Source organism: Ferrovibrio sp. (assembly GCF_019636075.1).
Lineage (GTDB): Bacteria > Pseudomonadota > Alphaproteobacteria > Ferrovibrionales > Ferrovibrionaceae > Ferrovibrio.
This window is the reverse complement of record NZ_JAHBYG010000013.1, coordinates 1-55089: the sequence shown is the minus strand read 5'-3', so window position 1 is coordinate 55089 and position 55089 is coordinate 1. Positions and strand designations below refer to the sequence as shown.

The following is a 55089-nucleotide window of genomic DNA, read 5'->3' as shown; positions in this document are numbered from 1 at the left end:
TGGGCTACGGCCTGCCGGGCGCGGTGGCTTCCAAGCTGGCTTATCCCGACCGCGTCACTATTGCCTTTGCCGGCGATGGCTGTTTCCAGATGACGCAGCAGGAATTCTCCACCGCCATGCAATACGGCGCCGCCGTGATCGTGATCGTGGTGAATAACGGCATCTACGGCACCATCCGCATGCATCAGGAGCGCGAATATCCCACCCGCATCAGCGGCACCGAATTGTTCAACCCGGATTTCGCGGCCTTGGCGCGGGCCTATGGCGGCCATGGCGAAACCGTTGCACGCACCGAGGAATTCCCCGCCGCTTTCGAACGCGCGCGGGCTTCCGGCAAACCTGCCATCATCGAATTGCGCATCGACCCAGAGCAGCTTTCGCCACGCGCCACGCTCAGCCAGATCCGCGAGGCCGGCCTCAAGGCGAAGGGCTAGGGACTGGCAAGGGTGTGACGACGCACACGAAAGCGGCTTAACGGCGCCATCTTTTCGCTGCAATCCGAAAAAATACTCCTGTCTGTAGCCATGATGCAGACAGGAGCCCCCATGCCCCGCATCCTAACTTCGCTCGCCGTCATTGCCGCCTTGCTGATGGGCGGCGTTGCCCCGTATCAAGCCTGGGCAGACAAGCCGGATCGTGGCGGCCCGCAGCAGGGCCAGCATGGCAAGGGCAATCCTGGAAATCCCGGGGGGCCAGGCGGCACCTCGATCAGCATTCATATCGGCAGCGGCAACGAGGGCATCATCCGCGATTATTATCGCAGCGCCATGCAGGGCGGCCATTGCCCGCCGGGCCTGGCGAAGAAGAACAATGGCTGCATGCCGCCGGGCCAGGCGAAGAAATGGCAGCTTGGCCGCCCGCTGCCGCGCGATGTGATCTATCACGAATTGCCGCGCGAGCTTTCGATCCGGCTGTCATCGCCGCAGAATGCCCGCTTCGTGCGGGTGGCCGGCGATATCCTTCTCATCGCGGTCGGCACCGGCCTGGTGCTGGATGCCATCGAGGATCTGTCGCGGCTGTAAAAAAGCTCAGGCTAATTCGGCACCACGATCACGCGGCCATCGTCGAGGATGACGCTGCCGGCGCGGAAGGTCGGCGTGCCATAGGGGTCCATCTGGCCCAGCACGCGCACGCGGGCGCCGGGCGAAAGCCTGGTCAGGTCGCGCCAGGAGGGGCCGAGCTGGATCACGATGGAGGAATTGCCATCGTTCAGCACGAAGGTGCGCTGTTGCGGCGACATCAGAGTGCCGGCTAGCAGCACGGTCTTGCCGCGCGGAATCTCGGCAATCGGCGTGGGAGCGGGCAGGCCGATCTGCGCCGGCTGGTTGCGGCGTGCGGGTGCCTGGCGCGCAGCCGGGGCGGGTGTCTGGGCTGCTGGCGGCGCCGCGGTTTCCGGCAGGGCCTGATTGGCTGGGGCCTGATTCGCCGGTGCTTGATTCGCCGGTGCTTGATTAGCAGGGGCCTGTTGCGCCCAGGCAACATGGCCGGTCATTGCGCCGGCCAGCAGCGCCAGCGCGCAGATCAGCCTGCCGAGATACACGTGTTTCGTCAGATACATCGGCCGCCATCCACTTCCATGCAGACCCCGGTGATGAAGTTGGCTTCATCGGAGGCGAGATAGAGCGCGGCATTGGCGATATCCTGCGGCGTGGAGAAACGGCCGATCGGAATCGTGGCCACGAACTTCGCACGCATCTCGTCGGTTTCCTGGCCGCCCATGAATTCCTTCAGCATCGGGGTGAGGCCGGCCACCGGGTTCAGCGCATTCACACGGATCTGTTCGGGCGCCAGTTCCACCGCCATGGCGCGGGTGAGCGTGATCACCGCGCCCTTGGAGCCGTTATACCAGGCCAGGCCGGGGCGGGGCCGCACGCCGCCGGTGGAGGCGATGTTGATGAAGCAGCCGCCGCCGCGCTTGCGCATTTCCGGGATGGCATGCTGGGCGGAGAGATAGATGCTTTTTACGTTCACCGCGAAGATGCGGTCGAAGGTGGCTTCGTCGGTATCCAGCATCGAGGCATTGCGCTGCGGCATGCCGGCATTGTTCACCACGATATCGAGGCCGCCGAATTTGCCCACGCAGGCCGCCACCATGGCCTGCATGGCGGCGTTGTTGCTCACATCCACGGTCACCGCCAGGGCCTTGCCGCCGGCCTGATTGATCTCGCTGGCCACCCGTTCGGCGCCGGCCAGGTTCAGGTCGGCAATGGTCACGGCTGCACCCTCGGCGGCAAACCGCTTGGCGATGCCCTCGCCGAAACCCGAGCCGCCGCCTGTGACAATGGCTATCTTGCTGGCCAGACGCATCCCTGAAACCCTCCATAATTCTGATTCCAAAACCACTCTACCCCGGCGGGAGGGGCTTTGAAATGTCCAGCAAAGCCCTGTTAAAGCCGGTCCGGGCAGCTTGTCTTGCCGTTCCTGTACGATTATAGAACAAGCCGCCATGTCCCAAGCCGGCATACCCGAATCCTCCCCAGAGCTTTCTCCAGAGCTTTCTGTCGTCATCCCCGTGCATAACGAGGCCGAGAACATCGCCTCGCTGCTGGCGGAGATTTGCGCGGCCCTGCGCGGCCGGGTGGCGTTCGAGATCGTGGCGGTGGACGATTGCTCCACCGATGCCACCCCCGCCATTCTGCGCCAGACCGCAGCCGCGATGCCGGAATTGCGGCCGATCCGCCATCGCCGCAATGCCGGCCAGTCTATGGCGGTGCTGAGCGGGGTGAAGGCGGCGCGTGCGCCCTTCATCGCCACCCTTGATGGCGATGGCCAGAACGACCCCGCCGATCTGCCGGCCTTGTGGCAGGCTTTGCGCGCCGAGGCCGATGGCGGCCATAACCTGCTGATCGCCGGCCATCGCACCCGGCGGCAGGATAGCTGGGTGAAGCGCTATTCCTCGCGCATCGCCAACCGGGTGCGTTCGGCTTTGCTGAAGGATGCCACGCCCGATACCGGCTGCGGCCTGAAGATGCTGTCGCGCGCGCTGTTCCTGTCGCTGCCGGCTTTCGATCACATGCACCGCTTTCTGCCGGCCCTGGTATTGCGCCAGGGCGGGCAGGTAAGGTCGGTGCCGGTGAATCACCGTCCACGCCAGGGCGGCGTTTCTCATTATGGCACCTGGGGCCGCCTGAAGGTGGGCCTGGTGGATCTGGTCGGCGTAAGCTGGCTGCAGCGCCGTTGGCGCGATAGCGGCGGCAGCCAGGATCTGCGCGGCCAGGATTTGGAGTAGCGATCATGTTCGCCGAATATCTCGAGCGCCTGCTCGACAACCTGAATATCTGGGCCGCCATCGGCTTTTTCGGCCAGGCAGTGTTCGCCTCGCGCTTCATCGTGCAATGGATTCATTCCGAGCGCGTGAAGCGCAGCGAAATCCCGTTGCTCTTCTGGTATCTCAGCGTGGCCGGCGGCGTGATCCTGCTGATCTACTCGATCCATATCGCCAACCTGGTGTTCATCCTGGGCCAGAGCAGCGGCCTGTTCGTCTATGCCCGCAACCTGCATCTGATCTACCGCGAGCGCCGCCAGCAGGCGACCGAAAAGGCGGCCGGATGAACAGCCGCGCGCTGATCGGCTTCAGCCTGCTGATCTGGCTGCTGGCCCTGGCCGCGGCGATGATCGCGCGGCCGCTGATGCCGATCGACGAGACGCGCTATGTAACGGTGGCCTGGGAGATGCACCTGGCCGATCACTGGCTGGTGCCGCTACTCAATGGCGAGCCCTATCACCACAAGCCGCCGCTGCTGTTCTGGATCATCCGCATCGGCTGGATGATCTTCGGCGTGAATGATCTCTGGCCGCGTCTGGTGGCGCCGCTTTTCGGCCTGGCCGCGCTGGGCCAGGTGCTGTGGCTGGCCCGCCTGCTCTGGCCGGGCGAGCAGGGCCGCCGCATCGGCGCGCTGGCCTTGCCCATCCTGCTCACCGGCGCCTGGTGGCTACTGTTTTCCACCCTCACCATGTTCGATCTGATGATGGCCTGCTTCGCCCTGCTGGGCTGGTGCGGCCTGGCCCTGGCTTTGCGCTACGGATATTTCTGGCGCGGTCTGGCGCTGTATGGCTTGGCCATCGGCCTTGGCGTGCTGTCGAAAGGCCCGGCCATCCTGGTCTACGCGCTGCCGCCGGCCTTGCTGGCGCCGCTCTGGGCTGAGGTGAAGCAGAATTGGCTGCGTTGGTATCTCGGCCTGCTGGGGGCGATTGCGCTGGGCGCGGCCATCGGCCTGGCCTGGGCGCTGCCGGCCGCCGAAGCCGGCGGGGCGGCCTTCAAGCAGGCGTTGCTTTGGGGCCAGACCGCTGGCCGGGTGAAAGACAGCTTCGCCCATAAGCGGCCGCTCTGGTGGTATCTGCCGATGCTGCCGCTGTTGCTGCTGCCCTGGCTGTTCTGGCGGCCGGCCTGGCGCGCGATGTGGTTTGGCCGGGTCGGTTGGAGCGATGCCAATGTGCGCTTCTGCCTGGTGGCCGGCCTGGTGGGTCTGGTGGTGTTCAGCTTCATCAGCGGCAAGCAGCCGCATTACCTGCTGCCGCTGTTTCCGCCTTTCGCGCTGCTGGTGGCCCAGGCGCTGGAGAATGGCCGCGTGCTGGCCCGGCCGGTAGACATGCTGCCGGCCATCGGCCTGGTGGCCGTGCTGGCTGTGCTGATCGCCTTGGTGCCTTTCGTGCCGCAATTGGTGGACAAGCTGGACGATCTGCCCGATTGGTCGATGGCGGTGCCGCTGGAAATCGCTGCCAGCCTGCTCGTCGGCTGCGCGCTGGCTTTCTGGCTGTCGCGCGATGCCAGGGTGGACCGGCAATTGATCGCCATGTCGTGTCTGGCGCTTTCGTTGTTCCTGTCGGTGCATCTGATCGGTTTCGCGCCGGGCCGCGCGGCTTACGACATGAAGCCGGCGGCGATGGTGATCAAATCGGCGCAGGATGCCGACCGGCCGGTGGCTTTCGCCGGCGATTACCATGGCGAATATCAATTTCTCGGGAGGTTGGAGAAGCCGCTGCCCGAGGTGGAATATCGCGATATTCCCGCGTGGTTCGCGGCCAATCCGAATGGCTGGATGGTGGCCCGTTATCGTGTGGAGCGCTTGGCGCAAGGCCCCAAGCCATTGTATGCCCAGCCCAAGCGGGGCAGGATCATGGTGATCTGGGATGCAGCCGCATTGGCCGCGCAACCCGAGTTTTTCGCGCCGCAGTGATCCGGCTTTTTATTTGCCCGACCGCATGGCGGAGCCGGGATAACAGCCAGGGCGTAGCCTGAGTAGCTGCGGGAGTAGCAACTGGGGCGCTGCACCATAAATCCAGCGGGAGGTGGGATGTTTTTTCCGGGGTTCGAAACCAGGCGCGTTGCCGGAGCCGGAGCCGACATCCATCTGCGTATCGGCGGGTCGGGGCCGCCTTTGCTGCTGCTGCATGGCTACCCGCAAACCCATGTGATGTGGCACAAGGTGGCGCCCATGCTGGCGCGGCATTTCACCCTGGTGTTGCCTGATCTGCGCGGCTATGGCGAGTCAGGCAAGCCGCCATCCGACGATGCCCATCTGGTCTATTCCAAGCGCGCTACGGCCGCCGACATGGTGGCGGTTATGGCGCAACTTGGCTTCAAGCAATTTCGCCTTGCCGGGCATGATCGCGGCGCGCGGGTGGCGCATCGCCTTAGCCTGGATCATCCGCAGGCGGTGCAGCGGCTGGCGCTGCTTGATATCGTGCCCACGCTCACCATGTTCGGGCGGATGAACCAGGCCATCGCCAGCGGTTATTACCATTGGCTGTTCCTGATCCAGCCGAACGGCCATCCCGAGCGTATGATCGGCGCCGACCCGGATTACTATATCACCAGCAAACTGGGCGCCTGGGCGGCCGATGCCAGCGTGTTCACGCCAGAGGCGGTGGCGGAATATCAGCGCTGCTTCCGCGATCCGGCCTGCATCCATGCCACCTGCGAGGATTATCGCGCCGGCGCCGGCATCGACCTGGAGCATGACCGGGCCGATCTGGATAAGCGCATCCAGGCCCCCTTGCTGGTGCTGTGGGGTGCGCAGGGGCAGATATCTCGGCATTTCGACGTGCTGGGCTGCTGGCGCGAAAAGGCGGTGAACGTGAAGGGCCTGGGCTTGCCCTGCGGGCATTTCCTGCCCGAGGAGCGGCCGGAGGATACGGCGCGTGCGGTGTTGGATTTCATGCGGGAGGCGGCGGTATGAGTGGCGGTGAGGGCAGGAAGACGGCGCCGGAAGACGGCGGCGCGCCAGGCATCATTTTGCCTAAGCCGCGTATCGGCCTGATGACGCGGCTGCGCAACTGGTTCCTGGCCGGCATCATCGTTACCGCGCCGATCGGCCTGACAGTGTATCTGGTGGTGATCACCATTGAGGCGATCGACCGCAATGTGCGCAGCCTGATCCCCCATGGCTATGAATTCGAAACCCTGGTGCCCAGCCTGCCGGTGGGCATTCCCGGCCTGGGGGTGATCGCAGCCATCGTGCTGCTCACGGTGATCGGCTTCCTGGCCACCAATTTCCTTGGCCGTTCGCTGCTGGGCCTGAGCGAGCAACTGGTCGCCCGCATGCCGATCGTGCGCGGGCTGTATTCCGGCCTGAAGCAAATTTTCGAAACCGTGTTCAGCCAATCGGGCCAGAGCTTCCGTCAGGTCGCCCTGGTGCCCTGGCCGTCCAAGGGGTCATGGACCGTGGCTTTCGTCACCAACGACGAAGCCGGCGAGGTGGGCCGCCGCCTGGGCCGCAATCTGGTCACCTGCTATGTGCCCACCACGCCCAATCCCACCGGCGGCTACATGACCTATTTCGACCGCAACGACATCGTCATCCTGTCGATGAGCGTGGACCAGGCGATGAAGCTGATCATCTCCTGCGGCGTGATCCTGCCGCCCGACAAAGTGGGCAGCCTGATCGATAGCGGTGCACCTGGCATTGAAGTCGGCCCAGAAACCAAGCCAGAAATCAAACCCGAAACCAAACCTGGGCCGTAGCCGAGCATTCCGGCATCAAAGCGGCATCAGACATCGACCCTCGGACTAAATCCGAGGGCGACGGTTTGCGGCGGTTCGCAAGCCTATCTCTAGCGTCACCACCGCACTTTCCGGCTTAGCTTTGGTCAGCCAGGGTTTCTTTCCATCTCGACTCTTGAATTGAATTCAATCTGCCCCATGGCTCACGCTGCCTTGAAAACCGCCAATTCTAACACCGTTACGGCCTGGCCAGGGGGGCAATTGGCGCTACCGCCGGCCACGCATCTGGCCGCCTTTGAGCGCCAGGCGGGCGATGCTGGCCGGATCATTGAACTGGTAGGCCATGTTGGTCAGGCGGGCGCCGCCGATGGTTTCGCTGCGTTGGGCAATCGCCACGCCGCCCAGCAATTCGTAGAAATCCCGAGCCTTGGTATTGTCGGCCAGCACCCAGAGGCAGAATGGCGCCATGCGCTTTTCCGCCAGCCAGTTGGCGGCATGCACCATCAGGCGTCTGCCATGGCCATGGCCCTGCCATTCCGGAGCGATGTTGAGGGCATAGATTTCGCCCCGGAATGTTGCCCCGGCGCCCGGCGGCAGGTCGCGCGGCGGCCCGGCCAGCAGGAAGCCGGCAATGCCGCCCGGCTGCTCCGAGGCCAGCACGACCTGCAGCCGGTCGGGATGGGGTTCGGACAGGATCTGGTGCCAGAAAGCTTCGCGCTTGGCTTCCGAAAGCCCGGCCAGATAGGCATCGGCCATGATGCCGCGATAGGCCTCGCGCCAGACCCGCACATGCAGTTGGCCCAGGGCGGGGGCATCCTCGGGCCGACCCGGCCGGATGGCGAAATGCCTCGAAGCTACGCGTGTGGCGATGGCCATAATCTTTCTTCCCTAGCACAGCGAGTGTAGCAGGGCAGACTCCGCCCCGCCGTAACGATCATTACAAAGCAATCTACAGGTAGAATGCGGCCAAAACGGGGCTGGGCTTGGGAATATTTTGTTCTTTTTATAGTCCAATTCCCGGAACTGGCAGGGCCAGGAAAATCCGACTAGTCTGCCCGCCATGACGATGATGGGTGCCAGACAGGCGAGACGGTATTTCGTACAGGGGCGGGTGCAGGGTGTGGGCTTCCGCTACTGGACCATAGGCCGCGCCCGCAAGCTGGGGCTGGTCGGCTGGGTCCGTAATTGCCGAGATGGCTCTGTGGAATTGCTGGCGGCCGGCACCCAGGATAGCCTGGATGCCCTGGCGGCCGCCCTGTGGGGCGGGCCACCCGCCGCCAAGGTTCTGAAGGTGGAGACCGGGCCGGTTTCGGCTGCCGAAATATCCGGTCTGGCCGCGTTGGCCGGGTTTGAGCAAGTTGCCACGGCAGATTAATAGTATCAGGTTATAATATTCGGGTTAAGCCATGGAAAATAAGAAAAATCCCGCCAAGATGAATTGGAAGCAATGGGCCGCCTGCTATATCGGCTCGCTGAGCTTGGGTGGTCTGGTCTGGTATGGCACCAACAATACCTGGCTGGGTTTTGGCGCCATTCTGGCCTTTACCGCTTTCTTTGTGTTTTACATCTCGGGCCGGAATATCAAGGCGGAACGCGCCGCCCAGCAGCCCGATCCAGCGAATATGACGCGCCAGCAGCGCCGCGATCTTGAACGAAAAAACAATAAAAAATAATAGTTTGTCGTATATTTCTAATGTAATTAATAAGAAATGCAGGCTAAGTCCATATAGAGTGTTTCACGTGAAACACTCAGCGAACGACGCGACTGTTTCACGTGAAACAGTCGGCGAACGATACGGGTGTTTCACGTGAAACACCGCCTCAATCTACGCTACATCGATTATTATCAAGGCGCTCTAGAAGTGACCCTGAAAGCATTGAAAACAATATAGTATCTACATCATTCAGGCTGACCGGCAGGCCCAAATCCACCAGCGAGGTGACACCGAACGGCGTCGCCGCGTCGTCGTGGATACCGCAGGGCACGATGCCCGAGTAATGCCTGAGATCGGGTTCCACATTCAGGCTCAGGCCATGATAGGTCACCCAATGGCGCACCCGCACGCCGATGGCGGCGATCTTGTCCTCCCGCCCGGCGGCCCCCTGGCTTGGCCCCTTATCTGGCCGGGATACCCATACGCCCACCCGGCCGGGCCGGCGCTCGGCGCGGATGCCGAACTGGCCCAGGCTGTCGATCACCCAGTCCTCCATCCGGCAGACGAAGTTGCGCAGGTCGCGGCCGCGCTTGGCCAGGTCCAGCATCACATAGGCAATACGCTGGCCGGGGCCATGATAGGTATATTGTCCTCCGCGGCCGGTGGCATGGACCGGGAAGCGGGCATCCAGCAGATCCTGCGGTTTGGCCGAGGTGCCGGCGGTGTAGAGCGGCGGGTGCTGTAGCAGCCAGATCAGCTCGGGCGCCGTACCTGCCCGGATGGCTGCCACCCGCGCTTCCATGGCGGCCAGGGCCTCCGCATAGGGCACCAAGCCATCGCTGACCGCCCAATCCACCGGCCCATCTGCGGTTTCCAATTGGCGGCTGGGGGCGGGAATTACGGTCACGGGTTTACCTTCTGCTAACGATAGCAGGCTATGTAGTATGCTGGCTCCTGTAAGGGAAGGTGGATCATGGCAACGCCCAGTGCGGTTCAAGACGTTACCGTCGAGATATCGGTGGTACTGGGCAAGGCCACCATGCCGATTCATCAGGTGCTGAAGGTGGGCCGTGGCGCCGTGATCGAGCTGGATGCCAGCGTGGACGACCATGCCTGGATCTATGCCAATAACAAGCTGATTGCCCGGGGCGAAATCGTGATCTCCGGCGAGAAGGTGGCGGTCTCGATCACCGACACCATGTCTGACGATTAGAAACCACTGAAAATTAAGGCTGTACGGTTCTTGAAGCGGGGGCGGGGATTTGCTATGTCCGCGCGTCGCCCGGTTTGCGGTCGTGGCGGAATTGGTAGACGCGCAGCGTTGAGGTCGCTGTGGCCGAAAGGCCGTGAAAGTTCGAGTCTTTTCGACCGCACCATGCAGCAATTGCTCCCCCAAGCCAGCCGGGCCGGGACAGGATCATGACGAGCGATCTCGATCGGATGGCGCTGGAATATCACCGGCTGCCGAAACCCGGTAAACTGGAAATCACGCCGACCAAGCCGCTGGCCACCCAGCGCGATCTGGCCCTGGCTTACAGCCCCGGCGTGGCCGCCGCCTGCAATGCCATTGTGGACGATCCCGCCGAGGCCGCCTCGCTTACCGCGCGCGGCAATCTGGTGGGGGTGATCTCCAACGGCACCGCCGTGCTCGGCCTGGGCAATATCGGCCCGCTGGCCGCCAAGCCGGTGATGGAGGGCAAGGCCGTCCTGTTCAAGAAATTCGCCGGCATCGATGTGTTCGACATCGAGGTGGCCGAGACCGACCCGCAGAAGCTGATCGATATCGTTGCCGCGCTGGAACCCACCTTCGGCGGCATCAACCTGGAAGACATCAAGGCCCCGGAATGCTTCGTGGTGGAGCGCGCCCTGCGCGAGCGCATGAAGATTCCGGTGTTCCACGACGACCAGCATGGCACCGCCATCACCGTGGGGGCTGCGATCCTCAACGGCCTGCGCGTGGTGGGCAAGAAGATCGAGGATGTGCGCCTGGTGGCTTCGGGCGCCGGCGCCGCCGCGCTGGCCTGCCTCGACCTGCTGGTGGAACTGGGCCTGCGCAAGGAGAATATCGTCGTCACCGATATCGTCGGCGTGGTCTATGAGGGCCGCACCGAGCAGATGGACGAATTCAAGGCCCGCTATGCGCGCCAGACCAACAATCGCACCCTGGGCGATGCGATTGCCGGCGCCGATGTATTCCTCGGCCTTTCGGCGGCCAATGTGCTGAAGCCGGAAATGGTCGAGAAGATGGGGCCCAAGCCGCTGATCATGGCGCTGGCCAATCCCACGCCGGAAATCCTGCCCGAGGCGGCCAAGGCGGTGCGCCCCGATGCGGTGATCGCCACCGGCCGGTCGGATTATCCCAATCAGGTGAACAACGTTCTGTGCTTCCCGTTCCTGTTCCGGGGCGCGCTGGATGTGGGCGCCACCACCATCAACACCGCGATGGAACTGGCCGCCGTGCGCGCCATTGCCGATCTGGCGATGGCCGAGATGAGCGAGATCGTGTCGCGCGCCTATGGCGCCGATGAAGACATCGCCTTCGGCCCGGAATACATCATCCCCAAGCCGTTCGATCCGCGCCTGATCCTGCAGATCGCGCCGGCGGTGGCCAAGGCGGCGATGGAAAGCGGCGTGGCCACGCGGCCGATCGAGGATCTCGATGCCTACCGCGAGAGCCTGGAACGCTTCGTCTATCGCACCGGCTTCATCATGCGGCCGCTTTTCGAGCGCGCCAAGCGCCGCCCGATGCGCCTGATCTATGCCGAGGGCGAGGATGAGCGCGTGCTGCGCGCCGCCCAGATCGTGATCGACGACAAGATCGCCCAGCCGATCCTGATCGGCCGCCGGGCCGTGGTGGAGATGCGTATCGAGCGCCTCGGCCTGCGCCTCAAGATCGGCGAGAATGTGGAATTGGTCGATCCCGAGCGCGACGACCGCTACACCGATTTCTGGACGCAGTATCATACCCTGATGGCGCGCCGCGGCGTGGCGCCCGACGATGCCCGCACCGTGATCCGCACCAACACCACCGTGATTGCCGCCATGAGCGTGCTGCGCGGCGAGGCCGATGCGATGATCTGCGGCGCGGTGGGCCAGTATGAACAGCATCTGCCGCATCTGATGGATGTGGTGGGTCTGCGCACCGGCGTGGAACGCCCGGCAGCCATGCAGTTGCTGGTGGTGCCTCAGGGCATCCTGTTCATTGCCGATACCAATGTGAATTTCGATCCGTCGGCTCAGGATATCGTCGGCATCGCCCGGCTGGTGGCCGAGGAAGTGCGGCGTTTCGGCATCGTGCCGAAGATCGCGTTGCTTTCGGCATCTAATTTCGGTTCATCCGCTGTGCCGGCGGCGCGCAAGATGCGCGAGGCGGTGAGCGACCTGCAGGCGGAATTCCCCGACCTGGAGATCGAGGGCGAGATGAAGGCCGATGCCGCCATCTCGGAAGCCATCCGCCAGAAGATGATGCCGGGCAGCAAGCTTACCGGCAGCGCCAATGTGCTGATCATGCCCAACCTGGACGCCGCCAACATCGCCGCCAATCTGGTGCGCCAGATGGAGCAGGGATTCTATGTCGGCCCGATCCTGATGGGCATGGCGCGGTCTGCGCATATCGTTTCGCGTAACGTGACGGTGCGCGGCCTGGTCAACATGACTGCCGTGGCCGTGGTGGATGCGCAGGATCATGCCGATGGCGTGATGGGGCGCCGCGAATGATGGCTAGTGTCCGATAACCGGGCCGGGCTTGTCCCAGCTATAACCCTCGGCATAATTCAGCAGCAATTGCAGCGTAGCTGAGGCCTCGCCGCGCCAGGCCAGCCCGATGGAATGGCTGACGCGCAATTCGGCCAGCGGCAGATTGGCCACGCGTTCGCGCGCGCCATCCAGCAGCCAGCTCGGCAGCACCGCCAGCCCCAGACCGGCTTCCACCAGCGCCAGCAAAGCCGCATCGCTTTCCGCCCGGCCGACGATGCGCGGCCTGACGCCGTTGCTGTTGAACAGCTTTTCCGAAGCCGGCATAACCTCGGCCTGCGGGCGGATCACGAAGGCCTGGTCGTGCAATTCGTTCAGCTTCACGCTGGCGCGATGGGCCAGAGGATGCTGCAGCGGCAGCGCCAGGCGATAGCGCTGGCGCAACAGGGCCAGGCTTTGCTGATCGCTCTGGCCGCCATCCAGCAAAGTGAGCGCGGCATCGATGCGGCCAAGCTCCAGTCTGCGGCGCAGGGTGGGGGCGGGGGCTTCCAGGGTTTCGATTGCCACATCGGGATGCGCGGCCATGAAGCCGCCGAGCAAGCCGCTCAGGCCTCGGGGCGGCAACCCCAGCATATGGCCCAGACGCAGCCTTTGACGCGCCGGTTTGGGCAGGCGCAATTCGCGCCGTGCCGCGGTCCATTCGCTCATCAGCACCCGGGCGCGCGGCAGAAAGCGGGCACCGGCCGGCGTAAGCAGCGCGCCGCGACCGCCGCGATCCAGCAGCACGGCACCCAAATCCTCCTCCAGCCGTTTGATGCCGGCCGACAGGGTAGGCTGGCTCACATTGACGCGCTCGGCCGCCTTGGTGAAGCTGCCGGTCTCTACCACCGCCAGGAAATAGCGTATCTGCGAGATGTTCATCGGCCGCCTTCTCGATCCTGGCCGACTATTCCGGCCAGGATCGAAAATAGCAAGCCGCTATGGCTGGCTCGCTGACAGATAGACGATTGCTATTTTACCACAAGGTCGTTTTTCACCGAGCGCACGCCTTCCACCGAGGCAGCGAGCTGGCCGGCTTTGGCTTTGGCGGCGCTGCTGTCGACGAAGCCGCTGAGTTGCACCATGTCCTTGAAGGTTTCGACGCTGATCTGCATCGACTTCAGGCCGGGCTCGTTGAGCAGGGCGGTTTTCACCTTGGTGGTGATGACCGAGGAATCGACGAATTCGCCGGTCGATTCACGGCTCGGCGCTGAGGAGCATGCGGCCAGAGTGGCGGTGGCAGCCGTAAGGGCAAGGGCGGCGAGCAGCATGCGAAACGGCTTGGCGGGGGTCATGGCTTTGTCCTTTCAGGATCGTTTGGTGTTGCAGGTCGGCAGAAATCTGCCGGTGAACTGCAAACGCCAAATGATACAAAAAGTTCCATAAGCGTAGAGGCGGATCATAATACCGCTGCGCTAGAACAAGTAAAAACCTTGTCCCGGCCCAATAATCGCCCGAATTCCCCTCAAACTCATAAATCAATAGAAACCCAATGATTTGGGTGCCCTTGAATAATTGTAATCGGCGCGGTTTCTCCGCCGTTATTTAATAGGAGTATTGTTATGGAATGGAACGGAATCTGTTTTAATACTGCTTCTGCGGATGTTTCGCCCCAGCATACTTCCATCCTGGAGCGAAACAGGCTGGAGCAGGAAATGCTGAAATTCCTGCGTCCGCTGCGGGCCTTTGCCCACAGCCTCACGCGCAACAGCGCCAATGCCGACGACCTAGTGCAAGACACCATGGTGAAGGCGCTGAGCAATTTCGACCGCTTCACGGTGGGCAGCAACATGTCGGCCTGGTTGTTCACCATCATGCGCAACACATTCTGCTCCAATCAGCGCAAGCATCGCCGCGAAGTGCTGTATGGCGATGACGACAGCATCGCGCAGCTTGCGGTGCGGCCATCCCAGGAAGGCATCGTGGAGATGCATGAATTGGGCGCAGTGCTGCGCAGCCTGCCCAAGAATCAGAATCAGGCTTTGCGCCTGGTGGTGTTGTCGGGCTTGTCTTACGAGCAGGCCGCCGAGATCAGCGGCTGTGCGCTTGGCACCATGAAAAGCCGGGTAAACCGCGCGCGCGGCCGGCTGCAGGAAGCGATGGCGGTGGAATGACGCCGCTTTAATCGCATGCAGGGAACCATGGGCCGGTTGGCGCGTTTTGCTTCCGTGGTCGCTGACAACGTAAACCCGTGACCACGCAAACCCGTGGCCGGAGGGCCGCATTATAATTGTAGCCGCATTATAATTTTAGGAGGACAGCATGAGCACCCATCAGCAGAATCCGAAGCCGCAATCGCCCAAACCGCAGGTGCCGCAGAAGCAGCAGGATCAGGCGCAGCACAAGCCCCAGCAGCAGGGCCATGATCGCGGCCTGGGCAACCTGTATCAGGATCCGAGCCAGAAGCAGGACAAACAGAAGGCTCCGCAAACGCCGCATCCGCAGCGCGGTTAAACAACCTGGCTGCGAAAAGAAACCCCGCCGGTTTTGCCGGCGGGGTTTTTTGTGGGCGATGGCACGGACGCTATATGCGTCCGGTGAGTAGCAGGATCAGCAGAACGATCACCACGACGGTGAATATGCCGCTGGGGCCATAGCCCCAATTGCGGCTATAGGGCCAAGCCGGCAAGGCGCCGAGCAACATCAGGATCAGAATGACGAGAAGAATGGTAGACAACATGATTTGGCTGCCTTTTCTTTTTTGTTGAGGTATCGATGAAACGCCGCAGTGGCGGCAAAAGTTCCAGCCTTCCGACGAAAATTATGCACCGGTCTTGCTGGGGCCATCGGGTTGGTCGTCGCTATAACCCAACTGCTCCAGCGCGTTGCCGACCCGCCGCAGCTTTTCGCTTGTGCTGCCTTCGGGTTCCGGGCCGGTCATGCTCTCTTCCGAGGCAACCAGTTTGAGCCGCAGGGTGTAATCCCAGTTCTTCAGCAGCTTGATCTTCTGCTCGCGGCTGAATTCGTGATTGTCGAGGATATCGTTCGGGCTGGCGAAGTGCCGTTCGGTATCCTGCAGGGCACGTTCAAATGCATTGGGCATGATGCAACCTCCTGAGATGGCTTTAGCTCCATCTAAAACGCCTCGGCGGGCATTTGGTTGCATGGCTGCTGATAGAAATATGCAATACCTGGGATTGAAAGAATTGATTTCATCTATTGCTGCGGTTTGGCTAGGTTTTCCGCCAGTCGAATCCCGTCCGGTTTGAAGGAAGGGGAGCATTGCAGGAGGAAACCATGGCCAGCCCAGAGCAAGCGGCCCCAGCCAGCTTCACCGCGCCGGACCCCGGTTTCGAAGCCCGCTGCCGCGACAGCTTCAGCCGCCAGCCGGCCATGCACCTGATCGGCGCCAGCATCGCCGCCCTGCGGCCCGGCTTTTGCGAGGTGCGGCTGCCGCATCGCCTCGAGGTGACCCAGCAGCATGGTTTCGTGCATGGCGGCGTGCTGGGCATGATCGCCGACAGCGCCGCCGGCTATGCCGCCTATAGCCTGTTTCCTGCCGACAGCACGGTGTTGACGGTGGAATACAAGCTGAACTTGATGGCGCCGGCCGATGTGGATGAATTGCGCGCCCGTGGCCAGGTAACGCGCTCGGGCCGCACGCTCACCGTGGTGGCCATGGATGTGATCGGCATCAAGGCTGGCCGCGAGGTGCATTGCGCCACCGGCATCGCCACCCTGATCTGCATTCAGGGGCGGCCGGATACGGGCCGCTGACACTGGCTGCCGAACCAGCCTTTCCGCTACACTGAACAAAAGTACGAGGAGACGCCATAATGATCAGCAACACCTATCCGACGCTGGATTTCGATCTCGGCGAAACCGCCGACATGCTGCGCCAGAGCGTGCGCGGTTTCGTGGATGCCGAACTGGCGCCGCGTGCCGACGAGATCGACCGCAAGGATGAATTCCCCCGCGATCTGTGGACCAAGTTCGGCGATCTCGGCCTGCATGGCATCACGGCGGCCGAGGAATATGGCGGCGCCGGCCTGGGCTATCTGGAGCATGTGGTGGCGATGGAGGAAGTAAGCCGCGGCTCGGCTTCCGTGGGCCTGTCCTATGGCGCGCATTCCAATCTCTGCGTCAATCAGATCAACCGCAACGGCAACGACGCGCAGAAGAAACGCTATCTGCCCAAGCTGATTTCCGGCGAACATCTGGGCGCCCTGGCGATGAGCGAACCCAATGCCGGATCGGATGTCGTGTCGATGCGCCTGCGCGCCGACAAGAAGGGCGACCGCTATATCCTGAACGGCAGCAAGATGTGGATCACCAACGGCCCCTCGGCCGATGTGCTGGTGGTTTATGCCAAGACCGACCCGGCCGCCGGCCCGCGCGGCATCACGGCGTTTCTGATCGAAAAGGGCTTCAAGGGGTTTTCCATTGCGCAGAAGCTGGACAAGTTAGGCATGCGCGGTTCGGAAACCGGCGAACTGGTGTTCCAGGATTGCGAAGTGCCGGAGGAGAATGTGCTGGGCCAGGTGGGGCGCGGCGTGAACGTGCTGATGAGCGGCCTGGATTACGAGCGCGCGGTGCTTTCCGGCGGCCCGCTGGGCATCATGCAGGCGGCGATGGATATCGTGATTCCCTATGTGCATGAGCGCCAGCAATTCGGCCAGCCGATCGGTACGTTTCAGCTCATTCAGGGCAAGATCGCCGACATGTATACCGAGATGAATGCGGCGCGCGCCTATGTTTATGCCGTGGCGAAAGCCTGCGACAAAGGGCGCACCACCCGCAAGGATGCCGCTGGCGCGATCCTGTTCTCGGCCGAGAAGGCCACCAAGCTGGCACTGGATGCGATCCAGATCCTGGGCGGCAACGGCTATATCAACGACAATCCCACCGGCCGCCTGTTGCGCGATGCCAAGCTGTACGAGATCGGCGCCGGCACGTCGGAAATCCGGCGCATGCTGATCGGCCGCGAATTGTTCGAGGAAAGCAAATAAGCATGGTGCGGCATATCTCCTCGGGCTCCACATTTGAAAAAGTGATGGGTTATTCGCGCGCCGTGGTGGATGGCGACTATGTCTTCGTATCCGGCACCACCGGTTTCGATTACGCCACCATGACCATCAAGGATGACGTGGTGGCGCAGACCGAGCAGATTTTCCGCAATCTCGCCAAGGCGCTGGGCGAGGCCGGCTGCAGCCTGGATGATGTGGTGCGGGTGCATTACTACCTCACCGATGCGGCGGATTTCGAGCGTATCGCGCCGATCTGCGGCCGGCATTTCGCCAAGGCCTTGCCGGCTGCCACCGCACTGATCATCGGCCTGATCGATCCGCGCATGAAGATTGAAATCGAGGTGACGGCGCGGTTGCCGCGCGGCGAGAGCGTGCCGAGCGTGCAGCAATCCACCGAATAGGCAGGAGACAGCCGATGCTGAGCCAGGACCAGAGCATGATCCGCGACATGGCCCGCGATTTCGCCCGCGAGCGGCTGGCGCCTGGTGCCGCCGAACGCGACCGGGTGGGCGAGCCGCCGCTGGACCTGCTGCATGAAATGGGTGGGCTTGGCCTGCTCGGCATGGGCGTGCCCGAGGAATGGGGTGGCGCGGGGGCGGATTTCCTGTCCTATGTGCTGGCGCTGGAAGAAATCGCCGCGGCCGATGGCGCGGTCAGCACGATCATGTCTGTGAATAACAGCCCGGTATGCGCGGCGATCCTGCGCTATGGCAACGAGGCCCAGAAGGAAGCCTTTCTCAAGCCGCTGGCGCGCGGCGAATGGATCGGTGCCTTCTGCCTCACCGAGCCGCAGGCCGGCTCGGATGCCGCCGCGCTGAAAACCCGCGCCCGCCGCGTGGATGGCAAATGGGTGATCGACGGCGTGAAGCAGTTCATCACCTCGGGCGGCATTGCCAAGGCGGCGCTGATCTTTGCCGTGACCGATCCTGAGCAGGGCAAGCGCGGCATATCCTGTTTCCTGGTGCGCACCGATACCCCCGGCTACAAGGTGGCCAGCGTGGAGCGCAAGCTGGGGCAGAAATGCTCGGATACCTGCCAGATCGTGCTGGAGGGCCTCACGGTGGGCGACGAGGCCCTGTTGGGGGCCCAGGGCGAGGGCTATCGCATCGCCCTGGCCAACCTGGAATCCGGCCGGATCGGCATCGCTGCCCAATCCGTAGGCATGGCCCGGGCTGCCTTCGAGGCGGCACTTGCCTATGCCGGTGAGCGCCAGGCCTTCGGAACCGCCATCATCAACCACCAGGCGGTGGGCTTCCGGCTGGCCGACATGGCTACCCGCATCGAGGCGGCGCGGCTGATGGTGCATAACGCCGCCCGGTTGAAGGATGCCGGCCAGCCCTGCCTGAAAGAAGCCAGCATGGCCAAATTGTTTGCGTCTGAAATGGCGGAACAGGTATGCTCTGATGCGATCCAGATTCACGGCGGCTACGGCTACCTGGCCGACTTCCCGGTTGAACGCATCTACCGCGACGTACGCGTGTGCCAGATCTATGAAGGCACCAGCGACGTGCAGCGCCTGGTGATCAGCCGTTCCCTTGCAGCAGGATAAAAAGCTGCGGGATAAGTAACCGCCACCGGATGCTGGACCACATCTTGGTGTTGCCATAGCGAGGCGGGTATTTTGGGTCAGGCCAACGAGATTTTGTTTGTTGCTTCACTGTTGGTTCTGATCAGCATTCTTGCCGGTTCTGCTTCCAGCCGCTTCGGCGTGCCTTTCCTGCTGGTCTTTCTGGGCCTTGGCATGCTGGCCGGGGTGGATGGCCCCGGCGGCATAGAATTCAGCGACTATCAGCTCACCTATACCGTCGGCTCGGCGGCGCTGGCGATCATCCTGTTCGATGGCGGCCTGCGCACCAAGATGAGCATCGTGCGCCTGGTGGCCGGACCCTCGCTTGTGCTGTCCACCGTCGGCGTGCTGGCCACCGCAGGCATCGTGGGCGCGGTGGGGCATTACATCCTCGGCTTCGGCCTGCTGCAATCCTTCCTGATCGGCGCGATCGTGGGCTCTACCGACGCGGCGGCGGTGTTCTTCCTGCTCAACGTGAAGGGCATGGCGCTGCAAAAGCGCGTCACCGGCACGCTGGAAGTGGAATCCGGCATCAACGATCCGATGGCGATCTTCCTTACCCTGGTCTGCGTGGAATTGCTGCGCCTGGGCCAGCCGCCGGATAGCTGGCTTCTGCTGTTGAATTTCCTGGTTCAGATGCTGGGCGGCGTGGCCATCGGCGTGGCCGGCGGTCTGCTGCTGGTGTTGTTGTTCAACCGCGTGCAGGTGGCCGGCGGGCTTTATCCCATCGTGGCGATGGCAGCCACCTTGCTGATCTTCTCGGGCGCGCATTTCGCCCATGCCTCGGGTTATGTGGCGGTGTATGTGGCGGGCCTGATGCTGGGTAACCGACGCCATCGCGGCGCCCAGGTGATCCTGCGTTTCTACGATGGGCTGAGCTGGCTGGGCCAGATCGTGATGTTTCTGCTGCTCGGCCTGCTGATGACGCCGAGCCAGTTGGAGCCAGACATATTGCCCGGCCTGTTGATTGCCGCCGTGCTGATCGTGCTGGCCCGGCCGGTGGCGGTCACGCTCTGCTTGCTACCGTTCCGCTATAGCTGGGCGGAAATCGGCTTCATCTCGTGGGTGGGTTTGCGCGGGGCAGTGCCGATTTTTCTGGCCACGATTCCGGTTCTGGCCGGTTTGCAGCATGCCAGTATCTATGTATCGGTGGCATTCTTCTGCGTGTTGTTGTCGCTCACCCTGCAAGGCTGGACCATCGGCCTGGCGGCGCGGCTATTCGGCCTGGAATTGCCGCCGCAGAAAGATTCCGCCAGCCGTGCCGAGATCGATCTGGGCAACACCGCAGACCGCGATATCGCCAGCTATCAGGTGCAGCCCGGCGCACCTGCCCTGGGCTATGTTTATGCCGAATTGCCCATGCCGCGACGCTGCCGCATCATCGCGGTGATCCGCGAGGGCACGGTGATGGATCGCGCCAAGCTGGAAAGCCTGCAGCCTTCCGATTACCTGCTGGTGCTGGCGCCGCCCGAGCAGCTCTATTCGCTGGACCGGCTGTTCACCAACCAGGAAAAGCAGCGCAAGGGCCGCAGCACCGGCGAGGAGGTGTTCGGCGAATTCGCCGTGCAGGGCGATACCCCGGTGGGTGTGTTGGGCGAGATGTATGGCTTTCCGGTGGAGGAGAAATTCCGTGCCGATCCGGCCGGAGCCTATATCCGCAAGCGATTGCGCCGCGGCGCCGTGGTAGGCGACCGCGTGCGGGTGGGGCCGGTGGAGCTGGTGGTGCGCGAGATCAAGCATGATCGCATCGCGATGGTGGGCCTGGAGCTGGAGCCGGAAGAGCATCCGCTGCTGCGCCGGATGCGCCGCGCCTTCGGCTTCAAGGCGTGATCAGAAAAACATAAACCAGGAGGAAATCATGACGGCACCGTTGGAATTCTATTTCGATTTCTCTTCCCCCTATGCCTATATCGGCGCGATGCGGATCGACGAACTGGCGGCCCGCCATGGCCGCAGTGTGGATTGGCGTCCGATGCTGCTGGGCGTGGCGCTGAAAGCCACCGGCAGCCAGCCGCTCACCGGCTATCCGTTGAAGGGCCAGTATTCCACCCGTGATTTTGCGCGTTCGGCCCGCGAATACGGCATTCCCTTCAAGATGCCCACGCGGTTTCCGATCCCCACCCAGGCGGCGGCGCGCGCGGTGCTGTGGCTGAAACAGCATGATCAGGCCGGTGCCGCGAATAGGGCGGTGCCGTTTGCCAAGGCGGCCTATACCGCTTTGTTTGTGAACGACACCGATATCTCGTCGCCCGACGCGGTGCTGGATGTGGCGGAAGGCCTGGGCATAGATCGTGCGGCGCTGGCCGCCGGAATCGAGGATCCGGCGATCAAGGATGCCTTGCGGGCGCAGACCGACGAGGCCGTGCATCAGCGCGGCGTGTTCGGTGCACCATTCGTGTTCGTGGACGGCGAACCCTTCTGGGGCGCCGACAGGTTCGAGATGATCGAGCGCTGGCTCAAGCGCGGCGGTTGGTAACCCGGTGTCCGGAACTGTGCCCAAGGCAGGGTGGGAGACGGGCGGCAATGCGGCGCTGCTGGCACCGCTGGGGCTGTGTGTCACCGCGCTGCTTTGGGGCGGTATGATTCCGATCTCCCATTCCCTGGTGCATCAAGTTTACAATCCGGTTTTCCTGGCCACCCTGCGCTACATCGCGCCGCTGCCGGTGCTGCTGGCGATGTGCCTGGCATTCGAGCGACGCTGGCCGTTCAGCCGCGATCTGCCATGGCCGCAATTGCTGTGGCTGGGCCTCTCGATGGCGATTTTTTCGCTGCTGTTTGCCTATGGCGTGCTGTTGTCGGAACCGGTGCGGGCGGCCATCGTGATGAGCAGCAATCCGTTGCTGGCCACCATTCTGGCCAAGGCGATGTATCGCACGCCGCTGGTGCGGGGATTCTGGCCGGCATTGGTAGCCGCCATCATCGGCGGTGCGATGGTGGCGCTGGATGCGGCGGGGCCGCGCCGCGCGGCTGCTGGCGGGCCGCCGGTTCCGTATCTGGGCGAGATGATGCTGATCACCGCCAATCTGGTCTGGGTCTGGTATTCCCTGAAAGCGCAGCAATGGCTGGTGCCGCGCCGCATGAGCCAGTTGCGCATCAGCCTGCTCACCACGTTCACCGGCTGTCTGGTGATGCTGGCGGTGCTTGCCGTCATGGAGCCGGTATCGCCCGGCCGGCTGCCGCAAAGCTGGCCCGATGGCGGCACGGTGCTGATGATCCTGTGGATGGGTGTGGGCGCGGCCGGCATAGCGATGGCGCTGTGGAATTACGGCGTCAGCCGCGTGGGCGTGCCTGTCGCTTCGATCTATGGCAACCTGGCGCCGGTATTTTCGGTGGCCATCGCCACGATGATGTTCGGTGCCAGCCTGTCGTTGCAGCAATTGTTCGGCGGGGCGGTGATCCTGGGCGGCATCGTGATGATGCAATGGCAGCAACTGCGCCGCTGAATGGCGCTCAGGTGCCGCTCAATTCCTGCAGCAGGGCGGGCTTGGCCAGTCGCACCAGTTCGGCGCTGTCCAGCGTGATGGCGCCCATGGCGCGCAGCTTGCTGAAACCGCGGCTTACGGTTTCAACCGTCAGGCCCAGATAATCCGCCACATCGGCACGCGCCATGGAAAGCCGCAGCGGATTTGTGGGCAGGCCGCGCTGCTGGGCGCGGCGGCGCATCATCAGCAAAAACGTGGCCAGGCGTTCCAGCGCAGTCTTGCGGCCGAGCAGCAAAATCTGTTCCTGCGCCAGCGCAAGTTCGTCGGCGGCCAGGGCATAAAGCCGCTGTTCCAGTGCGGGCACCGATTGCATCACGGCGCGGAAGCGCTGGCGCGGATAACGGCAGAGATGCGTGGGGCTGAGCGCCTCGGCGCTGTAGTGATTCTCGTCCTCCACCGCCAGGCCGAGGAAATCCCCGGGGCCCATGAAACCGGTGATCTGCCGGCGGCCATCGGCCAGCGATTTAGACATCGCCACGCAGCCGGCAGTGATGGTGTAGACATAATCCGCCGCATCGCCTTCCTGGAAGATGGATTGATGCGGCTGAAGGCTGAGATGTTGCACCAGGCCGGCCAGCAGAGTCTGATCGTCTGGCTCCAATGCGCCGCAGATCGTCAGGCCGCGAACCGTGCAGGCCTGGCAGGCGAAGGCCTGGCAGGTGCTGGCATGGTGGCCGGCAAGCGAAGCATCGGCATCGGTTTGAGCATGGGCGGCGATACCGGCATGCGCCGCTGCGCCGGCCCGAGGGGACCGGGCGCCGTGGGATTGGGCGCCGGATTTCGATCTGGTTGCCGATGCTGTGCCGGTGGCTTCCGTGGCGGGAGCGTTGGTGCCGGCCGATGCGAGACTTGGCATACGGGTCCGATCAAAAATATAGAGACGGCTCCACCTTACCGCGAATCGCTCAACTCAACAATCGTTTTCGCGCGCGCATAGCGCGATTCCAGCTGCGTAAATCCTGTTCGGTCAGTCGTGCCCTGGCCACTGGCAGGATGATGGCTTCCTCCCAGGCAAGATGGCGGCGCTGCTGTTCGGCGAAAGCGGCCAAGCTTACCAGGATGCCGGCCACATCCTCTGGGTCCAGCCCCTCGGCCAGGGCATCGCATTCGGCGGCGAGGCTGAGCGCGCGCTGGGTGTCGCGGCGATGTTCGTCGCTGAGCTGGCGGATCGCGGGTTCAAGGTCGTCGCCCAGCAGCAGGCGCTGGCGCAGCAGCGGCAGCAGGCCTTCTTCTTCTTCCGCCACGATGGCGGGAAAATCCTGGCGCAGATAGGCAGCCAGCGCCGGCCCCAGTTGGCTGAGCGTGTCGGGGCCGGAAAGCGGCAGCCGGTCGATCATGGCGCAGATGCTGAGCAGCGCCATGCGCTGGTTGAGCATCGTTTCAAACGGCGACGCCTCGGCATCCGACGATTGCGTGAGTGCGGAATGAATCCGCCGCAATCCCGGCGAAAGCGTTGCCGGCTGGGGATAGGGAAGGTCGCTGTTGCTGGACATGATGGCAGGCTAGGGCTGCGGCGGAAAAGCGCATTGACGTAGATCAAGCTTGCGTTTTGCCGGTTTGCGATAGTGATATGCGCTGGCCGTGTCCCCGGAGTTTCGCATGTTTGCCGATTGGAGTTCGTTTCTGAATGCCTGCCGCTCGCTGATGGCGGGCGAGATCGGCCTGGCTTTGCCGCAGCTCGGCCTGCCGGCCAGTCTGTTTCTGCTCGGCCTGGTGGGCGGATTCAGCCATTGCGCCGGCATGTGCGGACCGTTCGTGCTGTCGCAAACCGGGCGCCGCCTGGCTGCGCAGCCGCTGGATGGCAGCGCATCCGGCCTGCTGCTGACGCGGCTGACCGGCATTGCGTTGCTGCCTTATCATCTGGGGCGCGGCAGCATCTATACCGTGCTGGGGGCTGCGGCCGGCGGGTTGCTCGGCGGCACCGGTCTGCTGCTGGGCCATGGTGCCTTGCCGGGCTATGCATTGCTGCTGATGGCCGCGCTGTTTCTGCTGCAGGCCTTTGTGCAACTGGCGCCGCGCCTGGGGCTGGGCTTCGTGCTGAACTGGCATTTCGATATCGGGGCAGGCTTTGCCGAACGCATAACGCGGCCGTTGGCGCCGTTATTCAACAACCCAACCGGACTGGGGGGATTCGTGCTTGGTCTGGGGCTGGGCTTTTTGCCGTGCGGGCTGCTCTACACGGCTTTGCTGGCCGCTGGCGCCAGCGGTTCGGCGCTCAGCGGTGCGCTGGCCATGGCGGCCTTCACGCTGGGCACATTGCCGGCTTTGCTGATCGTGGCAGCGCTTGGCAGCTATGCCGGCCGGCGTTTCGGCGCGGCCATGCGCTGGTGGCTGCCGGTTGTGCTGGTGATCAATGCGCTGGCTGCCGGCGCCATGGCGCTGCGCTGGCTCGGCAAGCTCTGATCACACCACCAGATCCTTGTAGGCATGCCAGGTGGCATGTGCCACCAGCGGAAACAGCAGCCCCAGTCCGACAAAGAAGGTGGCGATTCCCATCGCGGTGAACAATACGATCAGCCCGGCCCAGAGCAGCATCGCCTTGGGATTGCGCCGCACGGCATTCACGCTGGTGACGATGGCGGTGACCGGGTCTACATCGCGGTCTACCAGCATGGGCAGCGAAACCGCCGAAATGGCGAAAGCGAGCAGGGCGAAGATGCCGCCGAGCAGGCCGCCAATCACCAGGAAGGGCAGATTGGCCGGTTCCAGCAGATGGAAGGGCAGGGCATCCAGCGGCGGCGTGGTGCCATTGAAATACAGTGCGAACCACAGCAGCGCCACGCGCACCCAGGCGAAATGCAGCAACAGCAGCACCAGGCCGAACAAGGCCACCTGCATCGGCCGGCGCCATTCGGTGAGGATGGAATAAAGATCCACCGGCAGCCCGGCAGACAGGCGGCGGCTGGTTTCATACAGCCCGACGGCAGCCAGCGGAGCGATCAGGAAAAAGCCTCCCGCCATGGGAAGGAAGAGATACAGCATGTCGTAGCGCGACAGGCCGAAGACCAGGAGGAAACTAAATCCGACCAGACCTGCGCCATAGGCCAGGCTGACCTGGGGAGCGCGCGTGATGTCGCGCCAGCCAAGGATCAGCCAATACCAGGGGCGGTCGTCGGGCACGCGGCGCACCAGGCCGGTGGGCATGACGGCCATGGGACTCGCATCGGTATTGTTCAGGCTCATTCCCATCCTCCCAAACTGCGACCGATTCTCATCAAAAAAACTTCGATGTTTAATCGAGCAATTTTCGCACTTGCCGTATCTGCTGCCGGCAATTCTACTACGTCGACCGGTTCCCGCCGGTTAAGAGTGCGACACGCCGTCGCGCCCCTGCGTCATTTAGGCCAATATCACTTCTGGCAGATTGATTTGTATCAATGCCCGCCGCAGAAGCAAACCCCAAAGTAGCCTCGCCTATTCAGCAATGAGGAATCCATGAGCTCCACCACAGCCAGCCTCACTGGCGCCAGCCCTATCGGCGCCAACCCGGCGGACGCCTACCATGAGGATGTGGTTCGCGCCTTCGTGATCGCCACCATCTTCTGGGGTGTGGCGGCTTTCGCGGCGGGCGTATACATCGCCTTGCAACTCGCCTTTCCGGCCCTGAACCTGGGGCTGGAATGGACCAGCTTCGGCCGTCTGCGCCCGTTGCATACCTCGGCGGCGATTTTCGCCTTCGGCGGCAATGCGCTGCTGGGATCCTCGTTCTACGTGGTGCAGCGCACCTGCCGGGCCAGCCTGTTCGGCGGTGCAGCCCCGGCCTGGTTCGTGTTCTTCGGCTATCAGTTCTTCATCGTGCTCGCCGCACTGGGCTACATGCTGGGCATCACCCAGAGCAAGGAATACGCCGAGCCGGAATGGTATGTGGATCTCTGGCTCACGCTGGTCTGGGTGGTTTACCTGGTGATCTTCGTGGGCACCCTGATCAAGCGCGAGGAGCCGCATATCTATGTGGCCAACTGGTTCTACCTCGCCTTCATCATCACCGTGGCGATGCTGCATATCGTCAACAATCTGGCGATACCGGTTTCGCCGTTCTCCACCAAGAGCTATTCGCTGTTCTCCGGCGTGCAGGATGCGCTGACGCAATGGTGGTATGGCCATAACGCGGTGGGCTTCTTCCTCACCGCCGGCTTCCTGGGCATGATGTATTACTTCATTCCCAAGCAGGCCAAACGCCCGGTTTACAGCTATCGCCTGTCGATCGTGCATTTCTGGTCGCTGATCTTCCTCTATATCTGGGCCGGTCCGCACCATCTGCATTACACCTCGCTGCCCGATTGGGCTTCCACGCTGGGCATGGTGTTTTCGGTGATGCTGTGGATGCCTTCCTGGGGCGGCATGATCAACGGCCTGATGACCCTGTCTGGTGCCTGGGACAAGCTGCGCACCGATCCGGGGCTGCGTTTCTCGGTCACCGCCGTGGCTTTCTACGGCATGGCTACTTTCGAGGGCCCGGTGATGTCGATCCGCCAGGTGAATGCCTTGAGCCATTACACCGACTGGACCATCGGCCATGTGCATTCCGGTGCGCTGGGCTGGAACGCCTTCATCACCTTCGGCATGCTCTACTATCTGGTGCCGGCCTTGTGGAAGCGCGAGCGGCTGTATTCGATCCGCCTGGTATCGTGGCATTTCTGGACCGCTACCATCGGTATCCTGCTCTATATCACCTCGATGTGGGTGTCTGGCATCATGCAGGGCCTGATGTGGCGCGCCTACGATCAGCTCGGTTTCCTGCAATACAGCTTCGTGGAAACCGTGCAGGCCATGCATCCGTTCTACATCATCCGTGCGCTGGGCGGCCTGTGCTTCCTCACCGGTGCGCTCATCATGGTCTACAATCTGTGGCGGACCGCGCGCGGCGATGTGCGCGACGAGGCGCCCTATGGCGGAACGCGGGGTGCCAGCGCACCCTCCACGGCCGCGGCGTAAGGAGAGCGTTCCATGTTCATCAAGCATAGCATCATCGAACGCAACGCCATCCTGATGGGGGTGCTCACCCTGATCACGGTTGCCATTGGCGGCCTGGTGGAAATCGTGCCGCTGTTCACCATCGAAACCACCATCGAGAAGGTGCAGGGCATGCGGCCCTATTCGCCGCTGGAACTGGCCGGCCGCAACATCTACATCCGCGAGGGCTGTTATGTCTGCCATAGCCAGCAGATCCGCCCCCTGCGCGATGAGGTGGAGCGTTATGGCCATTACAGCCTGGCCGCCGAAAGTATGTATGACCATCCGTTTCAGTGGGGCTCGAAGCGCACCGGCCCCGATCTGGCGCGCGTGGGCGGCAAGTATTCCAACGAATGGCATGCCGCGCATCTGATCGATCCGCGCTCGGTGGTGCCGGAATCGATCATGCCGGGCTATGCCTTCATGGCGGAGCGGCCGTTGCAGATGGCCGATGTGGCCGATCATCTGAAGGCCCTGCGTGTTGTGGGCGTGCCTTACAGCGACGAGATGGTGGCCCAGGCCAAGGCCGATCTGGCTGCCCAGGCCGATCCGGATGCCGATACCGACGGCCTGCTGAAGCGTTACCCGAAGGCCAAGACCGGCGATTTCGACGGCAACCCGGCGCGGCTGACCGAACTGGATGCATTGATCGCCTATCTGCAGATGCTTGGCACCCTTGTCGAATTCGACAAGGTGCAGCCCGGCAGCCTGCGGCAATAGGAGAGGAGGGCACCATGAGCCTCGTCGAAGCCTATCCCTGGCTCCGTTCGTTGTGGACGCTGTGGTTTTTCCTGTTGTTCGTCGGGATCATCGTATGGGTGATGTGGCCGGGCCGCCGTTCGGCCTGGGACAAACTCGGACGGATCCCGCTGCAGGAAGACGATGCACAGCCCCAGATGCGTCATAGGAACTGAACGCCATGCCCACAAAGATTGAAAAAGACAGCCTCACCGGCACCGAGACCACCGGCCATGAATGGGACGGCATCAAGGAGCTGAACAATCCGCTGCCGAAATGGTGGCTCTACACCTTCTATGCCTGCGTGCTGTTCTCCGTGGTGTGGAGCGTGCTGTATCCGTCGGTGCCGGGCATCCGCAGCTATTTTGCCGGCATCACCGGCAGCCATCAGCGCAAGGATGTGGAAGAGAAGCTGAGCGCCGCCGCAGCCTCGCAGGCACAGTATCGCGACAAGCTGGCCAATCTGGATTTTGCGGCGATCCGCAACGATCCTGAACTGACCCGCTTCGCGCTGTCGGGCGGTCGCGTGCTGTTCGCCGAGAATTGCGCGCCATGCCATCAATCCGGCGGCGTGGGCGCCAAGGGCTATCCCAACCTGGCCGACGACGATTGGCTCTGGGGCGGCAGCATCGAGGCGATCCACCAGACCCTGCGCAACGGCATCCGCTGGCCGGGCAACGACGATACGCGGCTTTCGCAGATGCCGCGCTTCCTGGCCGATGGCATGCTCACTGCGCCGCAGGTGAATGCCGTGGCCGATTACGTGCTGTCGCTGTCTGGCCTCGGCCCGGCCAATCTGCCCACGGTGGCGGAAGGCGCCAAGATCTTCGCCGAACAATGCGTGGCTTGCCATGGCGAGCAGGGCAAGGGCAACCGTGAACTCGGCGCCCCCAACCTGACCGACAAGATCTGGCTTTATGGCTCGGACAAGGCCTCGGTCGTGCAGACCATCGCACAGAGCCGCAATGGCGTGATGCCGGCCTGGAGCGGCCGCCTGGATCCTGCCACCATCAAGATGCTTGCATTGTATGTGCATGCGCTGGGCGGCGGCGAATGATCGGCGCGAGACTGAACAGACCGGCTATGTGAACGGAGCCTGGGGTGGCAGACGTGAACCAGATACCCAGCAAGTCGGGCCTCAAGCCCGAAGCGGAAAGCCATGCCGAGGCTGCCCATTCGGATGCAGTCCTGGGCATGTTCGCCCCCTCGCTTTATGCCGACCATGTGAAGGTGTATCCGCGCGCGGTGTCGGGCTATTTCCGCAACATCAAGTGGGGTGTGCTGATCCTCTGCCTGGCGCTGTATTATATCGGCCCGTGGATCCGCTGGGATCGCGGGCCGAATGCGCCCGATCAGGCCTTGCTGCTGGATATGGAAGGCCGGCGCGGCTATTTCTTCTGGATCGAAATCTGGCCGCAGGAAATCTATTACATCACCGGGTTGCTGATCCTGGGCGCGGTGGCGCTGTTCCTGGCCACCGCTTTGTTCGGCCGCATCTGGTGCGGCTATACCTGTCCGCAAACCGTGTGGACCGATCTGTTCATGCTTGTGGAGCGCTGGATCGAGGGCGACCGCAATGCCCGCATGAAGCTGGACAAGCAGCCGCTGAGCCTTGCCAAGGCCTGGCGCAAGATTGCCAAGCATACGGTGTGGCTGCTGATCGCTGCGGCCACCGGCGGCGCCTGGATCATGTATTTCCAGGATGCGCCCACGGTGACGCGGGAAATGCTCACCGGCCAGGCCGGCATGGGCACGTATTTCTTCTTCGGCCTGTTCACCGGCACTACCTACCTGCTGGCCGGCTGGGCGCGTGAGCAGGTTTGCACCTATATGTGCCCCTGGCCGCGCTTTCAGGCCGCGATGCAGGATGAGCATACCCTGGCCGTGACCTATCAGGGTTGGCGCGGCGAAACCCGTGGCAGCCACAAGGCGGGCCAGAGCTGGGAAGGCCGGGGCGATTGCGTGGATTGCCGCGCCTGCGTGAATGTGTGCCCCACCGGTATCGATATCCGCGATGGCCAGCAGTTGGAATGCATCGGCTGCGGCCTGTGCATCGATGCCTGCGACGACATCATGGCGAAGGTGGACCGGCCGCTGCGGCTGATCGATTTCGTCTCGATGGAGAATCTGGAGCGTCGGCCGAAGAAACAGCCGCAGATCGTCAAACTGATCCGCAGCCGCACGGTGATCTATTCGGTGATGCTGGTGGTGGTGGCTGCGGTGATGGCCGCCGCGCTGCTGTTGCGCAGCGATGTGGAGCTGAATGTGCTGCATGATCGTGCGCCGCTATTCGTCACCCTGTCGGATGGTTCGTTGCGCAACGGCTATACCGTGAAGGTGCTGAACAAGCGCCGCGAGACCGTGCAATATCGCCTCAGCCTGGATGGTCAGCCCATGGCGGGCCTGTTCCTGGGCGGCGAGCGCGATGCCGGTTTGCAGAAGGAACTGGTGCTGGATGTGGAGCCCGACAGCGTGGGCGAGTTCCGGCTGTTTGTGCGCATGCCGCGCGAAGCCATCAAGGGCGCCAGCATGGATGTGGAGCTTGTGTTGCGCGATGCAGCCACCGGCCGCAAGGCGACAAGCTACGACACCAAGTTCAACGGCCCGAACTGACATTCACGTTACAGGAGGGGTGCTATGGCTGCAGCAATCAGATCCACAGCAATGCAATCCAAAGCGATGCAATCGCGGGGGCGCTGGATTCCCTGGCTGTTCGTGGCCGGCTTTCTGGTGGTGATCGGCGTGAATGCCACGCTGATCATGTTCGCCACCGATACCTTCAGCGGGCTGGTTGTGCAGCATCCCTATCAGAAGGGGCAGGAATTCGACCGCACCAAGGCGCGCCTGGCCGAACAGGCCGCCATGGGTTGGCAGGTGACGCTGAACCGCGAGGAAAAAGCCGATGGCACCATCGTGCTGCAACTCGCCTTCCGGGATGCCGATGGCAAGCCGCTGGACAATCTGTCCATCGCGGCGGAATTGCAGCGGCCGGTGGAAAATCTCGCGGCTTTGGAACTGGGCTTCCGGCCCGATGGTGCCGGCCGCTATCGCGCCGAATTGCTGCCGCCCAAGCATGGTCAATGGGATTTGCATTACACAGCCAGTATCGGCGAGCGGCAATATGAGGGCGCGGAGAGGCTGTTCGTGCGATGAATGCTGCGCTGCTGCAATTGACGCGGGGCGATGTTGCCGGGCCAGCGGCCTCGGCGGCAACCGCCTGCGTGCATTGCGGCGGCGAGATCGGCGCAGCACCTATCGATGGCCGTTTCTGCTGCCGGGGCTGCTCCGGCGCTTATGCCATCATCAAAGGCCTTGGGCTGGAGCAGTATTATACCCTGCGCGGTAATGCTGCGTTGGGCGAGCGGCCTGAAACAGCGACCGACGGTATCGACTGGAACGATTTCGTCGTGCCGCTCGCCGATGATAAGGCCGCCGGTTATCGTATCGAATTGCTGGTGGAAGGCCTGCATTGCGCGGCCTGCCTGTGGCTGATCGAACAGGCCCTGCATGCCCAGCCCGATGTGACCGTTGCGCGGGTTTCGGCCACCACGCGGCGGCTGCATCTGGAATGGAAAGGCAAGCCCGAGCGCGTGAATGCGCTGGGTGCCATCGTGCAGAGCCTGGGCTATCGCTGCCTGCCATACACGGCGGAGGGTCTGGAGCGTGCCGGCCAGGCGGAAGAGAAGGCGTTGCTGCGCGCCATGGCGGTGGCCGGCTTTGCCGCCGCCAATATCATGCTGCTCAGCGTTTCGGTCTGGTCGGGGCATCTCGGTTCGATGGGGCCGGCCACGCGCGATTTGTTTCATCTGCTATCCGGCCTGATCGCCATTCCCACCATTCTGTATGCCGGCCAGCCATTCTTCCGTTCGGCCTATGCGGCATTGCGCCAGGGCCGCAGCAACATGGATGTGCCGATCTCCATCGGCGTGACCCTGGCGGCGGCGGTGAGCGTGGCCGAGTTGGTTCGCTCGGGCCCGCATGCCTATTTCGATGCGGCCGTGACGCTGTTGTTTTTCCTGCTGGTGGGGCGCTATCTGGATCGCCGCGCGCGCGGCGTGGCCCGGCGCGGCGCCGAACGGTTGATCGCTTTCACCGCGCGGCCGGTAACCGTGTTGACCGCCGAGGGCCCGCGTCAACGGCCTGCCGCCCGCGTGCAATTGGGCGACCGCGTGCTGGCGGCCAGCGGCGAACGCATTGCCGTGGATGGCGTGGTGCGCGAGGGCGTGTCGGCGCTGGATGCCAGCCTGATCGATGGCGAAACCATGCCGCGCCCCATTGCGCCGGGCGGCAAGGTGTTCGCCGGCATGATCAACCTGGATGCGCCGCTGCAACTGGATGTTACCGCCGTGGGGCGCGATACGCTGCTGGGCGAGATCGCGCGCCTGATGGAAGCCGCCGAGCAGGGCAAGGGCCGTTTCGTGCAACTCGCCGACAAGGTGGCGCGCTATTATGCCCCGGTGGTGCATCTCACGGCCTTGCTCAGTTTTCTGGGCTGGGTGTTCATCGGCGATGCCGATATCCGCAGTGCCATCCTGATTGCCGCCGCCGTGCTGATCATCACGTGCCCCTGTGCGCTGGCGCTGGCGGTGCCGGTGGTGCAGGTGGTGGCCAGCAGCCGCCTGATGGCCGCCGGCATCCTGTTGAAATCCGCGTCGGCGCTGGAGCGTTCGGCCGGGATAGATACCATCGTATTCGACAAGACCGGCACGCTCACCATGGGCGAACCGCGCCTGCTGGTCGATCCGGCATTGCGGCCCGAGGATCTGCGAGCGGCGGCTGAACTTGCCGCACGCAGCCGGCATCCGCTTTGTCGTGCGCTGCTGGCGGCCTGCCCCGATGCTTGGCCGGCCGAGGGCGTGGAGGAGGTGAGCGGCGGTGGCCTGCGGCGCGCCACTCCGGATGGCGAGATGCGCCTGGGCAATGCGCGTTTCTGCGGCCTGCCGCCCAGCGACGATGCCATGCCGGGCAGCGAAATCTGTTTTACGCGGCCAGGCGCCGCGCCGCTGCGTTTCCGATTTCAGGATGCCTTGCGCAGCGATGCCGCCGAAACCATCGCAACGTTGCGCGGGCGCGGCTATCGCATGCTGCTGCTTTCCGGTGACCGCATGCCGGTGGTGCGCGAAATCGCCGGGCAATTGGGCATAGCCGAGTGGCGCGCCGAAACCGATCCGCTGGGCAAGGCGGCCTGCATCGCCGATCTGCAGCGCCAGGGCCATCGTGTGCTGATGGTGGGCGATGGACTGAACGATGCCGTGGCCTTGGCGGCGGCCGATGCCTCGCTGTCGCCAACCAGTGCGCTGGATGTGGCGCAGAATGCCGCCGATGCGGTGTTTCGCGGCGGACGTTTGATGGCGGTGGCGGATTTCCTCAAGCTGGCCAACGCCAGCCGCCGGTTGACGGTGGAAAATCTTGGGCTGGCGCTGGTGTATAATCTGTTTGCCGTGCCGCTGGCGATTGCCGGCTTTGTCACGCCGCTGGTAGCGGCGGTGGCGATGTCGTCATCCTCGCTCGTAGTAGTGCTGAATGCGCTGCGCCTGCCACGTGGACAAGAGACGCGCAAACAGGAGAGCCAAGCATGACCATTCTGCTCTATCTGATTCCCGCTGCACTCGGCCTCGGCCTGCTCGGCATGGTGGGCTTTCTGTGGGCCTTGCGCTCCGGGCAATTCGACGATCTGGAAGGCGAGGGACAGCGCGTACTGTTCGACGACGCCGATGCACAACAGCGGCTAAGGAGGCCGAAACAATGAATATCATCGGATTCTGGGTGATGAGCGTGCTGACCGTGCTGCTCGGCATCGTTGGCGTGGTGATTGCCGCCCGCGCACATGATTTCGGCGCCACTTTCTTCGGCTTGGGTCTGGCGGTTTTCGCGGTAATCTACAATTACTGGGCCGTGCTGTATTACGACGCGAATAAGGCGTAAGATCACGTTGCTGGCGGGTGTGACGGCGCTCACATTTCCAGCGCTTGCTCTCCGGCTGCAGCTGCGCCATGTCTGGCGTCAGGTTCGCCGCCAAGTTTGCAGGAGTTGGCCATGCAGCAGCATTTGCGTCTTTATTCAGCCCTCGTCGGATTATCCGCGCTTGCCATTGCCGATGCGTCTTTCGCGCAGGTGAAGGCCGAGGCCCCGAAGATCACCGTGGGCGGTTATCTCGCCGAAGTGTTCAAGGTTCAGGATCGGCCCAACAATCCCACGCAAGTGGACCGCAACAGCACGGCGCTTTCGGCGGATGCGGAAATCTGGTTCAACCTGCGTTCGGTGCTGGATAATGGCCTGGTGATCGGCGGCCGCGTGGAACTGGAGGCTTCCACCGAGGCCGACCAGATCGACGAACGCTACCTGATCCTGGAACGTAGCGACCTCGGCCGTGTCGAATTGGGCTCCACCGATCGCGCCACTTCGAAAATGGTTTATGGCGCGCCGATTGCCATACCGGGCTATGGCACGGTTGATCCCAGCGGACCGATTGCCATCACCCTCGCGCCCACCGGCGCGCGCACGGCGGGCAATTACAGCAAATTCGTCGGCGATGATGCCGAGGGCATCAATCTCTACACAGCGGCGGATCGGTATTTCGGCTCCAAGGCCGGCAAGGGCCTGATGCTCGGTTTATCCTACGTGCCCGATGGCTGCGAGGATTTCAGCCAAGCCACCGGCACGGCGGCAGCCAATGTCACGGCCGGCTCCGGCCGCTCTTGCGGCGGCGGCTTCGGCAGCACGGTGAATGCCGGGCAATTTTCCAACGTCTACACGGTCGGCGCCAATTACGTAGAGAGCTTCGGCAGCCTGGATATCGGCCTGTATGCCGGCTATGTGCGCTATTCCATCGAGGCCAACACCACATCGGGCGGAGCCACCATCTTCAAGCAGAATGGCCTGCAGGGTTACGCCTTCGGCGGCATGCTGACCTACAATATCCAAGGCGGCTCTGCCGTGCAGGTGGGCGGCCTTTACAAGAATGAAGAGACCGGCTCGAAAAATCCGGCAACCGGGCTAGGCGGCGATCAGCGCGATGTTTACACCGCCGGCGCTCGTTATATCAGCGACGGCACGCGCACCGGTTCCTACAGCCTCGGCGTGGATTATGCCCGCACCAAGACCGACCAGGGCAATGCGGCCGGCGTGGTTGTTGCGGGGCGCGACAGTTACACCTGGGTATCGGCGGGCGCCACCTACCAGCTTGGGCCGGGCGTTTTGGGCTTTGCCGGTTTGGGCCGTTATGAATACGAAGACGCAGTGGCGCCCACTGCCGCCGTGAACAACGATTCCAAGGTCAATTTCGGCCTTCTCGGCATGCGGGTGGATTTCTAGTTCCCAAGCCACCGCCTAATCTTTAAACTTCCCGGCAAGGTCCGATCCACAGGGCCGCCGGGAAGATTTTATGGATATCGACAGCACCAAACAGTGGCGTTACTGCATTCCGCTCGCCGAAGCCGATCTGGATCAGCGGTTGCGCGGGCTGTTGGATTTCTGGGCCGCCAAGCGCGGCCAGCGTCGTTTTCTCTCACGTGCCGATATCAATCCGCTGGAACTGCGCCATCTGCTCGGCCATATCCTGCTGGTGGATGTTGTGCGCCAGGCGGATAGGCCGCCGCGCTTCCGCTATCGTTTGTTCGGAACCGAGTTCGTGCATTACCACGGCGCGGATCAGACCGGCCGCTGGTTGGATGAGATCGGCTTGCCGGGCTTCCGCGAGGAATTGCTGCGGCTTTATACGGCGGTGGCGGAAGAGGGGGTCATGCGTAGCCTGACCTATGATTATACTATCGCCGAGGGCGTGCAGCGCTTCCAGGCCTTGCTGCTGCCGTTATCTGGCGATGGCCAGGTGGTGGATATGGTGTTTGGCTGCGGCGTGCCGGTAGAAACGCCGGCGAGCGCAAAGCGCTGGCAGGGTTAATGGCCGTAAACCATGTAATTTGGTAACAGAAGATTGCAGTCGTGGCTTTTGGGTTCAGGCTTGGTGCTGCCTGGGGGATAGTGCGGATAGAAAATTCCATCCGTGCGGGAGAACCCAGCCATGGCCGGCATCGATCTGAGCGTTCTATACAGCAGCTCTTCAAGCAGCAGCACCACCGGCAACACGCAATCCGCCGTGGCGGTGTATAAGCGCCTGCAAAAGACCGCCGACGAAAACGAAGCGAAATCCGACGATAGCAGCGCATCTTCCGTGCTGGATACGCAAATCCGCGAGATGCAGAATGCTGCCATCGCAGTGCGCAACAAGGTATATACCCGCGATAACGAACAGGTGCAGTCCGATGCGCAATACATGAAGTCGTTGGCTTCATCGGGCGCCACTGCCGATGAACTATTGAACGATGACCGCTTTCTGCGTATCGCGGCCGAAGCCAACGGTATGGGCGATCTGTATCGTGCCAACAAGGACCGGCTGAAGGAGATACTGGGCAGCGATCTGAACGACACAAATTCGGCGGCGCGCCAGGGTAGCGTGCATGAACTCGAACTGGCGAAGAAATTCAATCTCGGCGCCGGCGGCAACGATGGTATCAGCAGCAGCCTGGCGGCTTCCGAAGCTTCGACCTACAGCAGCATCAAGACCAAGGCCCTGCTGGAGGAAATCGCCGAGCCCAGCACCAGCGAGGCCGATGAAGCCTACGAATACGACAGCGATGAATATCAGATATTCATCAAGCGCAGCGATGTGCAGCGCGATATCAGCTATTTCAAGGAAAATATCGGCAACGTGAAATCGCTGGACGATCTGTTCGGCGATTCCCGGTTGCTGACTTTCGTGCTCAGCGCCTTCGATCTGGAAAGCGAAGCGACCAACAAGGGCAAGGTACGCAAGATACTGGAAAGTGATCTGAGCGACGAAAATTCGCTGGCCAACCGGTTCTCGGATACCCGCTTCCTGAAAATGGCGCAGTCGCTGAACATCGCCGAGGATGGGGTTTCCACCTTGACCGGCGACAGCATGGTGAGCAGCCTGGTGGAGAAATACCAGCGGCTGGAATACGAACGCCATCTCGATGAGCAGGCGCCCGGCGTGCGTGCCGCCATCGAATTCGGTCGCCGTATCCAGGATGCCACCTCCACGGTGAGCCTGCTGGCCGATAGCGTGTTGCGCGAAGTGGTGACGGTTGCCAATGCCATCCCGAAGGAAATCGCTTATCAGGAAACCGAGGCCCAGGTTACCGCCCTGGAACGCAAGGTGGATCTGGACGATTTGAAAAGCGATCCCGATGCAGTGGAAAAGCTGGTTTCGCGCTATTTGGTGCTGAAGGATTCCTCCTCCTCCTCCAGTGGCGGCAACAGCTACTTGCTCAATCTGTTTTCCTGACGCCACTTTGGTTAGGATTCCCGCTATCGGCTCGATTCGGGCCGGAAGGAGCGGGTATGTGCGGGCGGTTTGTGCAGAAGGCCAATCTCGAAGTGCTGGTTGCGATGTTCGGCATCGATGGTGGCCAGCGGCCCAACATGCCGGCGCGCTATAATATCGCTCCCACGCAAGCCGCGCTGGTTGTGCGTTTCAATCCGCAAACCGGCCGGCGGCAGATCGATCCGCTCAGCTTCGGTCTGGTGCCGCTCTGGGCCAAGGATAAAACCCGCGCCGCCGCGATGATGAATGCGCGCGGCGAAAGCCTGCATGAAAAGCCGACCTTCCGCGAAGCTTTTGCCGAACGCCGCTGTTTGATTCCTGCCGATGCCTTCTACGAATGGAAGGGCGAGGGGCGCGGCAAGCAGCCCTATGCCGTGCGGCCATGTGCGCCGGATGGTCTGTTTGCCTTTGCCGGCATCTGGGACCGTTGGCGCGATCCGGCCACGCGCGAAATCCATCGCAGCTTCGCCATCGTTACCACCGCCGCCAACAGCCTGCTTGCGCCGTTGCATGAACGCATGCCGGTGATACTGCCGGCCGAATCCTGGCCGCTCTGGTTGGGCGAGCAGCCGGGCGATCCACAGGGCCTGATCCGTAGCTACCCGGCAGACTTGATGCATGCCTATCCAGTGGATGTCGCCGTCGGCAATGTGGCTAACGACGATGCAGCCCTGCTGGATGAACAGCGGCTGCTAGCCTGAAGCGGCCTGTCGGCCCAGCAAACGGGCCGTTTCTTCGGCGATGATCTGTTCTTCGTCGGTGGGAATCACCAGGGCATGGATGCGGCTGGTTTGCGTGCTGATCGTTTGCGCATTGGCGGCATTGGCCTCGGGATCGAGCTGCAATCCCAGCCAGCGGATATACTTGCAGATTGCCTGGCGGATGGCGGGTTGATGTTCGCCGATGCCGGCGGTGAACACGATGCCATCCAGTCCACCCAGTCCGGCGGTGAGCGCCAGGATTTCACGCGCGGTGCGGAAGCTGAAATGTTCCAGCGCCTGCCGCGCTTCAGGTGCCGGGCTTTCCAGCAACAGGCGGCTATCGGCACTGATGCCAGACAGACCTAACAGGCCGGAGCGGTGATAGAGCAGGTCTTCCAGGCTGTCGGGCGTATGGCCGCCGCGTTGCAGCAGATGCAGCAGCACGCCGGCATCCAGCGTGCCGGGCCGTGTGGCCATCGGGATGCCGTCCAAAGTGGAAAATCCCATGCTGGTTTCGATGCTGCGGCCCTGATGCAGCGCGCAAAGGCTGGCGCCGCTGCCCAGATGCGCCACGATCACCCGGCCGGCATGCAGGGCCGGAAAATCCGCTGCCAGTTGGTTGGCGATAGAGTTGTAGGACAGGCCGTGAAAGCCATAGCGCTTGATGCCCGCATCATGCAATGAGCGGGGTAGGGCGAAGCGGCGCACAAGGTCGGCCTGGCGATGATGAAAGGCCGTGTCGAAACAGGCGATCTGCGGCAGATCGGGCAGCAGGCAGCGCAGCGCGCGGATCAGCCGCAAGCTTTGCGGTTGGTGCAGCGGGGCAAGCGGCACCAGTTCGGCGATTGCGGCCAGCGCGGTATCGTCGATACATACAGGCCCATCGAAACGATCACCACCATGCACCACGCGATGGCCGATGGCGGCTATCGCTTCGGTGCCGTAATGCCGCGCCAGCCAGTTGAAGGTTTCTTCCAGCAGCGGCGCCATATCGTCGTTGGCAGGCGCCTGCAAAGGCACAGCGATATCCTGTGCGCCTTGTGTCAGATGCAGGCGCAAGGGGTGCTGGTGCAGATCGATCATGCCGCGCCCGATCCGTCTCGGCTGCGCCGCCTCCAATGCATAAAGCCCCAGCTTTATGCTGGCCGAGCCGGGGTTGAAGGTGAGCAAGATGCGCGGCATCAGTAAGGCCAGGCCCAACTGGAAATCTCGGGCATATCCTCGCCATGTTCGCCGATATAGGCATGATGGGCGGCCAGCCTGTCTTCCGCCAGGTTGCGCAGTTTGGTTCCGGCCGCGCCCATATCGGGCAGGCGCTTGAGCAGCGCCAGTACCAGATGATAGCGATCAAGCTGGTTGATCACCGTCATGTCGAAGGGCGTGGTGGTGGTGCCCTGTTCACGATAGCCGTGCACATGGAAGTTGGCGTGATTGCGGCGGCGATAGACCAGCCTGTGCACCAGAGCGGCATAGCCATGGAAGGCGAAAATCACTGGCTTGTCGATGGTGAACAGCGCATCGAAAGCGGCATCCGTCATGCCATGGGGATGCAGATCGGCGGGCTGCAGGCGCATCAGGTCCACCACATTCACCACGCGCAGGCGCAGGTCTGGCAAATGCTGGCGCAGCAGGGCGGCGGCGGCCATGGTTTCGATTGTGGGCACATCGCCGGCACAGGCCAGAACGGCATCGGCGGCAGAGCTTGTTCCTGCAGGCCCGGTAGCCGCATCGGGATGGCCGGCCCAGGCCCAGGCGCCGATGCCTTGCGCACAATGTTCGATGGCCGAGGGCATATCCAGCCATTGCAATTGCGGATGCTTGCCCGCCACCACAACATTGATACGGTTGCGGCTGCGCAGGCAATGGTCGCCCACGGCCAGCAATGTGTTGGCATCGGGCGGCAGATAGATGCGGATCACATCGGCATTCTTGTTGGCCACCAGATCCAGGAAGCCGGGATCCTGATGGCTGAAGCCGTTATGGTCCTGGCGCCAGACATGCGAACTGAGCAGATAGTTGAGCGAGGCCACCGGTTTGCGCCATGGCACTTCGTTGCATACCTGCAACCATTTGGCATGTTGATTGAACATGGAATCGACCACATGCACGAAGGCCTCGTAAGTGGCGAACAGGCCATGCCGACCGGTGAGCAGATAGCCTTCCAGCCAGCCCTGGCAGGTATGCTCGCTAAGGATTTCCATCACCCGCCCATCGGCAGCAAGATGGTCGTCGGTAGCCAGGCGGTCGGCCATCCAGCCGCGATCGGTCACCTGGAAGACGGCATCCAGATGGTTCGAGGCGGCTTCATCCGGCGAAAAGAGCCGGATGTTTTGCGCTTGCGCATTGGCGGTCAGCACATCGCGCAGATAAAGCCCGAGTTGACGGGTGGCCTCGCCCATGCTGCGGCCGGGCTTTGGCAGATCCAGCGCATGGGCCCGGAAATCCGGCAGGTGCAGATCCCGCAGCAATAATCCGCCATTGCCCTCCGGCAGGCCGCTCATGCGTCGCTCAGGCCGGGGCAGAGCCTGTTCGATCCATGCGCGCGGCGCGCCTTCGGCGTCGAACAATTCGTCCGGTTTGTAGCTGAGCAGCCATTGCTGGAATTGCGCGCGGTGGTTTTCGTTGCCGCGCAGATTGGGGATCGGCACCTGATGGGCGCGCCAGGTGCCGGTATTGGGCAAGCCATCCACCTCAGCCGGCCCGGTCCAGCCCTTGGGGCTGCGCAGGATCAGCATCGGCCAGAGTGGCCGTTGGCCGGCAATGGCATCCGGCCGGCGCGCGGCCTGCTGGATGGCATCGATGCGAGCGAAGATGGCATCCATCGCAGCGGCCATCTGGCGATGCATGGCGGCGTGGTCGTCGCCGGCAACCACATACGGCTTGTAGCCATAGCCATGCATCAGATCGAGCAATTCGGCTTCCGGCAAGCGAGACAGGATGGTGGGGTTGGCGATCTTGTAGCCGTTCAGATGCAGGATCGGCAGCACCGCCCCATCGCGCGCTGGATTCAGGAATTTGTTGGAATGCCAGGCAGCGGCCAGCGGGCCGGTTTCCGCCTCGCCATCGCCGATGATGCAGGCAACAAGCAGATCGGGATTGTCGAAGGCTGCGCCATAGGCATGCGACAGCGCATAGCCCAGTTCGCCGCCTTCATGGATCGAGCCTGGGGTTTGCGGCGAGGCATGGCTGGGCACGCCATGGGGGAAGGAGAATTGCCGGAACAGTTTGGCCATGCCTTCGGCATTCTGGCCCACATCGGGAAACAGTTCGGAATACACGCCTTCCAGATAGGCGCCGGCAACCACGGCCGGAGCGCCATGGCCGGGGCCGACAATTTGCAGGATGCGGCGATCGGTGCGGCGGATGATGCGGTTGAGATGGGCGGTGATGAAATTCAAGCCCGGCGCGGTGCCCCAATGGCCCAGCGGGCGTGGCTTGATATCGTTTGCAGTGAGTGGCTGGCGCAGCAGCGGATTGCGCAACAGATAAATCTGCCCGATGGAGAGGTAATTGGCGGCGCGCCAGTAAAGGTCTAAGGCGGTAAAATCTTCGCTGGCCTGGCTCACGATTGTCTCCCGTAATGTTTTGAAATCAAGGCGGCGTTCGATTCAGTAGCCTGAGCCGGCATTCGCCTCCTTGATTTCGATCATTCATATCGCCTCGGCTTTGAGCTTTTTGCACCAATGGGTCAGGCGGTCTTTCAACTTGGCGTCGCGGATATAATCCAGTTCTTCCTCATCCAGGATTTCCATGCGCTGCAGCGTGAAGCTTTCGGCGCCATGCTGCTGCCAGGCCTGTTGCAGGTTGCGATGCGGATTGCCGCCCTGGCGCAGGGTGAACCATAGCCGGTTCTCAATCTTGTCGAGGTCCAGGCTGCGGCCTACCCAGCATTGTCCGCTGGTCTGACAGCGGATGGCATAGATGCCGGCTTGGCTTTTGCGCTCCTTATAGGCGGCAATCGCGGCTTTGCGCTGCATATTGGTCATGGTTTTGGCTCCAGTTTGTCTGCCGCGCTAATATCACCCGGGTAAAATATTGACAAGAAATATTATCCGGGTAAATTAATCCGATGACAGAGAATAGCTACAGCGCCTTTCAAGGCTTCAAGAAGATCGCTCAGGGCGGTTTGCCTACTGTGTCGGCGGCAGTGCGCGCTGCCGAGAAAGCCGATCCGCAGCAAACCCTTCTGGTATTCGACGATACGACAGGCGCGGTGGTGGACCTCGATCCACGCGGCCTGGCGGAACAAATGCCCGTTCCGCGCGGGCGAGGGCGCCCAAAGCTGGGGGTGATTGCCCGCGAGGTGACCTTGCTGCAACGCCATTGGGATTGGCTAGCCGCACAACCCGGCGGCGCCTCGCAGGCTTTGCGCCGGCTGGTGGATGCCGCACGCCGGGCCGATGGCGGGATCAGCGCGGCACGCCAGGCGCGTGAAGCGGCTTATCGCTTCATGGCTGGCATAGCAGGCGACCTGCCGGGCTTCGAGGAGGCCAGCCGTGCGCTGTTTGCCGATAACCGTGCGGCGTTTCACCGGCATGCGGCTGCCTGGCCGGCGGATATTCGCGCCCATGCCGAGGCGGTTGCCTGGGGCGACTGAGCCGAGACTTGACGTTTCTAGGTCGTTTGTCCTAATCTGTTTTTAGGTCAAATGTCCTAGAGGGTGATATGCGCGCTGAAACGACACGCCGGCAGATCGTGCAAGCGGCCGATGCGTTGTTTTATCAAAACGGTTTCGAGCATACCTCGTTTGCCGATATCGCGGCGGCCGTACAGCTTTCGCGCGGCAATTTCTATTACCATTTCAAGAGCAAGGACGAGATTCTGGATGCGGTGATTGCGCTGCGGCTGGAGAATACCGCACGTATGCTGGAAGACTGGGCGGCGGAAACCACCAATCCGGCCGACCGCATTCGCAGCTTCATAGATATTCTGCTGATGAACCGCGCCAAGATCATGCGTTTCGGCTGCCCGGTTGGCACGCTGTGCAATGAACTGGCAAAGCTGGAACATGTGGCCCAGGGCCGTGCCAACAGCATTTTCACGCTGTTCCGCACCTGGCTGGCCCGGCAATTCACTGAACTGGGCCATAAGGCGCAGGCCGATCACCTGGCCATGCATGTGCTGATGCACAGCCAGGGCGTGGCTACCCTGGCCAATGCTTTCCGCGACGAGGCGTTCATCCGCCGCGAAGTGGCGCAGATAAATGCCTGGCTGGATGGATTGTCGAAACCGAAAATCCGTAAGGCCTCGCGCTAGGCAAACAAAAAGGGAGTGGCAGAATGTTTGTGGTGTTTTTGAAATTCGCGGCCAACAAGGCGCAGGCGCCGCATTTCATGGATGGGCATAATGCCTGGATCAAGCGCGGTTTCGATACCGGTGTGTTCCTGCTTGCCGGCAGCCTGGGGCCGGGCCTGGGCGGCGGCATCCTGGCTCATGGCATTGCGCGTGCGGCGCTTGAAGCCTTTGTGGCGGAAGATCCTTTCGTAGCGCAGCAGGTGGTGACGCCGGAGATTTACGAGATCGCACCCGGCCGCAGCGACGAACGGCTGGCCTTCCTGCGCGGCTGAGCCAAGTCAAACGGGGGCGCAAAAAAAATCAAACGGCTTGCCGGCGTTTGCCCTGCGGTATGCCGAGATAACCGAACACCGCCCGTCGCACGCGATTGCGCAAAGAAGCCGCATCGGTTTCACCGAACAGCCCGGCGGAATCGATCATGCCACGGGTGAGGGCGGCCAGATCGCGCGCCGCCAGGGCCGGATCGGCAATGCCATGGGCGGCCAGCACCGAGGCGATGGCATGCACGATCTGCTGCTTCAGGGTTTCGGTTTCGGTCGTGATGGGCAGCAGGCTTTCGGCGTATTCCAGGCTGCGAGCCAGATTGGGGCGGCTGAGTTGATGCGCAATGCCGGCATCGATCAGGGCATCTATGGCCGGTGCCAGGCGTGCGCTCTGGCCTTGCTGGGCTGCCGTCTGCATATGGCCTAGCAGGATATTGCGCTTGCGGCGGATCAGTTCCGCGAGGATCGCTTCCTTGGTGGGAAAATATTGATACAGGCTGCCGATGCTGATGCCGGCCCTTTCAGCGATGGCATTGGTGTTGAATGCGGCCAATCCGCCGCGCTCCAGAATGCGAGCAGCCGCCTCAAGCACCAGATCGAACGTGGCCGCCGAGCGCGTCTGGCGTGGCCTTTTACGTGGATTGATGGCGGGTTTCGGCATGGTCTGGCAAGGCGAGTAGCATATGTGAGTATTTACTCATAAATTGCGGGGAATGTGAAACAAAAGCAAGAGAAATCGCCATGAACAGCGCCGAACGTGTCGCAGGAAAAGTCGTGTTGGTGACCGGCGGCACCGCCGGTATTGGCTTGGAGATTGCCCGCCGGTTGGCCGAGTTGGGTGCGCGTGTGGTGATCCTGGGGCGCGATGCGGCGCGCACCGAGGCGGCGGCTGCCAATCTGCCGCGATCAGCAGGCAGCCTGCCAGGCGAATATCTGGTGGCCGATCTGAGCCAGCCGGCCGCCCAGGCACGGGCGATTGCCGAGATCGAACAGCGCTGGCCTGACCTGGCCATCCTGGTGAACAATGCCGGGATGCAGGTGAATATGGCATCTGTCGGGATCGGTGATGACGGCTGCATGGCAGCCCTGCGCAGTGAGGTGGAACTCAATCTGATGGCGCCGATTGCGCTGAGCCTGGGCCTGATGCCGCTGCTGGCGCGCCAGCCTGCGGCCGCTATTGTGAATATATCCTCCGGCCTGGCCCTGGCGCCCAAACGCAGCGCGCCGGTTTACTGCGCCACCAAGGCCGGCTTACGGGTCTTTTCCACGGCTTTGCGCTATCGGTGCGCGGATGCAGCGCCTAATATTCGCGTCATTGATGCGGTGATGGCGTATGTCGATACCGCTTTGACGCGGGGGCGCGGTGGCGTCAAAATGGCAGCCGCGGATGCCGCCGCCGAGGTGGTGGCTGGCATGTTGCGGGGGTCTACTGAGATTTGGGTGGGCAAGACCCGGCTGCTGCGATGGGTGCATCGCTTATGGCCGAATATGGCCCGAAATATTCTACGCAACAGCTAAGGTGTTGCATGGTTCTTTATTGAGGTGTCGTGAGCGGCTGGATCGACGTTCTATCGCCAAGTTTGCGCAAGTTGCATAACGACTGGCTGCTGTTTCGTGGCAACTTCATGATGCCCGATGTGCAGGACTTCAACACATTCGCCAATGCGCCCGAGGTGATGGCCATCGAGGCTGCATCGGCAACGGTGATGCTGCCGATGCAGGGCGATCCGATTTTCAAGCATGTGGGCGGTTTGCTGTTGGATCTGTTGCCGGATTGCCGCAGCGGCATGAGTTTTGGCGCCATGCGCTCGCCGATCAGCCGCGCGGCGGTGATTGGACCTTTCATGCGCATCGCGCGTAGCCGTCAGCCGGAAACGCGGCGCCTGCAGCGCAGTTCGGCCATCGAAGTGAAGCATGATTGCGAAATCCTTTTGCTGCCCTTTGCCGATCGCAAGCTGCGTGTTTGCGTGGTTCATGCGGTGTATGATCTCAGCGGGATCAATTGGAAAAAGGCATTCCTATGAAGGCGCCGGAAATTCCAGGGAATGAAATATTCCGGCTTGCCGCGCTGCATGCGCTGCCGTTGCTCGACACCGCGCCGGAAGCCGATTTCGATGCCGTGGTGCGTATCGGACAGGCTTTGTTCAATCTGCCCACCTGCACGGTTACCCTGGTTGATAAGCACCGGCAATGGTTCAAGGCGCGGGTAGGCCTGGATGCGCCGGAAACCCATCGCGACGTTTCGTTCTGCGGCCATGCCATTTTGCAGGACGATGTATTCGTGGTGGCCGATGCCAGCCAGGATGAGCGTTTTCACGACAATCCGCTGGTAACCGGGGCGCCTTTCATCCGCTTTTATGCCGGGGCGCCGATCCGCCTGCCGAATGGCTATAGCATCGGCACGGTATGTGTGTTCGGGCCTGAGCCGCGCACAGGCATGGCGCCGGCAGAGCGCAAACTGCTGCAGGATCTTGCCGCGCTGGCCCTGGCGGCAATTGGTATGCGGGCGTTGCGCGACAATCTGGATCAGGCGCAAGCCGAAGCCGATCGATTGCGCCTGGTGGCAATGGCCTTGCCGCAGCCGGTGGCATTGGCCGATCCTGCCGGACGGCTGATTCTGGCCAACGAAGCCTTTGCGCAGTTCTGTTCGCGGCCGGCGGAGGAAGGCGAGGATGTTGCCGCTCTGCTGGATGTCGACGCTGCGATCTGGTCGCCCGCCGTCATGCTGGCTGCCGGCAATTATGAAGCCACCATACCCATGGCTGGCACACGACCGGCGCTGAGCGTGTGGCGCGATGCCCAGGGTTTCGTACTGGTGCAGGCGGGCCGTTAAGGATTGAGCAGGAACAGGCTGCCATTGAGCAACGCTGCGAAAGCCACCCAGGCAAGATAGGGCAGGAAAAGCAGCGCCGCCGGCCTATGCGGCCGCCATGCGGCCATGATGAAAGCGGCAACGGCAAGCAGCAGCAGCAGCACAATGATCAGCGCGCAGCCGATGGATTGCATGCCGAAGAAAACCGGCGACCAGATGAAATTCAGCGCCAGTTGCAGCCACCAGAGCCGCATGGCCAGGCTGCTGCGGATGTATCTCCAACATTGCCATCCGGCGATGGCGATCAGCAGATAGAGCAGGGTCCAGACCGGGCCGAATAACCAGTTCGGCGGATTGAAAACCGGCTTTTGCAATTCGGCATACCAAGGGCCGGGCAGGGTTTGCGAGCCGATCAGCAGGCCGCCGCCCACAACAAGCAGGATGAAAGCAATAAGGGGAATCGGGCGGGGCATCGCATCCTCAAGCTAAGGGGGCCGACCATGAAAGCTGCCGGCGCCCAACCAGCCGGATTATGCGCTTTGGCGGGCGGCTGCGCAAAACAGCCTCTACACATCAGCAATGCCTTTTTTACCACTACTTAATAGGGAGTCGGAGCAACCGCGTATGGTAACCCGGTATGATTGCTTTGAGGGGGTGCGCATTCGATTTATACTAAAGAACTAATCTTTAAAGATGCATTTTTCCACTTATAGAAGTGTTTCTTGCGCTTAAATGGCTTCGGGCCATTTTCTATATTTGGCTCTGCATAACTAAAAAAAACAACCTTAAGAAGATTTTATATGCAGAGTATCCCTGGCTGCATCGGTTGGCCGGTTGGCTTTTTGCAATTGAGAAAATCACCAATCTGCAATCGAAAATTACGATGAATCCTTGATCTCTTATACCCGCCTGGGTAATTCTCTAATCCAGAAGGCGTTTTTTAAGCTCATAATATACAAGCCTAGACTGCAATACATTAGATGGCGATCAGCGGTCGGTACTCGCTGTGATATCGAATGAGGAAACCAATGTTTTTGCGGCCGAAGAAAAATTCGAGCAAAAGGCATCATCTTGAGGCTGTATATCAGCCACTCACTCTGCGTGCGCTTGAGCCTCGCATCCTGTTCGATGCCGCCGCGCCGGCTGCGGTGACGGATGCAACGCAAAATCAATCGCAGAATGAACCGGCACAGCAAAGCCAGGATCAGCAGCAAGCCGAAGTAGCAGCGCTGATTGCGTCACTCACCCAGAACGAAGATGCGGTTGGCGAAGCGCAACAGGCTTCCGCTGCGGAAACCGGCGAGCTGGTAGCGCCGCCGCAAACCGCGCTGGAGGCCATCGAGAATAGCCCGAAGACCGTTGTGTTCATCGATGCCAAGGTGGAAGGCGCTCAGGCCCTGGCCGCCGATCTCGGGCCATCCGTGCTGGTGCGTTTCATCGGCGCCGATGAGGATGGCATTCAGGCGATCACCGATACGCTGGCCGGGCTGCAGAATGTGCGGGCCGTGCATATCCTCGGCCATGGCGATGATGGCGCCATTGCATTGGGCAGCGCCGTGCTCAATCTGGCAGCGCTGCAGCAATCGACTGCCGATATGGTTACGCAATGGGGGCAGGCGCTGGCGGCTGGCGGCGATCTGCTGCTCTACGGCTGCTCGGTGGCGGCCAGCCCCGATGGCACCGCATTCGTGCAGGAACTGGCCCGGCTGACCGGAGCCGATGTGGCAGCATCCACCAACGATACCGGCGCGGCCCTGCGCGGCGGCGACTGGGTGCTGGAATACAGCACCGGCAGCATCGAGGCATCGGTGCCGTTCAGTGATGAAGCTTTGACGACCTTCAATGGCCTGCTGGCCGATGAAAACCCGCCCACGGTGAATTCCTCGGCCACGGCTGGCCAGATATTCATCATCAATGAGGCAACCGAACTGACCGTGACACAATTCACTGTCAGCGATTCCGATTCAACCTCGGTGAACATCACCGTAACTGCCACCAATGGCACGATCAGCCTGGCCACCACCAGCGGCCTGAGCGGCCTGACCGGCAACGGCACCGGCAGCGTTACGTTCAGCGGTTCGGTGGCCGATGTGAATGCCGCGCTGAACGGCATGAAATACAAAGGCACCGAAGGCTCCGGCGCCACCGACGATTATACCGGCGCCGCCACCATCACGGTGCAGGCTGCCGATGCCAATGGCAACAGCAGCAAGACCATCAATGTGAATATCACGCCGGTGAACGACGTGCCGGTGCTGGTGAATAACGGCGCCACGGTGCAGGAAGGCGGCGAACTGACGTTCAGCACGGCCAATTTCACCACGGTCGATCCCGATAACCAGGCCGTACAGATCATCTACAAGGTTGAGGTGCTGCCAACCCATGGCACGCTGACCTTGAATGGCAATCCGGTGGTTGTGGGTACTGTGTTCGATCAGACCAAGATCGGCCAGTTGAAATACATCCATGACGGCAGCCAGGTGCCGAGCGATATCGTGGATAGCTTCAGCGTCAGTATCGAGGATGGCGCGGGCGGCATATTGGGCAAGGCCGGCGGCACGCCCAGCACGCCGATCCCGATCAATATCACCATCACGCCGCTCAACCAGGCTCCCACGGTGGAGGGCTCCACCGATGTTTACGAGGGCGAGACCGGCAAGGCGGTTACCATCACCATCGGCGATGTGGATATCGGCGACGGGCCGCACAGCATCGAGATTCTCAGCCTGCCCACAGAGGGCGTGCTGAAATACAACGGCGTGGCGGTAACGATCGGACAGATCATCATGTCTGATCAGCTTTCGCTGCTGACCTATGATGCCAGCGAGGACGAGCCGACCGGCCCCAAGACCTTCGATGTGCGGGTGACCGACAATGGCGGCGGCGAAGGGGCGGGCGCCAAGCTGAGCGTGGATGCCACCATCACGCTCAAAATCCTGCTCAACAACGACGATCCGGTGCTGCAAACCAACCAGCATGCCGTGATCGACGACGGCGCGGGACGCGAACTGCTGATCACCAATACCCTGCTGAGGGTGACCGATGTCGATTCCGGCGATGAAAACATCACCTTCACCCTGGTAACCGTGCCCTCTGGCGGCCAGGTGCAGATTTTCGATGGCTCCGATTGGAAATACCTGGTGGTGGGCGGTACCTTTACCCAGGATGATATCAACAACAATCTCGTGCGTTTTTTCGACACCGGTTCCACCGCCCGCACCGAAAGTTTCCAATTCACGGTGAAGGATGGCGGCATCCGCGCCTGGCCGGATACCCGCAATGGCGGCATCTATGATGATGCCAGCCAATCGGCGCCGCTCACCGTCATCACCTTCCAGATCGATGTGCCTTTCCGTGCCGGCGGGCCCGGGGGCGGAGCGTTGGATTTCGTGGCCGCCAATCAGGCGCCGTCTTCGATCACCGCCAATACCGTCACGCTGGATGAAGGCGCCACGGTTACCATCACGAATACCGATCTGATCACCATCGACGCGGATTCCACGCCGGAGCAACTGGTCTATCGTATCGAGAACGTATCCTCCAATGGCACATTGTATCGCAATGGCGTGGCTTTGGGGCTGTTTGACAGCTTTACCCAAGCTGATGTGAATAACGGCCTGATTACTTACGAGCATAACGGCAGCGAGAATTTCGTCACCACCTCCAATCGCGTGCAGTTCACGGTCAGCGACGGCAAGAATGTCAGTTCGCTGGTCAACATGGATTTCGACATCACGCCGGTGAACGACCAGCCCACGGCCACGGTGCTGAAGGTTCCGGTGGTGAATGAAGGCGGCAACACGCTGATCGACAACAGTGTGCTCACGCTGGCCGATGTGGATGGCAGCGGCGACAAGGCCGGTACCGAAACTTTCTCCACCGCCAATAATCTGACCTTCAAAGTGGTGGCCTTGCCCAGCCACGGCACGTTGATGCTGGATGCCGACAATAACGGCAGCTTCGAGACCACGGTTACCACCAGCACGGTGATTACCAAGGCTCAGCTCGATGCCGGCAATCTGCGCTATGTGCATGACGGCAGCGAAAACTTCACCGACAGCTTCCAGATCCAGGTGGACGACAACAAGGGCCAGGGCAACAGCCTGTCCGATCCCTACACCGTGAATGTGAAGGCCGCGCCGCTGAACGATCCGCCGGTAGCGGTCGAGCGCAAGGATATGGTGCTGATCGAAGGCGGCACCGGCACCATCAAGGGCAGCAACGGCACAGCCGGCGATGATTTCCGGTTGGTCTATGAGGATCCCGACAGCACCACCATCCAGCGGCAATACCTGATCACCACCAATGTGGCTTATGGCACGCTGAAGCTGAATGGCGCGACATTGGGTCTGGGCTCGGTCTTTACCCAGGATGATCTGGATAATAACCGTGTTACCTACACCCATAACGGCAGTGAGAATTTCGCCGATACATTCAACTTCACAGTACGCGATGGCGCAGGGGGCTCGGTCGATGGCTCCTACGATATCACCATCACCAAGGTGAACGACGCTCCCACGCTTACCGTGCCGGGCACGCAAACCTTTGCCACCACCACGCCGCTGGTATTCTCGGCGGCAAACAACAATGCCATCGTGGTGGATGATCCCGATTACAACGATCCCGGATTCGTGCTGGGTTCGGCCGACGATTATCTCAGCGTTACGCTTGATCTGCAGGTTTCCGGCGCCACTTATGCCGCGGCTACGCTCACCCTGGCATCCACATCCGGGCTTGCGGTCACCGGTAACGGCACCGCCACGGTCACGTTTTCCGGCACGCGCGCCGATGTACGCACTGCATTGGATGGGTTGCAATTACAGGTGCCGACCGATGAAGACCGGACGCTGCAGCTTGTGGTGACGGTGAACGACCAGATCAGCACCGGGCCGAATGTGAATAATGGCGGCGACGATCCGGCCAGTGCGGATGCAGGCTATAATTTCGTCACCAAGACGATCAACATCAACGCGTCCAATGTGAATGACGCCCCGGCGCTGACCGCGCCCGCCACGGTAACCGCTGTGGAAGATACCGCCCTCGAACTGAATGCCGATAACGGCTATCTGATTTCCATTGCCGACGCGGATTCCTTCGGCAGCAGCCTTTCGGTCACGCTCAGCGTCAATCATGGTACGCTGAAGCTCGGCACCACCAGCAATATCACCATCAGTGCCGGCGCCAATGAATCCGCCACGATGACCATCACCGGCAATCGCACCGCGTTGAACGCCGCGCTAGCCAGCCTCAGCTACACGGCCAGTGCCGATTTCAACGCCACCGGCGCGGGCGCATTCAATTCGCAGGCCGTCGATACCCTTACGGTGACGGTGAACGATAACGGCAATACCGGCACCGGCGGTGCCCAGACCGATAGTAAGACCGTGAATATCACCGTAACACCGGTGAATGATGCGCCCACCATCACGGTGCCGGGCGCCACGCAATATATCCTCACTGCGCAGGCGCTGGAATTCAACACCGGCAACGGCAATGCGATCAGCTTCTCCGATGCCAAGGATACGCCCTACGAACTGAGCACAGAAACCTACCGGCTTACCCTCGTCGCAACGAATACGGTTGGCAATGCCGCATTCGGTACGCTCACGCTGGGCAGCGTAACGGGCGTCACGTTCGTAAGCAGCACCAGCAATGGTTCCAGCACCATTGTGGTAGAGGGCACGCTGGCCGATCTGAATGCCGCGTTGCAGACGTTGTCCTATGCTCCGCCAGGCGGCAATCCCGATGCCACGGTGAATATTGCTGCCACCATCGACGACCTGGCCAATGGCGGCACCGGCGCGTTGACCGATACCAAGAATATCACCGTGATCCTGTCGGAATCCAACGATGCCCCGGGCGTTACCAAGCCGGCGCCGCAGGAAGTGAACGAAGATACCAACCTGACTTTCTCCACCGGCAACGGCAATGCCGTGGTGGTGACCGATAGCGACGATTTCGGCGGCAGCCTGACTGTGACGTTGTCGGTCAGTCATGGCACGCTCACGCTCAGCGGCCTGACCGGCCTCACTTTCGGCACAGGCGACGGCACCGCCGATGCAAGCATGACATTCACCGGTTCCAAGACCGCGATCAACAATGCATTGCAGGGCCTGATCTATCGCGGCAACCTGAACTACAACGGCGCCGATACGCTTTCCATCACGGTGAACGATAACGGCAATAGCGGGGCCGGCGGCGCGCAACAGACCACCGATACCGTCGCCATCACGGTGCATCCGGTGAACGACACGCCGACCGTGACCGTGCCGTCGGCGCAAACCACCAACGAAGACACGCCGATTGCTTTCGATGCCACCAAGCTGATCAGCTTTGCCGATGTGGATGACGGCGAGTCCGGTGGCACTAATTCGATGACCGTGATTCTGTCGGTCAGCCATGGCACCCTTAACCTCTCCAGCCTTACCGGCTTGACCATTGCGGCCGGTGCCAGTGACAGCAGCACCATCACCCTGATCGGCACCAAGGCGGCGCTGAATGCGGCGATCACCAGCCTGGTCTATACGCCGACCGCCAATTACAACGGCAACGATACGTTGACCGTGGTGTTGCGCGACGATGGCAATACCGGCATCGATCCGGGCCTCACCGGCACGGCGGTCTATGAACAGGACAGCAAGACCGTCGCCATCACGGTGAGCCCGATCAACGACCGGCCGACCATTACGGTTCCGACAGCGCAGACCATTGATGAAGACACCACGCTGACCTTCTCAGGCGGTACGCTGATCACACTTGCGGATGTGGATGATGCCGGCGGCATCGTGCGGGTTACCCTGAGCGTGGATCATGGCACGCTGGCCTTGGCCAGTACCACGGGTGTAACGGTGACGGCGGGTGCCAACAATAGCGGCACGATGACCCTGACCGGCACCAAGGCCGATCTGAATGCCGCCATCAACGGCTTGGTCTATACGCCGACCGCGAATTACAACGGCAGCGACACGCTGACTGTTGTGTTCAACGACCAGGGCAATACCGGCGCCGATCCGGGCACCAGCGGCGGCGCGAGCGATGAAGAACGCACGTCCACGGTGGCCATCACGGTCAATCCGATCAACGACCGGCCGACCATTACGGTGCCCGGCGTGCAGAATATCGGCGAGAATTCCACGCTGACTTTCTCTGGGGCTAAGCTGATCACGCTTGCGGATGTGGATGATGCGGGCGGCATCGTGCGGGTTACCCTGAGCGTGGATCACGGCACGCTGGCCTTGGCCGGCACCACGGGTGTAACGGTGACAGCGGGTGCCAACAATAGCGGCACGATGACCCTGACCGGCACCAAGGCCGATCTGAATGCGGCGATCAATGGCCTGGCCTACACACCCACCACCAGCTACAACGGCGCGGACACGCTGACCATCGTGTTCAACGACCAGGGCAATACCGGCGCCGATCCGGGCACCAGCGGCGGCGCGAGCGATGAAGAACGCACCGCCACGGTAAGCATCAATATGGGGCCGATCAACGATCAGCCGACCATCACCGCACCCGGTGCGCAGACCATTGATGAAGACAGCACACTGACCTTTACCGGCGGCACGCTGATAACCCTGGCGGATATAGATGACGAAGGCGGGGTTCTGCGCCTGGTTCTGAGTGTCGATCACGGCACGTTGTCGCTTGGCAGCACAACCGGGCTTACCTTCACGGCCGGCGGCAACAATAGCGGCAGCATGACCCTGACCGGCACCAAGGCCGATCTGAATGCGGCGATAGCCGGCATGGTCTATACGCCCACGGCCAATTACAACGGCAGCGACACGCTGACTGTTGTGTTCAACGATCAGGGCAATACCGGCGCCGATCCGGGTATCAGCGGCGGGGCGAGCGATGAAGAAAGCACTGCCACGGTGGCCATCACGATCAACCCGATCGACGATGCGCCGGTAATCACCGCACCCTCCGCGCTCACGCTCAATTCCGGCGGTGTGCAGTTGTTTACCGGGACGACAGCAATTTCGGTAAGCGATGTGGATGTCGGCTCCGGCAACATGACGCTGTCGCTGTCGGTTACCGAAGGCAGCTTGATGCTCACCGATCCGGCGTTGATCACCAGCGGCGGCAATAACACCAACAATATCGTGCTCACCGGTACGCTGAGTCAAATCAACACGGCCCTTGCGGGTTTGAGCTATACCATCACCAAACCCGCCGGCGGCACCAGCCTGCTCACCATCGTTTCCAACGATCTGGGCAATACCGGGGCAGGCGGTCCGCTCAGCACCACCGCTCTGGTGCAATTCAGCGTGCCATCCCTGGATACGCCGCCGCCCAGCACCACCACGCCCACACCGCCGCCGGTCGTGGTGGTTACGCCGCCGCCCACTTTGCCGCCGGTGGAGTTGACCAACACGGCGCTCAATCAGCCCAATGCGGTTTCCAACAACAACACCGGCAATTCCAGCGGTACATCCAGCACCTACGCCACCGGCGATTCTCAATTGGGCGGTGCGCCGCTCACCGTATCGTCTTTCGTGCAGAGCTTCTTCAGCCTGCCGATCAATCCGGTGGAACTTGCAGCCACCTTGCAGGATCGTGTGTTGGGCGAGCAGCAATCCGAAACATTCCAGATTCCGGCTTCCGCTTTCCGCCATTCCGATCCATCGGAACA

Annotated in this window: 57 protein-coding genes and 1 tRNA gene (1 of these 58 only partly in view); 42 read left to right on the top strand and 16 right to left on the bottom strand. The window is 62.1% G+C overall.

Annotation, left to right across the window (positions count from 1 at the left end; all coding sequences use genetic code 11):
* Window positions 1–434 carry the 3' portion of a thiamine pyrophosphate-binding protein gene (locus KF827_RS07980; protein WP_291003096.1) on the top strand. 1240 nt of this gene lie to the left of the window's left edge, so the window shows 434 of its 1674 coding nt (coding positions 1241–1674); the start codon falls outside the window, past its left edge; its stop codon occupies window positions 432–434.
* A 111-nt stretch (window positions 435–545) separates the two neighbouring features.
* Window positions 546–1022, top strand: coding sequence for a hypothetical protein (locus KF827_RS07975; RefSeq protein WP_291003094.1), 477 nt, complete (start codon window positions 546–548; stop codon window positions 1020–1022).
* Between the two features lie 11 nt (window positions 1023–1033).
* Here KF827_RS07975 and KF827_RS07970 read toward each other — a convergent pair whose 3' ends face one another.
* Together KF827_RS07970 and KF827_RS07965 are read right to left on the bottom strand one after the other, a co-directional pair.
* A complete protein-coding gene (locus KF827_RS07970) occupies window positions 1034–1558 on the bottom strand; it encodes a hypothetical protein (protein WP_291003092.1) in 525 nt (174 codons plus the stop codon).
* Window positions 1549–2307: a glucose 1-dehydrogenase gene (locus tag KF827_RS07965; RefSeq protein ID WP_291003089.1), complete on the bottom strand. Its 759-nt coding sequence runs from the start codon at window positions 2305–2307 to the stop codon at window positions 1549–1551. Before KF827_RS07965 ends, KF827_RS07970 begins: the two co-directional genes overlap by 10 nt.
* Before the next feature lie 139 nt (window positions 2308–2446).
* Between KF827_RS07965 and KF827_RS07960 the strand changes: the two genes are divergently transcribed.
* The 5 genes from KF827_RS07960 to KF827_RS07940 all read left to right on the top strand — a co-directional run bounded on the left by KF827_RS07960 (window position 2447) and on the right by KF827_RS07940 (window position 6964).
* Window positions 2447–3229 carry a glycosyltransferase family 2 protein gene (locus tag KF827_RS07960; RefSeq protein WP_291003084.1) on the top strand — a complete coding sequence of 261 codons (783 nt, stop codon included), beginning with the start codon at window positions 2447–2449 and terminating at the stop codon, window positions 3227–3229.
* Between the two features lie 5 nt (window positions 3230–3234).
* On the top strand, window positions 3235–3552 hold the full coding sequence (locus tag KF827_RS07955) for a lipid-A-disaccharide synthase N-terminal domain-containing protein (RefSeq protein WP_291003081.1): 318 nt from the start codon (window positions 3235–3237) through the stop codon (window positions 3550–3552).
* Entirely contained in the window at window positions 3549–5177 is a 1629-nt protein-coding gene (locus KF827_RS07950) for a glycosyltransferase family 39 protein (protein ID WP_291003078.1), read from the top strand. Before KF827_RS07955 ends, KF827_RS07950 begins: the two co-directional genes overlap by 4 nt.
* Window positions 5178–5294: 117 nt before the next feature.
* Entirely contained in the window at window positions 5295–6179 is an 885-nt protein-coding gene (locus tag KF827_RS07945; RefSeq protein WP_291003076.1) for an alpha/beta hydrolase, read from the top strand.
* Window positions 6176–6964, top strand: coding sequence for a DUF502 domain-containing protein (locus tag KF827_RS07940; protein WP_291003073.1), 789 nt, complete (start codon window positions 6176–6178; stop codon window positions 6962–6964). The genes KF827_RS07945 and KF827_RS07940 overlap by 4 nt, the downstream gene beginning before the upstream one ends.
* Before the next feature lie 246 nt (window positions 6965–7210).
* Here KF827_RS07940 and KF827_RS07935 read toward each other — a convergent pair whose 3' ends face one another.
* A complete protein-coding gene (locus tag KF827_RS07935) occupies window positions 7211–7819 on the bottom strand; it encodes a GNAT family N-acetyltransferase (RefSeq protein WP_291003070.1) in 609 nt (202 codons plus the stop codon).
* Between the two features lie 184 nt (window positions 7820–8003).
* On the opposite strand from KF827_RS07935, the gene KF827_RS07930 reads away from it, so the two are divergent.
* A complete protein-coding gene (locus tag KF827_RS07930; RefSeq protein ID WP_291003067.1) occupies window positions 8004–8318 on the top strand; it encodes an acylphosphatase in 315 nt (104 codons plus the stop codon).
* 31 nt (window positions 8319–8349) lie between these two features.
* The gene (locus tag KF827_RS07925) at window positions 8350–8616 is read left to right on the top strand and encodes a hypothetical protein (protein ID WP_291003064.1); all 267 of its coding nucleotides are present in this window, start codon (window positions 8350–8352) and stop codon (window positions 8614–8616) included.
* Window positions 8617–8764: 148 nt separating this feature from the next.
* Here KF827_RS07925 and lipB read toward each other — a convergent pair whose 3' ends face one another.
* Entirely contained in the window at window positions 8765–9505 is a 741-nt protein-coding gene (gene lipB / locus KF827_RS07920) for a lipoyl(octanoyl) transferase LipB (RefSeq protein WP_291003061.1), read from the bottom strand.
* Window positions 9506–9571: 66 nt separating this feature from the next.
* Here lipB and KF827_RS07915 point away from each other — a divergent pair, with 66 nt between their 5' ends.
* The 3 genes from KF827_RS07915 (at window position 9572) to KF827_RS07905 (ending at window position 12315) form a co-directional block, all read left to right on the top strand.
* Window positions 9572–9811, top strand: coding sequence for a FliM/FliN family flagellar motor switch protein (locus tag KF827_RS07915; protein ID WP_291003058.1), 240 nt, complete (start codon window positions 9572–9574; stop codon window positions 9809–9811).
* Window positions 9812–9887: 76 nt separating this feature from the next.
* A tRNA-Leu gene (locus KF827_RS07910) sits at window positions 9888–9974 on the top strand.
* Between the two features lie 43 nt (window positions 9975–10017).
* Entirely contained in the window at window positions 10018–12315 is a 2298-nt protein-coding gene (locus KF827_RS07905) for an NADP-dependent malic enzyme (protein WP_291003055.1), read from the top strand.
* A gap of 3 nt (window positions 12316–12318) precedes the next feature.
* Here the strand turns inward: KF827_RS07905 and KF827_RS07900 are convergent, their stop codons facing one another.
* Both KF827_RS07900 and KF827_RS07895 read right to left on the bottom strand, forming a co-directional pair.
* Window positions 12319–13212: a LysR family transcriptional regulator gene (locus KF827_RS07900; protein ID WP_291003052.1), complete on the bottom strand. Its 894-nt coding sequence runs from the start codon at window positions 13210–13212 to the stop codon at window positions 12319–12321.
* 89 nt (window positions 13213–13301) lie between these two features.
* Window positions 13302–13625: a BON domain-containing protein gene (locus KF827_RS07895; RefSeq protein WP_291003049.1), complete on the bottom strand. Its 324-nt coding sequence runs from the start codon at window positions 13623–13625 to the stop codon at window positions 13302–13304.
* 360 nt (window positions 13626–13985) lie between these two features.
* On the opposite strand from KF827_RS07895, the gene KF827_RS07890 reads away from it, so the two are divergent.
* Together KF827_RS07890 and KF827_RS07885 are read left to right on the top strand one after the other, a co-directional pair.
* Window positions 13986–14444 carry a sigma-70 family RNA polymerase sigma factor gene (locus KF827_RS07890; RefSeq protein ID WP_291003046.1) on the top strand — a complete coding sequence of 153 codons (459 nt, stop codon included), beginning with the start codon at window positions 13986–13988 and terminating at the stop codon, window positions 14442–14444.
* A 148-nt stretch (window positions 14445–14592) separates the two neighbouring features.
* On the top strand, window positions 14593–14784 hold the full coding sequence (locus KF827_RS07885) for a hypothetical protein (RefSeq protein WP_291003043.1): 192 nt from the start codon (window positions 14593–14595) through the stop codon (window positions 14782–14784).
* 70 nt (window positions 14785–14854) lie between these two features.
* Here KF827_RS07885 and KF827_RS07880 read toward each other — a convergent pair whose 3' ends face one another.
* Together KF827_RS07880 and KF827_RS07875 are read right to left on the bottom strand one after the other, a co-directional pair.
* Window positions 14855–15007, bottom strand: coding sequence for a DUF3309 family protein (locus tag KF827_RS07880; protein WP_367273127.1), 153 nt, complete (start codon window positions 15005–15007; stop codon window positions 14855–14857).
* Between the two features lie 84 nt (window positions 15008–15091).
* Window positions 15092–15373: a hypothetical protein gene (locus KF827_RS07875; protein WP_291003038.1), complete on the bottom strand. Its 282-nt coding sequence runs from the start codon at window positions 15371–15373 to the stop codon at window positions 15092–15094.
* Window positions 15374–15567: 194 nt separating this feature from the next.
* On the opposite strand from KF827_RS07875, the gene KF827_RS07870 reads away from it, so the two are divergent.
* From KF827_RS07870 to KF827_RS07840, 7 genes are all read left to right on the top strand, one after another.
* A complete protein-coding gene (locus KF827_RS07870; protein WP_291003035.1) occupies window positions 15568–16047 on the top strand; it encodes a hotdog fold thioesterase in 480 nt (159 codons plus the stop codon).
* Window positions 16048–16106: 59 nt separating this feature from the next.
* Entirely contained in the window at window positions 16107–17279 is a 1173-nt protein-coding gene (locus KF827_RS07865) for an isovaleryl-CoA dehydrogenase (protein ID WP_291003032.1), read from the top strand.
* A gap of 2 nt (window positions 17280–17281) precedes the next feature.
* Window positions 17282–17698, top strand: coding sequence for a RidA family protein (locus KF827_RS07860; RefSeq protein WP_291003029.1), 417 nt, complete (start codon window positions 17282–17284; stop codon window positions 17696–17698).
* Window positions 17699–17712: 14 nt separating this feature from the next.
* Window positions 17713–18846 carry an acyl-CoA dehydrogenase family protein gene (locus KF827_RS07855; protein WP_291003027.1) on the top strand — a complete coding sequence of 378 codons (1134 nt, stop codon included), beginning with the start codon at window positions 17713–17715 and terminating at the stop codon, window positions 18844–18846.
* Between the two features lie 72 nt (window positions 18847–18918).
* Window positions 18919–20694, top strand: a complete 1776-nt coding sequence (locus tag KF827_RS07850; RefSeq protein ID WP_291003023.1) for a potassium/proton antiporter — start codon at window positions 18919–18921, stop codon at window positions 20692–20694.
* Between the two features lie 28 nt (window positions 20695–20722).
* Complete coding sequence (locus KF827_RS07845) at window positions 20723–21340, top strand: 2-hydroxychromene-2-carboxylate isomerase (protein WP_291003020.1); 618 nt, start codon at window positions 20723–20725, stop codon at window positions 21338–21340.
* Window positions 21341–21344: 4 nt separating this feature from the next.
* Complete coding sequence (locus KF827_RS07840; RefSeq protein ID WP_291003017.1) at window positions 21345–22307, top strand: DMT family transporter; 963 nt, start codon at window positions 21345–21347, stop codon at window positions 22305–22307.
* A 7-nt stretch (window positions 22308–22314) separates the two neighbouring features.
* Here the strand turns inward: KF827_RS07840 and KF827_RS07835 are convergent, their stop codons facing one another.
* Window positions 22315–23202 carry a Crp/Fnr family transcriptional regulator gene (locus KF827_RS07835; protein WP_291003014.1) on the bottom strand — a complete coding sequence of 296 codons (888 nt, stop codon included), beginning with the start codon at window positions 23200–23202 and terminating at the stop codon, window positions 22315–22317.
* A gap of 49 nt (window positions 23203–23251) precedes the next feature.
* Complete coding sequence (locus KF827_RS07830; RefSeq protein ID WP_291003010.1) at window positions 23252–23839, bottom strand: hemerythrin domain-containing protein; 588 nt, start codon at window positions 23837–23839, stop codon at window positions 23252–23254.
* A 106-nt stretch (window positions 23840–23945) separates the two neighbouring features.
* Between KF827_RS07830 and KF827_RS07825 the strand changes: the two genes are divergently transcribed.
* A complete protein-coding gene (locus KF827_RS07825) occupies window positions 23946–24749 on the top strand; it encodes a sulfite exporter TauE/SafE family protein (protein WP_291003007.1) in 804 nt (267 codons plus the stop codon).
* Here KF827_RS07825 and KF827_RS07820 read toward each other — a convergent pair whose 3' ends face one another.
* Window positions 24750–25529, bottom strand: a complete 780-nt coding sequence (locus KF827_RS07820) for a DUF2189 domain-containing protein (RefSeq protein WP_291003005.1) — start codon at window positions 25527–25529, stop codon at window positions 24750–24752.
* Between the two features lie 252 nt (window positions 25530–25781).
* Between KF827_RS07820 and ccoN the strand changes: the two genes are divergently transcribed.
* The 13 genes from ccoN to KF827_RS07755 all read left to right on the top strand — a co-directional run bounded on the left by ccoN (window position 25782) and on the right by KF827_RS07755 (window position 38081).
* Window positions 25782–27281, top strand: a complete 1500-nt coding sequence (gene ccoN / locus KF827_RS07815; RefSeq protein ID WP_291003002.1) for a cytochrome-c oxidase, cbb3-type subunit I — start codon at window positions 25782–25784, stop codon at window positions 27279–27281.
* A 12-nt stretch (window positions 27282–27293) separates the two neighbouring features.
* Window positions 27294–28019 (top strand): cytochrome-c oxidase, cbb3-type subunit II, encoded by a 726-nt coding sequence (gene ccoO / locus KF827_RS07810; RefSeq protein ID WP_291002999.1) that lies wholly within the window; start codon window positions 27294–27296, stop codon window positions 28017–28019.
* 14 nt (window positions 28020–28033) lie between these two features.
* The gene (locus KF827_RS07805) at window positions 28034–28213 is read left to right on the top strand and encodes a cbb3-type cytochrome c oxidase subunit 3 (protein WP_291002996.1); all 180 of its coding nucleotides are present in this window, start codon (window positions 28034–28036) and stop codon (window positions 28211–28213) included.
* 5 nt (window positions 28214–28218) lie between these two features.
* Window positions 28219–29094: a cytochrome-c oxidase, cbb3-type subunit III gene (ccoP, locus tag KF827_RS07800; RefSeq protein ID WP_291002991.1), complete on the top strand. Its 876-nt coding sequence runs from the start codon at window positions 28219–28221 to the stop codon at window positions 29092–29094.
* Window positions 29095–29147: 53 nt separating this feature from the next.
* Complete coding sequence (ccoG, locus tag KF827_RS07795; protein WP_291002988.1) at window positions 29148–30650, top strand: cytochrome c oxidase accessory protein CcoG; 1503 nt, start codon at window positions 29148–29150, stop codon at window positions 30648–30650.
* 24 nt (window positions 30651–30674) lie between these two features.
* The gene (locus KF827_RS07790; RefSeq protein WP_291002985.1) at window positions 30675–31190 is read left to right on the top strand and encodes a FixH family protein; all 516 of its coding nucleotides are present in this window, start codon (window positions 30675–30677) and stop codon (window positions 31188–31190) included.
* Window positions 31187–33616, top strand: coding sequence for a heavy metal translocating P-type ATPase metal-binding domain-containing protein (locus KF827_RS07785; RefSeq protein WP_291002982.1), 2430 nt, complete (start codon window positions 31187–31189; stop codon window positions 33614–33616). The genes KF827_RS07790 and KF827_RS07785 overlap by 4 nt, the downstream gene beginning before the upstream one ends.
* Complete coding sequence (ccoS, locus tag KF827_RS07780) at window positions 33613–33786, top strand: cbb3-type cytochrome oxidase assembly protein CcoS (protein WP_291002979.1); 174 nt, start codon at window positions 33613–33615, stop codon at window positions 33784–33786. The genes KF827_RS07785 and ccoS overlap by 4 nt, the downstream gene beginning before the upstream one ends.
* On the top strand, window positions 33783–33962 hold the full coding sequence (locus KF827_RS07775; RefSeq protein WP_291002976.1) for a hypothetical protein: 180 nt from the start codon (window positions 33783–33785) through the stop codon (window positions 33960–33962). The genes ccoS and KF827_RS07775 overlap by 4 nt, the downstream gene beginning before the upstream one ends.
* A gap of 111 nt (window positions 33963–34073) precedes the next feature.
* Window positions 34074–35351: a porin gene (locus KF827_RS07770; RefSeq protein WP_291002973.1), complete on the top strand. Its 1278-nt coding sequence runs from the start codon at window positions 34074–34076 to the stop codon at window positions 35349–35351.
* A 70-nt stretch (window positions 35352–35421) separates the two neighbouring features.
* Entirely contained in the window at window positions 35422–35937 is a 516-nt protein-coding gene (locus KF827_RS07765) for a PAS domain-containing protein (RefSeq protein WP_291002970.1), read from the top strand.
* A 120-nt stretch (window positions 35938–36057) separates the two neighbouring features.
* The gene (locus tag KF827_RS07760) at window positions 36058–37341 is read left to right on the top strand and encodes a DUF1217 domain-containing protein (protein ID WP_291002965.1); all 1284 of its coding nucleotides are present in this window, start codon (window positions 36058–36060) and stop codon (window positions 37339–37341) included.
* 56 nt (window positions 37342–37397) lie between these two features.
* Complete coding sequence (locus KF827_RS07755) at window positions 37398–38081, top strand: SOS response-associated peptidase (protein WP_291002962.1); 684 nt, start codon at window positions 37398–37400, stop codon at window positions 38079–38081.
* Here KF827_RS07755 and KF827_RS07750 read toward each other — a convergent pair.
* From KF827_RS07750 to KF827_RS07740, 3 genes are all read right to left on the bottom strand, one after another.
* Entirely contained in the window at window positions 38073–39263 is a 1191-nt protein-coding gene (locus tag KF827_RS07750) for an acetate/propionate family kinase (RefSeq protein WP_291002960.1), read from the bottom strand. The genes KF827_RS07755 and KF827_RS07750 overlap by 9 nt on opposite strands.
* On the bottom strand, window positions 39263–41647 hold the full coding sequence (locus KF827_RS07745; RefSeq protein ID WP_291002957.1) for a phosphoketolase family protein: 2385 nt from the start codon (window positions 41645–41647) through the stop codon (window positions 39263–39265). Before KF827_RS07745 ends, KF827_RS07750 begins: the two co-directional genes overlap by 1 nt.
* Window positions 41648–41731: 84 nt before the next feature.
* Window positions 41732–42067 carry a GIY-YIG nuclease family protein gene (locus KF827_RS07740; RefSeq protein ID WP_291002952.1) on the bottom strand — a complete coding sequence of 112 codons (336 nt, stop codon included), beginning with the start codon at window positions 42065–42067 and terminating at the stop codon, window positions 41732–41734.
* A gap of 83 nt (window positions 42068–42150) precedes the next feature.
* Between KF827_RS07740 and KF827_RS07735 the strand changes: the two genes are divergently transcribed.
* The 3 genes from KF827_RS07735 (at window position 42151) to KF827_RS07725 (ending at window position 43648) form a co-directional block, all read left to right on the top strand.
* Complete coding sequence (locus tag KF827_RS07735) at window positions 42151–42678, top strand: DUF2239 family protein (protein WP_291002949.1); 528 nt, start codon at window positions 42151–42153, stop codon at window positions 42676–42678.
* 68 nt (window positions 42679–42746) lie between these two features.
* A complete protein-coding gene (locus tag KF827_RS07730) occupies window positions 42747–43337 on the top strand; it encodes a TetR/AcrR family transcriptional regulator (protein WP_291002946.1) in 591 nt (196 codons plus the stop codon).
* A gap of 23 nt (window positions 43338–43360) precedes the next feature.
* Complete coding sequence (locus tag KF827_RS07725) at window positions 43361–43648, top strand: hypothetical protein (protein ID WP_291002943.1); 288 nt, start codon at window positions 43361–43363, stop codon at window positions 43646–43648.
* A 28-nt stretch (window positions 43649–43676) separates the two neighbouring features.
* Here KF827_RS07725 and KF827_RS07720 read toward each other — a convergent pair whose 3' ends face one another.
* A complete protein-coding gene (locus tag KF827_RS07720) occupies window positions 43677–44300 on the bottom strand; it encodes a TetR/AcrR family transcriptional regulator (RefSeq protein WP_291002940.1) in 624 nt (207 codons plus the stop codon).
* Window positions 44301–44380: 80 nt separating this feature from the next.
* Here KF827_RS07720 and KF827_RS07715 point away from each other — a divergent pair, with 80 nt between their 5' ends.
* The 3 genes from KF827_RS07715 to KF827_RS07705 are packed head-to-tail and all read left to right on the top strand — an operon-like array spanning window position 44381 to window position 46472.
* Window positions 44381–45157: an SDR family NAD(P)-dependent oxidoreductase gene (locus KF827_RS07715; protein WP_291002937.1), complete on the top strand. Its 777-nt coding sequence runs from the start codon at window positions 44381–44383 to the stop codon at window positions 45155–45157.
* A gap of 29 nt (window positions 45158–45186) precedes the next feature.
* Window positions 45187–45663, top strand: a complete 477-nt coding sequence (locus tag KF827_RS07710; RefSeq protein WP_291002934.1) for a hypothetical protein — start codon at window positions 45187–45189, stop codon at window positions 45661–45663.
* Window positions 45660–46472, top strand: a complete 813-nt coding sequence (locus KF827_RS07705) for a GAF domain-containing protein (protein ID WP_291002931.1) — start codon at window positions 45660–45662, stop codon at window positions 46470–46472. The genes KF827_RS07710 and KF827_RS07705 overlap by 4 nt, the downstream gene beginning before the upstream one ends.
* Here the strand turns inward: KF827_RS07705 and KF827_RS07700 are convergent.
* Complete coding sequence (locus tag KF827_RS07700) at window positions 46469–46924, bottom strand: TspO/MBR family protein (RefSeq protein WP_291002928.1); 456 nt, start codon at window positions 46922–46924, stop codon at window positions 46469–46471. The genes KF827_RS07705 and KF827_RS07700 overlap by 4 nt on opposite strands.
* A gap of 555 nt (window positions 46925–47479) precedes the next feature.
* On the opposite strand from KF827_RS07700, the gene KF827_RS07695 reads away from it, so the two are divergent.
* Window positions 47480–55089 (top strand): cadherin-like domain-containing protein (locus KF827_RS07695; RefSeq protein ID WP_291002925.1); only part of this gene is annotated, 7610 nt, incomplete at its 3' end.

What these genes read in the sequence shown, in the direction of transcription:
- KF827_RS07970 (WP_291003092.1), bottom strand. Translation starts at nt 1,558, where the DNA reads ATGTATCTGACGAAACACGTGTATCTCGGCAGGCTGATCTGCGCGCTG.
- KF827_RS07700 (WP_291002928.1), bottom strand. Translation starts at nt 46,924, where the DNA reads ATGCCCCGCCCGATTCCCCTTATTGCTTTCATCCTGCTTGTTGTGGGC.
- KF827_RS07725 (WP_291002943.1), top strand. Translation starts at nt 43,361, where the DNA reads ATGTTTGTGGTGTTTTTGAAATTCGCGGCCAACAAGGCGCAGGCGCCG.
- KF827_RS07715 (WP_291002937.1), top strand. Translation starts at nt 44,381, where the DNA reads ATGAACAGCGCCGAACGTGTCGCAGGAAAAGTCGTGTTGGTGACCGGC.
- KF827_RS07870 (WP_291003035.1), top strand. Translation starts at nt 15,568, where the DNA reads ATGGCCAGCCCAGAGCAAGCGGCCCCAGCCAGCTTCACCGCGCCGGAC.
- KF827_RS07960 (WP_291003084.1), top strand. Translation starts at nt 2,447, where the DNA reads ATGTCCCAAGCCGGCATACCCGAATCCTCCCCAGAGCTTTCTCCAGAG.
- KF827_RS07790 (WP_291002985.1), top strand. Translation starts at nt 30,675, where the DNA reads ATGGCTGCAGCAATCAGATCCACAGCAATGCAATCCAAAGCGATGCAA.
- KF827_RS07885 (WP_291003043.1), top strand. Translation starts at nt 14,593, where the DNA reads ATGAGCACCCATCAGCAGAATCCGAAGCCGCAATCGCCCAAACCGCAG.
- KF827_RS07905 (WP_291003055.1), top strand. Translation starts at nt 10,018, where the DNA reads ATGACGAGCGATCTCGATCGGATGGCGCTGGAATATCACCGGCTGCCG.
- KF827_RS07865 (WP_291003032.1), top strand. Translation starts at nt 16,107, where the DNA reads ATGATCAGCAACACCTATCCGACGCTGGATTTCGATCTCGGCGAAACC.
- KF827_RS07750 (WP_291002960.1), bottom strand. Translation starts at nt 39,263, where the DNA reads ATGCCGCGCATCTTGCTCACCTTCAACCCCGGCTCGGCCAGCATAAAG.
- KF827_RS07785 (WP_291002982.1), top strand. Translation starts at nt 31,187, where the DNA reads ATGAATGCTGCGCTGCTGCAATTGACGCGGGGCGATGTTGCCGGGCCA.
- KF827_RS07705 (WP_291002931.1), top strand. Translation starts at nt 45,660, where the DNA reads ATGAAGGCGCCGGAAATTCCAGGGAATGAAATATTCCGGCTTGCCGCG.
- ccoP (WP_291002991.1), top strand. Translation starts at nt 28,219, where the DNA reads ATGCCCACAAAGATTGAAAAAGACAGCCTCACCGGCACCGAGACCACC.
- ccoS (WP_291002979.1), top strand. Translation starts at nt 33,613, where the DNA reads ATGACCATTCTGCTCTATCTGATTCCCGCTGCACTCGGCCTCGGCCTG.
- KF827_RS07860 (WP_291003029.1), top strand. Translation starts at nt 17,282, where the DNA reads ATGGTGCGGCATATCTCCTCGGGCTCCACATTTGAAAAAGTGATGGGT.
- KF827_RS07830 (WP_291003010.1), bottom strand. Translation starts at nt 23,839, where the DNA reads ATGTCCAGCAACAGCGACCTTCCCTATCCCCAGCCGGCAACGCTTTCG.
- KF827_RS07755 (WP_291002962.1), top strand. Translation starts at nt 37,398, where the DNA reads ATGTGCGGGCGGTTTGTGCAGAAGGCCAATCTCGAAGTGCTGGTTGCG.
- KF827_RS07775 (WP_291002976.1), top strand. Translation starts at nt 33,783, where the DNA reads ATGAATATCATCGGATTCTGGGTGATGAGCGTGCTGACCGTGCTGCTC.
- KF827_RS07890 (WP_291003046.1), top strand. Translation starts at nt 13,986, where the DNA reads ATGCTGAAATTCCTGCGTCCGCTGCGGGCCTTTGCCCACAGCCTCACG.
- KF827_RS07915 (WP_291003058.1), top strand. Translation starts at nt 9,572, where the DNA reads ATGGCAACGCCCAGTGCGGTTCAAGACGTTACCGTCGAGATATCGGTG.
- KF827_RS07760 (WP_291002965.1), top strand. Translation starts at nt 36,058, where the DNA reads ATGGCCGGCATCGATCTGAGCGTTCTATACAGCAGCTCTTCAAGCAGC.
- KF827_RS07820 (WP_291003005.1), bottom strand. Translation starts at nt 25,529, where the DNA reads ATGAGCCTGAACAATACCGATGCGAGTCCCATGGCCGTCATGCCCACC.
- KF827_RS07730 (WP_291002946.1), top strand. Translation starts at nt 42,747, where the DNA reads ATGCGCGCTGAAACGACACGCCGGCAGATCGTGCAAGCGGCCGATGCG.
- KF827_RS07855 (WP_291003027.1), top strand. Translation starts at nt 17,713, where the DNA reads ATGCTGAGCCAGGACCAGAGCATGATCCGCGACATGGCCCGCGATTTC.
- KF827_RS07925 (WP_291003064.1), top strand. Translation starts at nt 8,350, where the DNA reads ATGGAAAATAAGAAAAATCCCGCCAAGATGAATTGGAAGCAATGGGCC.
- KF827_RS07945 (WP_291003076.1), top strand. Translation starts at nt 5,295, where the DNA reads ATGTTTTTTCCGGGGTTCGAAACCAGGCGCGTTGCCGGAGCCGGAGCC.
- KF827_RS07900 (WP_291003052.1), bottom strand. Translation starts at nt 13,212, where the DNA reads ATGAACATCTCGCAGATACGCTATTTCCTGGCGGTGGTAGAGACCGGC.
- KF827_RS07955 (WP_291003081.1), top strand. Translation starts at nt 3,235, where the DNA reads ATGTTCGCCGAATATCTCGAGCGCCTGCTCGACAACCTGAATATCTGG.
- ccoO (WP_291002999.1), top strand. Translation starts at nt 27,294, where the DNA reads ATGTTCATCAAGCATAGCATCATCGAACGCAACGCCATCCTGATGGGG.
- KF827_RS07720 (WP_291002940.1), bottom strand. Translation starts at nt 44,300, where the DNA reads ATGCCGAAACCCGCCATCAATCCACGTAAAAGGCCACGCCAGACGCGC.
- KF827_RS07845 (WP_291003020.1), top strand. Translation starts at nt 20,723, where the DNA reads ATGACGGCACCGTTGGAATTCTATTTCGATTTCTCTTCCCCCTATGCC.
- KF827_RS07765 (WP_291002970.1), top strand. Translation starts at nt 35,422, where the DNA reads ATGGATATCGACAGCACCAAACAGTGGCGTTACTGCATTCCGCTCGCC.
- KF827_RS07735 (WP_291002949.1), top strand. Translation starts at nt 42,151, where the DNA reads ATGACAGAGAATAGCTACAGCGCCTTTCAAGGCTTCAAGAAGATCGCT.
- KF827_RS07805 (WP_291002996.1), top strand. Translation starts at nt 28,034, where the DNA reads ATGAGCCTCGTCGAAGCCTATCCCTGGCTCCGTTCGTTGTGGACGCTG.
- KF827_RS07770 (WP_291002973.1), top strand. Translation starts at nt 34,074, where the DNA reads ATGCAGCAGCATTTGCGTCTTTATTCAGCCCTCGTCGGATTATCCGCG.
- KF827_RS07875 (WP_291003038.1), bottom strand. Translation starts at nt 15,373, where the DNA reads ATGCCCAATGCATTTGAACGTGCCCTGCAGGATACCGAACGGCACTTC.
- KF827_RS07740 (WP_291002952.1), bottom strand. Translation starts at nt 42,067, where the DNA reads ATGACCAATATGCAGCGCAAAGCCGCGATTGCCGCCTATAAGGAGCGC.
- KF827_RS07895 (WP_291003049.1), bottom strand. Translation starts at nt 13,625, where the DNA reads ATGACCCCCGCCAAGCCGTTTCGCATGCTGCTCGCCGCCCTTGCCCTT.
- KF827_RS07935 (WP_291003070.1), bottom strand. Translation starts at nt 7,819, where the DNA reads ATGGCCATCGCCACACGCGTAGCTTCGAGGCATTTCGCCATCCGGCCG.
- KF827_RS07835 (WP_291003014.1), bottom strand. Translation starts at nt 23,202, where the DNA reads ATGCCAAGTCTCGCATCGGCCGGCACCAACGCTCCCGCCACGGAAGCC.
- KF827_RS07940 (WP_291003073.1), top strand. Translation starts at nt 6,176, where the DNA reads ATGAGTGGCGGTGAGGGCAGGAAGACGGCGCCGGAAGACGGCGGCGCG.
- KF827_RS07950 (WP_291003078.1), top strand. Translation starts at nt 3,549, where the DNA reads ATGAACAGCCGCGCGCTGATCGGCTTCAGCCTGCTGATCTGGCTGCTG.
- KF827_RS07975 (WP_291003094.1), top strand. Translation starts at nt 546, where the DNA reads ATGCCCCGCATCCTAACTTCGCTCGCCGTCATTGCCGCCTTGCTGATG.
- KF827_RS07930 (WP_291003067.1), top strand. Translation starts at nt 8,004, where the DNA reads ATGACGATGATGGGTGCCAGACAGGCGAGACGGTATTTCGTACAGGGG.
- ccoN (WP_291003002.1), top strand. Translation starts at nt 25,782, where the DNA reads ATGAGCTCCACCACAGCCAGCCTCACTGGCGCCAGCCCTATCGGCGCC.
- KF827_RS07965 (WP_291003089.1), bottom strand. Translation starts at nt 2,307, where the DNA reads ATGCGTCTGGCCAGCAAGATAGCCATTGTCACAGGCGGCGGCTCGGGT.
- KF827_RS07825 (WP_291003007.1), top strand. Translation starts at nt 23,946, where the DNA reads ATGTTTGCCGATTGGAGTTCGTTTCTGAATGCCTGCCGCTCGCTGATG.